Raw genomic sequence first — 57,671 nt, forward strand, 5'->3', positions numbered from 1 at the left:
ACGGCCGCAACTGGGACCAGGCCACCTCCTCCGGCCCCTTCTTCTTCCTGTTCGACTCCATGCGCTCATGGATCCAGTACCAGTGGCAGGTCTTCACCTTCCACAGCGGGGTGCACGAGTACCACCAGTACATGTCCGACCCCTGGACGTGGCCGCTGCTCGTCCGCCCGGTGTCGTTCTACTACCCCGCCGACGTGCCGCCGTCGGCGTGCGGGGCCTCCGCGTGCGCGCAGGCGATCCACGGGGTCGGCACCCCCGCCCTGTGGTTCGGCGCGCTGCTCGCGTTGGCGGGCACGGCCGTCCTGTACGCCAGGAGCCGCGACTGGCGGGCCGGGGCGGTGCTGCTGGCGTACGCGATGGGGTGGCTGCCCTGGTTCTACTACGCCCTGGCCGACGACCGCACGATGTACCTGTTCTACATGCTGCCGGTGGTGCCGTTCATGGTGCTGGCGGTCGTGCTGATGGCCGGGCTCGTGCTCGGCCGGGCCGACGCGCCGCCCACGCGCAGGGCCGTCGGGGCGGCGTTCGCAGGCGCGTTCGCGATGGTCGTGCTGATCAACTTCTGGTGGCTGCAGCCGGTGCTCACGGCCGAGACGCTCACGCAGACACAGTGGTGGGCTCGGATGCTGATGCGCTCTTGGGTGACCGCCGCCCCCAAGTGACGCCCTTGCGCAGCGTGATGGCCGCCGCGATGCAGGCCAGCGGGACGGCCGGCAGCACGTAGCGGTAGTCGAACTCGGCCGTCGCCGCCGGGGCCAGCAACAGCCCGAACGCCCCCAGCCAGGGCAGCGCCACCGGGCCGCCGAACCTGCGCCAGCGGACGACGATGCCGTACAGGCCGATCAGCATGATGCCGCCGAGCATGATGCCGCGCAGGTAGAAGATCTTCTGGTAGCCGCTCATGATGTCCGCCCACGGGTGGACGATCCTGGTCTCGGGCGGGCCCTGCTCGTAGCTGAACGCGTCGGTGTCGGTGTGGCCGCCCCCGTAGGAGGACCACTTCGGCAGGCGCTTGGGCCGCCCGGTGTCGTCCACCTCGTAATAGGGCTTGAACTGGTACATGTTGTACGTCGACTCGTCCGGGAAGCGCGGCCGTCCCCAGTGGAAGGAGCGGAAGAAGTCGCGCGCGACCACCTTCAGGTAGTCGCCCGGCTGGGACAGGATCGCCCGCGTCGCGAACGCGCTGGCCGCGTCGTTGGTGATGCCGCTGAACTTCTTGTTGATGCCCCACCGGTGGAGGACCTCGCCGGTGCCCGTGCCGTCGCCGTTGCCCTGGCCCCACAGATACCACTGTGCATAGTCTTTGCGCTGGTTGACCGGGTCGTTGATGCACAACAGGAGAAGCTGTACCTCCTTGTACTTGTCGATCTTCATCTCGTTGCAGTCGGCGAAGATCGCGGTACGCATGTAGAGGATGAGCCCGTCGCTGTTGGTCATCGCGAATTTGCCGTAATTTGTCGAAAACCAACCCATATAGCTAAGAACGGGAACCGCGCACGCCGCGATGACCGCCACGATGGGCCGCCACCCCGTGCGCTGGACGATCAGATAGAGCACCACGAGGCCCAGGATCGGCATGCCGATCGACCGGGTCAGCCAGGTCAGCGCGAGCAGCAGCCCCACCACGATCCCGGCCCGCCACGACAGCCGCCGCTTCCACAGCACCAGCGTCACCACGCCTACGACCAGCAGCGTGAACAGGGTGTCGGACATGACCATCTGCTCAAGCTGGATCTGGTAGGCGTCGAACAGCACCGGCGCCGCCGCGAGCGTCGCCCCCCACTTGGGCAGCGCGAACTTGCAGCGCAGCAGGGCGTAGATGAGCGCGGCCGCGGCCAGGCCCATCAGGTGTTGCGTGAAGATGGCGAGCGTGAAGCTGTGGAACGGCTTGAGCAGCATCAGCCAGAAGCTGTAGCCGTCGGGCCTGATCGGGTGGGGCCTGGGGTGCAGCGCCACGTTGACGTACTCGTAGGAGTCGTTGAACCACATCGCCGGGCCGTAACCGAGCATGGTGATCAGCCGCAGCACGGCGCCGACGCCGAAGGCCACGGCGAACACGCGATGACGGCGCACGAGGGACAGCACGCGAGCTGCCCGGCCAGGAGCGGAGTGGTCCACAGGGGTAATCTCCGCGACGCTCACCATGCTGTAAAGAATGCCAGTCGTTTTTAGGTCTTGACCCGAGCACGCCGGGCACAGGGCATGATGGTTCACTGGAAGAGCCTTATTACTGAAGGGTTGAGACGTGGAACTGACGGTGGTCATGCCCTGCCTCAACGAGGCGGAGACCGTGGAAGTCTGTGTGCGCAAGGCATTGGCGTGCATGGAGGAGCACGGAATCGAAGGGGAAGTCCTGATCGCCGACAACGGCAGCACGGACGGCTCGCAGCAGCTCGCGCGTGATGCCGGTGCCCGTGTCGTCCACGTCGACGAGAAGGGCTACGGCAACGCCCTCATGGGCGGCATCCGCGCCGCCCGCGGCAAGTACGTGATCATGGGCGACGCCGACGACTCCTACGACTTCACCTCGTTGCTCCCGTTCGTCGAGCAGCTCCGCGACGGCGCCGACCTCGTGATGGGCAACCGCTTCAAGGGCGGCATCGCCCCCGGGGCCATGCCCCCGCTCCACCGCTACCTGGGCAACCCGGTGCTGTCGTTCATCGGCCGGCTGTTCTTCCCGTCGGCCATCGGCGACTTCCACTGCGGCCTGCGTGGCTTCCGGCGCGACTCGATCCTGCGCCTCCACCTCCAGACCGGGGGCATGGAGTTCGCCTCCGAGATGGTCGTCCGCTCCACGCTGTCCGGCCTCGACGTGCGCGAGGTGCCCACCACGCTCTCGCCCGACGGCCGTTCGCGCCCGCCGCACCTGCGCTCCTGGCGCGACGGCTGGCGCCACCTGCGCTTCCTGCTGCTCTACAGCCCCAAGTGGCTGTTCTTCTACCCCGGCGTGTTCCTGATGGTCCTCGGCCTGATCGCGGGCACGGCGCTGACGTTCGGGCCGGTGGAGATCGGTGAGCTGGCCTTCGACGTCGACACCCTGGTCGGGTCGTCGGCGCTGGTCGTGATCGGCTTCCAGGCGGCGCTGTTCGCGGTGTTCACGAAGGTCTACGCGGCCGAGGAGGGCTTCCTGCCCGAGTCGCGGCGGATCCGGAAGATCATCGACATCGTGACGCTGGAGAAGGGCCTCGTGGTCGGCGGCCTGCTGGCGCTGGCCGGTCTGGTCGGCCTGGTGATGTCGCTGGTCCACTGGCAGGTGCGCAGCTTCGGCGCGCTCGACCCGCGCGAGTCGCTGCGCATGGTCGTCCCGGCCGCCACGGCGCTCGTCATGAGCTTCCAGACGATCTTCGCCTCGCTGTTCATCAGCATCCTCGGCATCCGCCGTACCAAGGAGAGCTCGATCGACGTGGCCGCCAAGGCGGCCGAGGAGGCCGCTGAGGCGGTCTCCCTGGAGAAGTCCAAGCACTAGGGTCCTCCGCGTCCCGGTGGAAGCCGGCGCCGGCCACGTGCCGGCGCCGGCTTCCGTCTTTCCGCGCGGGGGTTGGGGGTTTGGACGAGGAGCGGGGCCGGGCCCCGTAGGCTTAGGTCATGTCCCAGCACATCTTGACCGCCGTCGCGTGGCCGTACGCTAACGGCCCCCGCCACATCGGGCACGTCTCGGGTTTCGGCGTGCCGTCCGACGTCTTCAGCCGCTACCAGCGGATGGCGGGCAACAAGGTGCTGATGGTGTCCGGCACCGACGAGCACGGCACTCCGATCCAGGTGCAGGCCGACAAGGAGGGCGTCAGCGCCCGCGAGCTGGCCGACCGGTACAACAGGGTGATCGCCGAAGACCTGACCGGTCTCGGGCTCTCCTACGACCTGTTCACCCGGACCACGACGAAGAACCACTACGCCGTCACGCAGCAGATCTTCAAGGGCCTCTACGACAACGGCTACATCTTCCCCAAGACCACGATGGGCGCGATCTCGCCCTCGACCGGCCGTACCCTGCCCGACCGCTACATCGAGGGCACCTGCCCCATCTGCGGCTACGACGGCGCGCGCGGCGACCAGTGCGACAACTGCGGCAACCAGCTCGACCCGATCCAGCTCATCAACCCCAAGAGCCGCATCAACGGCGAGACCCCAGTCTTCGTCGAGACCGAGCACTTCATGCTCGACCTGCCCGCCTTCGCCGAGGTCCTGGGCTCCTACCTGCAGTCCAAGCAGGGCGAGTGGCGGCCCAACGTGCTGAAGTTCGCCCTCAACCTGCTCGGCGACCTCCAGCCCCGCGCGATCAGCCGCGACCTCGACTGGGGTGTGCCGATCCCGCTGGAGGGGTGGCGCGACCAGCCCAACAAGCGCCTCTACGTGTGGTTCGACGCGGTCATCGGCTATCTGTCGGCCTCCATCGAGTGGGCCAGGCGCTCCGGCGACCCCGACGCCTGGCGCCAGTGGTGGCAGAACCCCGACGCCCGCGGCTACTACTTCATGGGCAAGGACAACATCGTCTTCCACGCCGAGATCTGGCCGGCGATGTTGTTCGGCTACAGCGGCATCGGCGCGCGCGGCGGCTCGGCCGGTGAGCTCGGCGCGCTCGACGTGCCGTCCGAGGTGGTCTCCAGCGAGTTCCTGACGATGGAGGGCAAGAAGTTCTCCTCCTCCAGGCAAGTAGTAATTTACGTACGCGACTTCCTGGCGCGTTACGACGCCGACGCCCTGCGCTACTACATCGCGGTGGCCGGCCCCGAGAACCAGGACACCGACTTCACCTGGCAGGAGTTCGTCAACCGCAACAACGGCGAGCTCGTCGCCGCCTGGGGCAACCTGGTCAACCGGTCGATCTCGATGGCGTCCAAGAACTTCGGCGTCGTGCCCGAGGCCGGCGACCTGACCGACGCCGACCGGGCCATGCTGGAGCGCTCGCGCAACGCGTTCGCGCCGGTGGGCGCCGAGCTGGGCAGGTCGCGGTTCAAGAACGCGATCACCGAGGCGTTCGACGTCGTCCGCGAGGCCAACAAATACCTGGCCGAGCAGGAGCCCTGGAAGCTCAAGGACGACACCGAGCGGCAGAAGTCGATCCTCCACGTCGCCCTCCAGGTCGTCGACGACGCCAAGACGATGCTCACGCCGTTCCTGCCGGGCTCGTCCAACAAGGTCTTCTCGATGCTCGGCGGCCAGGGCGTCTGGTCCGGCATGCCGGAGATCCGCGAGGTCGACGAAGACGGCGGCGCCCCCTACCCCGTCATCACCGGCGAGTACGACGGCGCCGCGCGCTGGGAGCACCGGCCGATCAAGCCGGGCACCCCGCTCGCGCCGCCCGTGCCGCTGTTCAAGAAGCTCGACCAGAAGGTCGTCGAAGAGGAGCTGGGCCGGCTGGCCGACTGAGGCCGTAGTCCTTGAGCGTGATGGCGGAGGCGGTCTTCCTGACCGACTTCGCTATCACGCCCTTCCACGGCAGATACGGCATGATCTTGTAGTTCTGGTTCATGAACCAGGCCATCAGCCGGTTCTCCGGCACCATGAACTTGCTGACGCCCACGGCCGACTTCTGGCAGCCGGTGGCGTAGGCGCGCACCTCCTGCTCGTAGCGGGCGAACGCGGTCCGGTGGTCGCCGCCGGCCGCGGCCAGCTCGCCCGCCAGCACGTGCGCGCCGACCAGCGCGAGGCCCGTGCCCATGCCCGACAGCGGCGACGGGCAGCAGGCGGCGTCGCCGATCAGCACCACCCGGCCGCGCGACCACGAGTCCAGGTGCACCTGGCTGGTCGAGTCGAAGTAGAAGTCGTCGGCGTCCCACATCCTGCGCAGCAGCTTGGGCGTCTCCCAGCCGACCCCCCGGTACGCCTCGGCCAGCAGCTCCTTCTGCCGGGTGACGTCCCGCCGGTCGTGCTCCAGCGGCGGTGAGCCGAAGTAGAACATGGCCTTGGCCTCGGTGTTGTTCCTGGCGCTGTAGAGGCCGACCGTCTTGCCGGGCGTGCTGTGGAGCAGGCCCGTGTGGTCGAGGCCCAGGTAGTTGTCGAGGGTGAACACCGCGCAGTAGAGCCCGAGGTGGCTGGTGACGGCGGCCTCCGGCGCGTCGAAGGCCAGTGAGCGCACGTTGGAGTGCAGGCCGTCCGCGCCCACCACGAGGTCGAACCTGCGCGTCGCGCCCCGCTCGAACGTCACCGTCACCCCGTCCGCGTCCTGGGCGAGGGAGGTGATGGAGTCGCCGAAGACGTACTCGGCGCGGTCCTTGGTGGCGTCGTAGAGGATGCGGGCCAGGTCGCCGCGGAGGATCTCGACGTCGCCGGAGAACAGGTCGCCGGGCACGGAGGCGAGCTTCCTGCCGGACTCGTTGACGTACGACATGTCGCCCATGTGGGTCTGGAGGCGCTCGACGTCGGCGAGGATGCCGAGCGCGCGCAGCGCGGTCATGTGCGCCTCGCCGCGGAAGTCGACGGAGTAGCCGCCCTCACGCAGGGCGGGGGCGCGTTCGACGACGGTGACGCGGTGGCCGGAGCGGATGAGGTGGAGGGCCAGGGCGGGGCCGGCGACGCTCGCGCCGGAGATCAGGATGTCCATGCCCGAGAGCCTGCCGGGCCCCGCTCACCGCCCCCTCACCCCACGCTCACCGCCCTCTGTGCTCTTGCCCGGGGTCTTCCGCGTCTCAGGTCGGGTCGTGGAGCGGGAAGTCGTCGAGGGAGTGCAGGGGGGAGGCGTCGATGACCTCCGCCGGGACGCCGGCCAGCATCAGCGCCTCCCGGTGGGAGAGCCGCGCGCCCGCGCGCCGCGCACCCGCGTACCCCTGCTCGCCCAGCGCCTCGCGCAGCCGCCGCGACAGCCCGGCGACGTGCTCGTCCTCGGGCACGTCGATGCCGCGGATCGCGACGGCGGCGCCGAGCAGCGTGGCCGCCGCCGCCGGATCGTCGTCGAAGGCCAGGACCGCCAGCGCCTCGATCGCCCTGACGCTCTCCGACAGCGCGCCCGACGTGACCGTGCTCTCCATCGCCCGCAGGTAGGAGGCCCGCGCCCCGGCCGTGTCGCCCTCGGCCGCGGCCAGCCGTCCGAGCCCGACGAGCAGCCTGGCCATGTTCCCGGACGTCTTCACCCAGACCGGATCGGACCGGCGCAACGCATCCTCGTAGAGCTCCCGGGCCCGGACCAGGTCGCCCTCGCGTACCGCCACGTCGCCCAGGCCGCGCAGGGCCGCCGGCAGGATCGCGCCGCCCGTGCGCCCGGCCAGCTCCGCCGCGCGCTCGTAGTCGGCCCGTGCGCCGGCCAGGTCGTGCCGGATGCGGTAGTCGCCCCGGTTGCAGTAGTGGTCGGCCAGGTCCTCCTCCGCGCCGAGCTCCTCGGCCAGCGTGATGGCCTCCTCGGTGCGGGCCAGCGCGGTGGCCTCGTCGCCGCACGTGCTGGCCAGCCAGGCCAGGGCGTCGAGCGTCATCGCCGAGCCCCAGCGCTCGCCGAGGCCGCGGAAACCCTGGAGGGCCGCCTTGAGGTCCGCCTCGGCGGCGGCGAACTCGCCGGCCGCCATTCGCGGGTAGGCCCAGATCAGCCGGGTGGCGGTCGTCTCCCACGCGTCGGGACCGCGCTCGCCGCGCCGGATCAGCGCGATCGTGACGGCGGGGTCGATCGACGCCGAGGTGACCATCGGCCACAGGCAGGTGACGACCGGGTTCCGCAGGCCGTCCGCCGCGATCATCGTCTCGGCGCTGCCCTTGTGGCGCTCCCACAGCTCGCGCCGCCCGCTCGCCGCGGTGAGCAGGGTCAGCAGGTACGTGTCCCCCAGCGCGGGATCGGGTCTCGGACCGGCCGCCTCCAGCAGGGCCGCCGCCGCCTTGGCGGGAACCGCGCGCATGCCGCGCATCCACAGCGAGAAGGTCTGCGCGGCCAGCAGCCGCATCCCGAGCGCCACCTCGCCCTGCTCCACCGTCCAGCGCAGCGCCGCCTGGAGGTTGTCGTGGTCGGCCGCGAACCGGGCCAGCCACGGCAACTGCTCCGCGCCCCGCAGCCGGGGGTCGCCCTCCTCGGCCAGGGCGAGGAAGTACGCGGCGTGCGCCCGCCGGAAGGTCGCGGCCTCCGCGCCGAGCCGGTCGGCGCAGAACGCCCGGATCGTCTCCAGCATGCGGTAGCGCCCGCCCGACACCTCCAGGAGCGACTTGTCGGCCAGCGAGTCGAGCAGGTGCTCGGGCAGGCCGCAGACGGCCGCGGCGGCGGCCGCGGTGGCCCCGCCGGAGAAGACGGTCAGGCGCATGGCCATGGCCTGTTCGGGCTCGGTGAGCAGCTCCCAGCTCCAGGCGACGACCGCGCGCAACGTCTGGTGCCGGGCGTCGGCCGTACGGCTGCCGCGCAGGCTGAACCGGCCCTGACCGGCCAGGCGTTCGGCCAGCTCGCCGGCCTCGTGCGTACGCATGCGGGCGGCCGCCAGCTCGATGGCCAGCGGGAGGCCGTCGAGCGCGGCGCAGATGCGTTCGACCGGCTCACCAGGGGTGAAACCAGGACGTACGGCCTTGGCCCGGTCGGTGAAGAGCGTGCGGGCGTCGGAGGGGGCGAGGGGGCGTACCGGCCACAGGTGTTCGGGGGTGATCGCGAGCGGCTCGCGGCTCGTGGCCAGCACGCGCAACGCCGGGCACGCCGACAGCAGCCGCTCGGCCAGCGCCGCGGCCTCGCCGACGACGTGCTCACAGTTGTCCAGGACCAGCAGAACCGGCCGATCGGCGAGCACCGCGACCAGGCGGGCCAGGGGATCCGGCTCACCGGACGAGCCCAGCGCAGCGGCCCCCAGCAGCGCGCCGTCGCGTACGCCCAGCGCGGCCAGGACCGCTCGCGCGAGATCGGCCCCCGGGCCGAGCGGGGCCAGCTCGACCAGGACGGCGTCGCGGTGGTCTCTGGCCAGCTCGACCGCCAGCCGGCTCTTGCCCGCGCCGCCGGGCCCGAGCAGCGTGACGAGACGGGCGGCGGCCAGCAGCGCCCGGACCTCGGCCAGGTCGCCGTCGCGGCCGACGAAACTGGTGAGCCTGCCGGGCAGCGGCACCGCCGCTGGGCCCGTCCCGGGTCGTTGCGCCGGGGCCGGGGCCGGGGCCGGGGGCGTGCTGGGCGCGCCGCGCAGGAGGGACTGGTGGAGGGCGGCGAGCTCGGGGGAGGGATCGGCGCCCAGCTCATCGGCCAGCAGCCGCCGGGTCTCCTCGTAGAGCACCAGTGCCTCGGCCGGCCGGCCGTCGGCGCGCAGCGCCCGCATGAGCTGGCCGCGCAGCCGTTCGCGCAGGGGGTGGCGCTGGACCAGCTCGCCCAGCTCGGGGATGACGCCCTGGTGGCCGCCGCAGCGCAGGTCGGCCTCGATGCGGTCCTCCAGCGCGGCCAGGCGGCGCTCCTCCAGCGGCGCGCCGTGCACGGGGTCGAGGTCGGCGAAGGCGGGCCCCCGCCACAGGGCCAGCGCCTCCCGCAGCAACCTCCCGGCCAGGGCGGCGTCGGCCCGGCCGTCGTCCGCGCTGCCGGTTTCGGCGGGGTGGTGGCCGAGGAGGGTGGCGCGGCCGGTGTCGGCGAGGTGCAGGAAACGGCCGGCGTCGATGTCGCCGGGGGCCGCCGGCAGCCGGTAGCCGGCGGGCGTCAGCTCGACCGGGATCCCGTCGCCCCGCAGGCGGGAGACCTGGGAGTGCAGGGCGTGCTGGGCGTTCTTCGGCGAGCGGTCGCCGTACAGGAGGTCGATCAGGCGGTCCTGGCTGACGATCTCGCCCGGACGCACGAGCAGCAACGCCAGCAGCGCGCGCCTGGCCGGACCACCCAGAGGTACGTCGACGCCGGCCGCGTCCCATGCCCGGGTGCTGCCGAGAATGCCGAAGCGCATGGAGGCTACTTTAGATGCGTGAGCAAGATTCCCGCCGCGCCCGAGCCGCTTTCCGCACCGGTGTTCGACAGCCACTGCCACCTGGACATCATGGTCGGCAACAGGCAGGCGTCCTCGGGCGACCCGGTGGCCCAGGCCGCGCAGGCGGCGGCGGCCACCGTACGGTCCATCCTGCGGGACGCCCGCGAGGTCGGCGTGACCAGGCTGGTCACCATCGGGTACGACCTGCCCTCCTCGCGCTGGAACGCCGAGGTGGCGGCCGAGCAGGAAGGCGTGTACGCCGGGGTCGCCATCCACCCCAACGAGGCGCACGAGGCGACCCCCGAGGTGCTGGCCGAGATCGAGTCGCTGGCCGGACAGGCCGACGTCCGCGCGGTGGGGGAGACCGGCCTCGACTACTTCCGCGACTGGGCGAGCAAGGACGACCAGCACGCGAGCTTCCGCGCGCACATCGAGATCGCCAAGCGCACCGGCAAGGCGCTGGTCATCCACGACCGGGACGCGCATGACGACGTCCTGAGGGTGCTGGCCGAGCAGGGCGCGCCGGACAAGGTGGTGTTCCACAGCTACTCAGGCGACGCCGAAATGGCGAAAAAGTGCGCGGAAGCCGGATATTTCATGTCCTTCTCCGGGCCCGTCACCTACAAGAACGCCGGCTACCTGCGCGAGGCCGCCGCCGTGGCCCCCATGGAGCTCATGCTCGTCGAGACCGACGCCCCCTACCTGCCGCCGGTTCCGTACCGGGGCAAGCCCAACGCCCCCTACCTCATCCCGCTCACCCTGCGCTGCCTCGCCGAGGTCAAGGGTGTCCATCCGGACGAGTTGTGCGCGGCGATCAGCACCAACGGAGTCACGGTCTTCGGCGAGTGGTGACCATCTTTCGGTTCGGCTTTTCGTGAAGCGGTGGAGGCGGGCGCGTCGCCGCCGCTAGCGTTCGGGCGGTCCCTGGCCGTTTCCGGAGGTGGTTCGTGCGAGGCAGGAGGCGTGCGCCGCGTCCGCGGATCCCCTGGCGTTCTCCGTGGACGCCGGTGGTGTGCGTCGTGGGTACGCTGGCCGCCGGCCTGCTGGTCGCGGCCTCGTACCTGGTCAAGGACGTCGTCGTGGTCGTCGACGGCACGCCGGTGGCGATCCGCGGCTTCGCCGCGCGGGTGGCCGACGCGCTCGGCGAGGCGGGCGTGTCCGTGGGGCAGGGCGACGTCGTGCGTCCCGCCCTGAGCGAGGGCATCGCCGACGGCTCCACCATCGAGGTGCGCCACGCCCGCCTGATCACGCTGACCCTCGACGGCCACACCACGACCCACCTGGTCACCGCCACCAACGTCCGGGACGCCCTGGCCGAGCTCGACGTGGAGGCGGCGGCCGGCAGCCTGTCCGCGCCGCCCGGCCGTCCGGTGCCGCTGTCGGGAATGTCGCTCACGGCATACACCGAGCGCAGGGTCTACGTGGTCGCCGGCGCCACCCGGCTCGCCGCGCGCACCACGGCGCGTACCGTCCGGCAGGTGCTCAGGCAGGAGCGCGTCGTCGTCCGGCGCGGGTCCTTGGTGCGCCCGCCGCTCGACAGCTTCCCCGAGGACGGGACGGTCATCACGGTCATGCCGCCGCGAGCCGTACAGATCCCGTGGGAGGTGACCCGGCTCGACTGGCAGGCGCTGGCCGACTGCGTGGCGCGCGGCGACCCCCAGGCGTACAACCCCGACGGGCCCTACTACGGGATGTACCAGTTCAGCCTGGCCATGTGGCAGGCGGTCGGCGGCGTCGGCCTGCCGAGCGCCTGGCCCGAGGAGGAGCAGACCTACCGGGCACAGCTGCTCTACCAGCGGGTCGGCGGCCGGTGGCAGACCCAGTGGCCCAACTGCGGCGACCGCCTGTTCACCTGACGCCACCTTGTCCGGGCCCCCTCCGGGCCCGGTTCGTTCAGCCGGCCAGTGCGGTGCCGAAGTCGGTGCCCTTGGGGGGTTGTACCGACTGCACGTCGTCGGCGTTGCGCGGCGCCACCGCGACCTTCCCGTACGGCGGCCCGTCCGGCTGGCCCACGAAGAGCTTGTTCCCGCTGAAGGCCACCGACCAGCCGAACAGCCCCTCGGCCGTCGCGAGCTTCCGGTCGTCGGCCGGGTTCTTCCACGAGAACACCTGGACGCCGCCGCCATAGGGCGCGCCGACGGCCAGCCTGCCGTCCGAGGAGGCGGCCATCGAGAAGCCGAACGCCTGCCTGCCGCCCTGCTTCAGCATCCTCGTCTGCTTCCTGGCCGGGTCGAGGAGCTGCACGTAGCCGGGGCCGGGCGCGCTGACCGCGTAACCGTTGCCCTCGGCGTAGGCGACCGCGTAGCCGTACCGGTCGCCGGAGGCCTTGGTGGGGGAGTCGAGCTTGAGGCTCACGATCCGGGGAGCCAGCACGTCGTCGATGAAGACCACCGACCCTGAGTCGATCTTGCCGGCCTGGACCTGCCGTCCCGCGCCGTCGTCGTTCTCGTACGGGACGCCCACGACCAGGCCGTTGCGCGGCCCGATCGCCAGCGACCAGCCGAACTGGTCGCCGACCTCGCTGTTGCCGCGCACGTCCACGGTCTCCTGGCTGATCCGACGCAGCGCGCCCGAGCCCTGGCGCACGTAGACGGCGCCGGCGTCCTCGATCTGGCCGTCGTCCTCGTAGGGCGCGCCGATCACCGTCAGGCCGCCCCTGGCCGCCAGCGACCAGCCGAAGTGCGCGAACCGCTGCGGCTGCGGGGCGGTCAGGCGTTGCGGAGGCGCGGCCTTGCCGCCGTAGACGACGTAGACGCTGCCCGCGTCCTGCTCGCCGTCCACGTCCGCGAAGGGGGCGCCGATCAGCAGGTCGGCGCAGGAGTCGCCGTTGACGTCGGCCAGCCGTACGGACCAGCCCAGCCCGTCCCCCTTGACCGGCCCCGGCACGGCGACGGGGGTCACCTTGGCGCCCGACAGCAGGTGGACCGACCCCTTCTGCCCGTCGCCGAACGGGTCGCCCACGGCCACGTCGTCCGCGCCGTCACCGTCGAAGTCGGCGGCTCCGGCGCAGGCCACCGCCGCCGCGGCGGCGGGCGCCGGTGACAGGATGCCGCCGGTGGCGAGCAGGACGGCCATCGCCACCGCCTTGGAAGCGCCGGCGGAAAGCGTTCGGACGGGGCTCACAGGGCGACCTCGATCTGTCGGCCGTTCTCCAGCATGGTCGCGGACATCTTCACGGGCTTGCGATAAGGCGCCAGGTCGAACACGAAGGCGCCGTCCACCCGCCCGCCCGGCTGGAGGGCCGGGGGCAGGGTGACCGGGGCGGGGCCGTGCTCGCCGCCCTTGTCGTCGACCATGGTGACGACCGGCCGGACGAGCCGGCGGCGTTCACCGCCTGGATTGATCACGGTCCAGTGGACCACGCAGAGCTGCCCCTTCGTGGTGGTTTGCCCCTCGAACTCCGTCAACCCGCACTCCGGCGCCTCCGGCACGACCACGACCGGGTCGTCGAAGTTCCCGCCCAGCGCGAGCCTGCGGCCCACGTCGCCCGAACGTGGGTTCGTCACGGCCCTGGAGGGGCTGTTGGAGGTGGCGACGGAGGAGGGGCTGCGGCCGGAGTTCACGATCAGGACGGTGACGGTGACCACGATCGCCAGGACGGCGGCCGCGGCGGCGATCAGCCAGCGGGTGCCCTTCGTGCGGGTGCCGCCTAGAGTGTCCGGTTCGTCGGGGGCGTACGTCAGGGCGCCCGGGCCCGTACCCTCGTCGCTCCGGGCCCCGGCGACCGCTCGGGAGCCGGCGGCGGATCGATGCTCAGCGGCGGATCGACGCTCGGCGCTGGATCGTCGCTCGGCGGTGGGGCGGGGGCCGGTGAAGGGTTGGGAATCGGTGGCGGGCCGGGTGTCGGTGGTCGGCCGGGACTCGGTGGTCGAACGGGACTCGGTGGGGGGCCGTGACTCGGCGGTTGGCCGGTACTCGTCGGGGGGCCGCGACTCGTAGGGGGGCCGCGGCTCGGTGGTCGGCCGGGGCCGTGCCGGTTGCCCGCCCGAGGCGGACTGCCTGCGTGCCAGCTGGCGGGCCTGCTCAAGCTGGCGCTCCTGCTCCTGGCGGCGGGCCTGCGCCTCGGCCTCCCAGCGGGCCAGCTCCTCGCGGGCGGCCTGCTCCTCGCGCCGCGCCAGCTCGTCGGGGGACGCCTGCCGCGCCCCCGCCTGCCCGCCCGCTAAGCCGGCGGCCCCTCCGGCAGCGTTCCGAACATCGGGCCCGGCGTCGGCCCCGAACGCCCCGGGCACCTTCGGCCGCCCCGCCCCCGCTCCCGGGCCCGCGGCGTCCCCGGGGCCGGGGTTGCGCGCGCCCGTCGCGTCGCTCGGCGGCGGGGTCGTGAACGTGGCCGTGACGTCCGGCTCGTCCACGACGTTCTGCGGCGGCTCCCAGTCGGTCAGCATCTCCGTGGCGACCAACGTGGGCGGATTGTCGGAGATAGCCGGACTGCTCCCACCCACCAAGGCGATCAGAAGCTCCTGGGCCGTGGGCCTATGGGCGGGATCCATGGCGGTGGCACGGCGTACCAGCTCGTTGAGCGGCGCGGGAAGCGCGCCGAGCTCGGGCGGCGTGTTCAGCACGCGGGTCGCCATCGTGATGGGATCGCCCCGCCCGAACGGATGCCGCCCGTTGCCCGCGTACGCCACCAGGCACCCCCAGGCGAAGACGTCCGCCGCCGGGGACACCAGCTCACCCCGCACCTGCTCGGGAGCCCACCACCCAGGGCTGCCCAGCAGTTCCCCGGAGAGCGTGAACCCGGTCTCCCGGTCCAGCGCCCTGGCGATCCCGAAGTCGATCACCCGCGGCCCGGACAGCGACAGGATGACGTTCGCCGGCTTCAGATCCCGGTGCACCAGCCCGGCCACGTGGATCGCCGCCAGCGCCGCGGCGACCCCCAGCGCCACGCCGTGCAGCGGTCCCGGGTCGAGTGCCCCGAAAGTCACGATCTGGTCGGAAAGGGGAGTGCCCGCGATGTACTCGGTCACCATGTAAGGACGTCCGTCCCCGGTGTTGCCGTTGTCGAGCACCTGAGCGGTGCAGAACGACGCCACCCGGCGCGCGTTGTCCACCTCGGCGTGGAAGCGGGCGGCGAACCCCTCCTGGTTGGCGAACTCCGCCTTCACCACCTTGAGCGCGACGAACCGCCCCGTCGGGGCCCTGGCGAGGAAGACGGTCCCCATGCCGCCTTCGCCGAGTCGTCCGAGCAGGCGGTAGGGCCCGATCTCCCGCAGATCGGTCGGACGGAGCGGCGCGGCGCCCGTTGGCTCCATCAGGGACGTCCCTTCCTGTTCCACGCCATCCTCTCCTTAGGTCTCCCCCATCCGCCATCGCAGGTTCTTCGATGCGGGAGACTGGTTGGATGATGAGGCTGTTGGGCCCTGCAGAAATACGTATTTTGGCGAACAAGCTAGATCTTCGCCCCACGAAAAAGCTAGGCCAGAACTTTGTGATCGACGCGGGGACCGTCCGGCGCATCGTCCGCGTGGCCGACCTGTCGGCCGACGACGTGGTCATCGAGGTCGGGCCCGGCCTCGGCTCGCTCACCCTGGCGCTCCTGCCCGAGGCCGCGCACGTGGTGGCCGTCGAGATCGACCCGGTCCTGGCCACCCAACTGCCTCTCACCGTCGCCGAGCGCGGCCCGTCCGACCGGCTGACGGTCGTCAACGCCGACGCCATGAGGATCTCCCTCGACGACCTCGCCGGTCACGACCCCACGGCCCTGGTGGCCAACCTCCCGTACAACGTGGCCGTCCCCGTGGTGCTCCACCTCCTGGAGACGCTGCCCTCGCTGCGCAAGGGCCTGATCATGGTGCAACTGGAGGTGGCCGACCGCCTCGCCGCCGGTCCCGGCTCCAAGGTGTACGGCGTGCCGTCGGTCAAGGCCGCCTGGTACGCCGACGTACGCCGGGCGGGCCCGGTCGGCCGTACGGTGTTCTGGCCCGTCCCCAACGTCGACTCCGGCCTGGTCTCCCTGACCCGCCGCGAACCGCCCGCCACCACGGCCACCAGGGAAGAGGTCTTCGCCGTCGTGGACGCCGCCTTCGCCCAGCGCCGCAAGACCCTGAGGGCCGCCCTGGCGTCCTGGGCCGGCAGCCCGGCCCAGGCGGAAACGGCACTGAGAGCCGCCGGCGTGGACCCCTCGGCCAGAGGCGAACAACTCGCCATCGACTCCTTCGCCCGAATAGCCGAACAAAAGCCCTGACCCAGGCGCCCTCGAAGAACCCAAGCCCCGCCCCCAGCGCCCCGCCCCCAGCGCCCCACCTCCACCCCCCAGGGCTTTTGGCGTCCCGTGACGCCCGCACACCCCCAGGCGCCTCGCCTCCCGTCACATGCGGCCTCGGGACGTCCGCCTCGCGTCGGCGCGGCCAACCCGCACAGCCCCCGCACGCCCCCGCCCTTCCACGCAGGCACGCCCCCGCCCCTTCGCGTAGGCGCGCACCCACCCTTCCGCGCAGGCGCACGCCTGGCCTACATTCACGCGTGCTCGCACGAGACCCCGACACCGGGTGGCTGTCCACAACCCAAGACGCTCAACACCCACCCATCCACAGAACCCCGTTCGGCCCCTCCGCCCCCGCTTCACCCACGTGATCCTGGCTCCCGTCCCTCATCACGACGAAGGAGCCACTGATGAACACCCGCCACCACATCACCCAACTGTCGGTCATCCTCAGCAGCGGCCTCCTGACCGTCACAGGAGCCCACCCCACCCTCGCCAGAGCCACCCCCCCTCCATGCCTCAGGGCCACCATCACCATCCCCGCCGCCGGCGCCGCAGCAACCGCCACCACGCGCTGCCCGGCCCCCCACCACCCCAAGAAACCGAAGCCGAAGAAACCCAGAAAGCGCCCGAAGCACAAGGGCGAAATCGCAGCCGCGGCAGCCCTCACCCAGCTGGGCGTCTCGTTCTCCTGGGGCGGCGGCTCCTCAACAGGCCCCACCATCGGAGTCGGCACCGGCGCGAACACAAGAGGCTTCGACTGCAGCGGCCTCACCCTCTACGCCTGGTCCAAGGCCGGAGTAAGGCTCGCCCACTACACCGGCACCCAGTTCCGCCAGGGCCGCAGAGTCCCCCTCGCCGCCAGGCGCAAGGGCGACCTCCTCTTCTTCGGCGGCCCGGGCGACCCGACCCACGTAGCGCTCTACCTGGGCGACAACATCATGATCCACGCCCCCCGAACCGGCGACGTAGTACGAAGAACCAACTTCCTGAACTCCGCCTACTACCGAACCGCCTACCGAGGAACCATCCGCCCCGCCTGACACCACCACACCCTCAGCGCAAGGAACACCCAGCCCCAAACGCCCACCACTCGTCAACGCTCACCAACCCGGACGTCCACCAACCCCGGACGTCCACCAACCCCGGACGTCCACCAACCCCGGCCGCCCGTCAACCAGGGCGCCCGCCGCCCCAGGCGCCCACCAACTGCTGACGACGCACTCTCCGACAGGCGGCCACCCACCATGGACGCCTACTCATCACCTGAGAGCACCCACCGTCCACCCGATCAGCACTACAGGCGACGGCCGTTCACCCTGACCAGCACCGCGAGAGTCCACCGCTCACCCTGACCGGCACCACAAGGGACTGCCACTCACCCTGACCAGCACCACAGGCGAGCGCCCGCCCCGGCCAGCACCCAGGAGGACCACTCCACCGCGAACGCCACCTACCGCCCGGCGCAGACCGCCACCAACTCCTTCACCACCGACGTGAGCAACGCCTGATCCTCAGCCCCCGCCGGCTCATACTCCATGAGCCCCAACCCCACCACCTCGAACCGCTCCGTAATGGCCCTCACCAGCTCCAGAAGCTCCTCAGGCCGGAACCCCTCAGGCGTAGGAGACCCCACGCTCCCGAAGATCTGCGGGTCAAGCACATCGAAGTCGACATGCACATAAACAGCCGTTCGCTCGCCACCCCCCGCCGCAGCCGCAGTACCGACAGCCTCGACCAGAGCCTCTGCATCAGCCGCCCGCACCCACCGCACCCCCCGAGCCTCGACGAACGCGACCTCGGCCGGATCCAGATCACGCACCCCCGCCAGCACGACCTGCCCGGCCCCGACCGGCTGCCCGGCCACCAGCCCGTCAGGCCCTTCACCGGTCAAGGCTCTCAGGACCATGCCATGAAAGGCCCCCGACGGCGACGACTCCGGCGTGTTCAGATCCCCATGCGCATCGAACCAGACGACGACCAGCCCATCCCCGAACCTCTGCCGCGCCGCCGCCACCGGCTCCAGTTCGACACCGCAGTCCCCACCCGCGGTGACCAGAAGCCCGTCCCACCCAGCCTCGACGACCGCAGCCCGAACCCTGGAAGCAGTGACCACCAGATCATCGTCATCGACCTCGACCTGAATCCGACGATCCGCGTCCACCATCTCCGCAACCAGCCGGGCCCCCTCCCGCAGCCGCTCAGCCGTACGAGCCCCGGACCCCCGCCACTGCGGCACCTCGACAACCGTCACCTCGGACACGAGCACCTCCACCTCAAGCAGTCCTCTCAGCATCCCAAGGACGAACCCATGCCGACCACCACAAACCCTGGTGAACCAGATCGACGAGTCCTGCATAGGAGCCCCCGGCCGTCGTCCTGGACGGTGGGCACCCCGTGCCCGACGCCGCCCAGTTCCGCCTCGCCCGTATCCCGTACGTTCGGCTCACAAGTGGATGGTGATGCGCCATGAGCACTCTTGACCCCGAACGTTCCCGGCATCAGACCAAGGAGGCCGACGCGACACCCCCACTCCAGGCCCGGTCATCTGTCCCGCTTGCACCCCCTGGCCGCCGGAGCCGGCGGGCCGGTCCAGCCGGATTCGGAGCCGCGTGCCCGATAGCTCATGACCTCGCCCTCCCTTGCCCCCGCAGCCGTACGAGCCGCGTAGGAGACCGATGCGAGCAACTGCCCCGTCACGGGATCGAGGATGTGCCTGTCGCGGACGGTCACCGTCCTGCCCGGCGACAGCAGTTGGCTCCCGGTGCCGCCGAGGTCCACCGAAAGCCCGGCTCTGCCCAGCGGGTCCCCGACCGTGCCGACCACCTTGGTGGACGGCAACCCGGCCAGCACCCGGATGACCGCCGCACGTTGGGCCGGGCCGAGCGGCATGGCCAGAAGGTTCATGGTGACGGGCAGAAACTCCTGGAAGGACTGGGCGAACCCGCGCGCCGTCGAGAGCTCGTGGTAGACGTGCAGCCGCCTCATCAGTTCGTCAGGGCGAGCAGGGAACACGGACAAGTCCGCCATGGTGAACTCGGCGACCGTCCTATCCGGATAAACCCCGCTAGGTTCCAGCCCCGCGCTGTACACGCAACCCTTAGAACCGTCCACACCGATGATCGACTTGGCCTCGCCGCCACGAGCCGACGGCAGCCCGCCCGCGACGTCCCCATTGCTCATCGGTACCGGACGGCACGACGTTTTGCCGCCGCCAAAGCAAGGGCCAGCCACCTGGGCGGGGGCCCCGGAAGCGCGCCAGGCACGTTCGTCCGCGGCCGTGGCCGGGCGGGCGATGGCCGGCGACCATTGCCTGATCATCACGTCGGTGGGGTCGCGCGGCTGCCAGGTCTCCCGGCGCTCGGCCACCATGACCGTGTACCCGCCGCCGGCCGACCAGGCGTTGCCCTCGATCCGAACATCGCGCCAGTACGCGCCGCTGCTTGCAGGCAACTTCTCGATCCTGTCAGCGAGGTCGTACAACTCCTGGTTGCGCCTCGACGGCGTGAGCACGGGCGGAGCAGCGGTCAAGCTCGTGACCAGCGTGACGACCAAGGCGACGACCACAGCCGTCGCCACCGGCGCCCAGAGAACCCGCAGATGGGGGAGACGCGGCTCCTGCGCTGCACGCACGACATCGACGACCGGTACGCGCGTCCGGCTTGGGAGGCGGATGAGCGACGGGCGGGGAAGTGGCATGCGGATGAGCGAGAGAGGAGACAGCGAGAGACGGAGCAGCGGCAGGCGGGTGCGCAAGAGCCGAAGAAGCGGGAGACGGAGGAGCGGCAGGCGGCGTGCCCGTCGCGGCTCGGCCGCCATGATCGCGTCGCGCAGCTCGCGCGCGCCGGATCCCTGAGGAAGCGCCTGCGGAGCGGGATCGATGGCCTTCACCAGAGCGTCTATGTCGTTCATGCCTTCCTCATCACCATCGTCCGGGACGGCTGCCGCTCCAGCAGCGCCGCCAGCCGTCTGCGCGCACGATGCAACCGGGTACGGGCGGCGATCGCCGTACATCCCATGACCTGGGCGATCTGCTCGCCGCTCAGCCCCTCCCAGCACGCCAGCGCCAGTACCTCGCGGTCCCGTTCGGGTAGTTCGTCGAACGCCCTGCGCACGTGGTCGAGCTCAACCGGCGTCACCGTCCGGGCGGCGGCCAGTTCGTCACGGAGGCGTTCGGCCAGCACAGCCCGCCGCGAGGCGCCGCGCTGCTGGTTGGCCAGCACCCGCCGGGCCACGCCGTACAGCCACAGCAACGCCTTATCCCCCTGGGGGACGTCGGCGATCCGCCGCCACGCGATGAGGAACGTCTCGGCGAGCACGTCGGCCGTGTCCTCAGGCGAGCTGGTGCGGCGGGCGGCGTACTGCTGTATCGCCGGGTAGTACGTGTCGTAGACCGCCTCGAAGCGATCTCGCTGTGTCACAAGTTCTCCTAGCGAAAGGTGCCGGACACAGTGGTAAATGTCCGGCACCAGCCCGCCTGTTGCACCACCGCCCACAATGGCCGCGACGCCACCGAAGCGGCTTCCCCGGTGCGGTCCGGGCCATCGGCGGCGCCCAGAGAGGGCAAGGCGCCGTTCCGGAGAGAAGGTCGGCCCGAAGAGAAGGCGGTGGCAGAAAGACGGCAATGTCGGCGTATGACCACCTGATCGGCCGAAAGGAGGACGAACCTCACTCTGTGTGGCCCGCAGTCGGTCATCTCACACGTCTAATTCCGAGAACCGCATGTCAGCGCACCCCACCCCGATAACATCGAGTGTCCTTGACCCCGGCAAGCGATGAAAGTGGCAGAAGATCGATGAGTTCGGTGACCGTACGTGTGCCCGCGAAGGTCAACGTGCAGCTTTCAGTCGGCCCGCTCCGGGAAGATGGCTACCACGACCTGGTCAATGTCTTCCACGCAGTGTCGATCTTCGATGAGGTGGTCGCGAAGGAGGCCGAGTCGATCACCGTCACGGTCAACGGCAGATGGTCCGACCAGGTGCCCGTCGACGACGACAACCTCGCCATCCGCGCCGCCCGCGCCCTCGCCAAGCACGCGGGTCGCTCTTACGGCGCCGATCTGATCATCGAGAAGGCCATCCCGGTCGCCGGCGGCATGGCGGGCGGCAGCGCCGACGCGGCGGGGGCTCTCGTGGCCTGCAACGAGCTCTGGGGGCTCGGCCTGCCCTTCGAGGACCTCATGGAGATCGCCGGAGACCTGGGGAGCGACGTACCGTTCTCGCTGCTCGGCGGCACGGCGGTCGGCACCGGCCGCGGCGAGCAGCTCAGCGAGCTGCCCACGGGCGGCACGTTCCACTGGGTGTTCGCGCTGGCCGACGGCGGCCTCTCGACCGCCAAGGTCTACGCGGAGTGCGACCGCCAGCGCGAGGCTTCGAACGCCCGCGTACCCTGGCCCGAGCTCGACGCCCCGCTCATCGAGGCCCTCGGCACCGGCGACGCGTACGCCCTGGGCGCCCACCTGAGCAACGACCTCCAGGCCGCCGCCCTGGCCCTGCGTCCCGAGCTCGCCACGACCCTCGACAGCGGGCGCCAGCACGGCGCGCTGGGCGCGATCGTCTCCGGCTCCGGCCCCACGTGCGCCTTCCTGGCCATCGACGCCACCCACGCCCGCGACCTCGCCAACAGCCTCACCGCCACAGGCGCCGCCACCACCACGGTCGCCGCCCACGGCCCCGTAACCGGCGCCACCCTGCTCTAACCCCCTGGCGCCACCCCCAGCGCCGCCGATGACCCCCGCCACGCCAGCCCCGCATGGGCCGCCCTGCTGGCCGCCCCGCTGGGGCCGTCCGTTGGGGCCGTCCCGCTGGGTATGGCGCGACGGACCTGCCACGGCCGGTGCGGCACGACAGCAGCCGTCACGCGCAGCCAGTCACGCTGGCCCAAGCATGCGACCCTGTCGCGCTGAGCCCGTTGCGCTGAGCCCGTCACGTTGAGCCCGTCACGTTGGGTGCGCAAGGCAGGCTGGCCCAGTGGCCCGACGTTGCGGCCTACGGCAATGGCTGCCGGGTGTCGTCCGCGTGGCCCGCTCGCCCCAGGCCCAGGCGGTGCCGTCGGTGCCTGATGCAACGGTCTGAGGCGCTGGTTTGCGGTGCTTGGTGAGGCGGCGGTCGGTGGGGGTTGGGGTGGAAGGCTGGCGAACGTTCTTGTGGCGGTGCCGTCATTATCCGCGCCTCAGCCGCCAGCACCCGGATCTGAGCAGCGGTGGGGGCACGGATATCGGGTTCGGGGGCTCGTACGGACCTGCTGATCACGGACGGGCGGTGTGAGGGGGGCGCCCGGCATCGCGTGCGCCTGCCCACCGTGGGAGAGGCCAACGTTTCGTCGCCTACAGGAGATGGACGTGAGCCGGGCGCTCATGGTGGGCATTCGGTCCGGCAATCCCTGGCCCGTAGACGATCAAAGGACGTCGTGGGCGTCGGGAAGCGGTTGAGGGGACCGATACCCTGGACACGTCATGAATCTGGTCAACCTTGAGTCGGTCTCCCACGCCTACGGGCCCAAGCCGCTCCTCAGCGACGTCTCCCTGGGCATCGAGGCCGGGGAGCGCATCGGCGTCGTCGGCCGCAACGGGGGCGGTAAGACGACCCTGATGTCGGTCATCGCCGGTGACGTGCGTCCCGACAGCGGCCGGGTCACCCACACGCGCGGGCTGCGGGTCGGGTTCCTGTCCCAGCAGGACACCCTCGACCCCGAGGCCACCGTGACCCAGCTCGTCCTTGGGGACAGGGCTGAGCACGAATGGGCAGGTGACCAGCAGGTCCGCGAGATCCTGGCGAACCTGATCGGCGACCTCGACCTCAGCGCCAAGGCCGCCGCGCTGTCCGGCGGCGAGCGCAGGCGTACGGCGCTGGCCCGTCTGCTCATCGACGACCACGACCTGGTCATGCTCGACGAGCCCACCAACCACCTCGACATCGAGGCGATCGCCTGGCTCGCCGCCCACCTGGCGACCAGGAAGAGCGCCCTGCTGGTCGTGACCCACGACCGCTGGTTCCTCGACGCCGTCTCCACCCGCACGTGGGAGGTCGTCGACGGCCGGGTCGAGCGCTACGAGGGCGGCTACGCCGCGTACGTGCTGGCCAAGGCCGAGCGGGCGCGCATCGCCCAGGCGGCCGAGGAACGCCGCCAGAACCTCATGCGCAAGGAGATCGCCTGGCTGCGGCGCGGTCCGCCCGCCCGCACGTCCAAGCCGAAGTTCCGGATTGACGCCGCGCAGGCCCTGATCGCGAACGAGCCGCCGGCGCGGGAGACCGTCGAGCTGATGCGGTTCGCCGCGGCCAGGCTCGGCAAGACCGTCTACGACCTGGAAGACGTCACCCTGCACGCGGGCGGCCCCGGCGACGGGCCGCTGGTGCTCGATCACTGCACGTGGCAGTTCGGGCCGGGCGACAGGATCGGCCTGATCGGCGTCAACGGGTCAGGGAAGTCGTCGGTGCTGCGGTTGCTCGCCGACGGCGTCCGGCCGGACTCGGGCCGGGTGATCCGGGGCAAGACCGTACGTCTGGCGCATCTGTCCCAGGAGCTGACCGAGCTCGACCCGTCGCGGCGGGTGCTGGAGTCGGTGGAGGAGATCCGCAAGTACCTCCAGCTGGGCAAGCGGGAGTGGACGGCGTCCCAGTTGCTGGAGCGTCTGGGCTTCAAGGGCGACGCGCAGTGGAAGGTCATCGGCGACCTGTCCGGCGGCGAGCGGCGGCGGCTGCAGCTGCTGCGCCTGCTGATGGACGACCCCAACGTGCTGCTCCTCGACGAGCCCACCAACGACCTCGACATCGAGACGCTCAACGAGCTCGAAGACCTGCTGGACGGCTGGCCGGGCACGCTGATCCTGGTGAGTCACGACCGCTACTTCCTGGAGCGGGTGACCGACCGGTGCGTGGCCCTGCTGGGTGACGGCAAGCTCGTGCTGCTGCCGGGCGGGGTCGACGAATACCTCGAACGCCGCAGCGCCGGCACGGCGGTGACCGCCCGCATCGGCAGCGCGCCTGCCCCGGCCTCCGGTGCTCCGGCCCCGGTCGCGGCGTCGTCCGGCGCGCAGCCGGAGACCGGGCTGTCGGCCAAGGAGGAACGCGAGCTCCGCAAGGAACTCAACCGCCTGGAACGCCAGCTCGACAAGCTCGGCGACCAGGAGGCCCGCCTCCACGCCGCCATGGCCGAAGCCGCCAGCGACTACGCCAAGCTGGGCTCCCTCGACGCCCAGCTCCGCGACGTCCTGTCTCAGAAGGACACCGTCGAGGCGGAATGGCTCGAAGTGGCCGATCGCCTCGGCGACTAACCCCAGCTACGGTCTCGCACGCGAGGGTTCCCGCCGGTTCGACGGCCGCCGGAGAGGCGGCGTCGGCGGACCGGCCTGGAGCCGTCGCCGGTGCGGGTCGCAAGGCAGTGGCCGACGTGGTGGCCTCCGCCACAGGTCGGCGAGGTCCTTCGAGACCAGTACCACCGACCCGCCCCGGACGGACGCCCGCCGACGTCAGCGGGCCCAGGGCCCCGCGCAACGACGGAACCGCATGAGAGCCCCGCATGAGAAACCCTCAGGAGAGCGGAACCGCAGCACCCCAGCAGAACCGCGGTACCCCCAGCAGAGCAGAACCGCAGTGGAACAGAGTCGCACACAACCGGCCGCCGCCGCCACTGCTGGAACCGTCGCCGGGCGGCCGTGGCCCTGAGGCCCCCGAAGAAGGGGCCGCGCGCCGCCGCGCCCGCTGGAAGAGCGTGCGTAAAACCTCGTAGAGGGGTTATTGGGGGGAGTCGAAGGGGGCGAGGAGCAGGCGGAGGAGGGCGGCGAGGGAACGCTGGTCGGCGAGTTGGAGGCCGGAGAGCAGGTCGCGCTCACGCCGCAGCAGGTCGGCGAACGCCGCGTCCACCCGCGCCACCCCCGTGTCCGTCAGCGACACCAGCACGCCGCGCCGGTCCTCGGGGTCGGGCCGCCGCCGCACCAGACCCGCCTGCGCGAGCCGGTCGATGCGGTTGGTCATCGTCCCGGACGTCACCAATGTGGCCCGCAGCAGGGCCCCGGGGCTCAGCTCGTACGGCTTACCGGCCCGCCGCAACGCGGTGAGCACGTCGAACTCCCAAGGTTCCAGATCATGTTCGGCGAACGCCGCCCGCCTGGCGCGGTCGAGATGTTTGGCCAGCCGTGACACCCTGGAGAGGACCTGGAGGGGCTCGACGTCGAGATCGGGCCGCTCGATCCGCCATGCCGCGACCAGCCGGTCGACCTCGTCATCCTGTGGCGTCATGACACAGAGTCTACTGTCTTGACATCGAGATATCTCTCTCGATATCAATTATCTCTATGTCAAGAGATATCTGGGACCCGGTGACCTACGCCGTCTACGCCGACGAGCGGTCGCGGCCGTTCATCGAGCTGATATCCAGAGTCGGTGCGGTGGCTCCCGATTATGTCGTGGACGCGGGCTGCGGCAGCGGCGAACTCACCGTCATGCTGGCCGAACGCTGGCCGGACGCCACCGTCGAGGGCTTCGACGCCTCGCCCGCGATGATCAGCAAGGCTCGCAAGCTCACCGGCTCGGTGCATTTCGCCGTGGCCGACGTCGACACCTGGCACCCCGACCGCCCCATGGACGTGATCGTCTCCAACGCCGTCCTGCAGTGGGTGCCCTCCCATCACGGCGTGCTCGAACACTGGCTGGAGGAGCTGGCCCCCGGCGGCTGGCTGGCCTTCCAGGTGCCGGGCAACTTCGACGCCCCGAGCCACGTCGCCATCCGCGAGCTCTGCGCCTCCCGCACCTGGTCCGACCGGCTCAGCGACCTCAACAGGACCAACCCGGTGGACGACCCGATCCAGTATCTCGACTTCCTCAACGACGGCGGCTGCCAGGTGGACGCCTGGGAGACCACGTACGTGCACCTGCTCCAGGGCGAGAACCCGGTCCTCGACTGGGTCTCCGGCACGGCCCTGCGCCCGATCCTCGACCGGCTCGACCCGGCGGAGCAGCGGCGGTTCAAGGCCGACCTGGCCGGGCCGCTCGCCGAGGCCTACCCGGCCAGAAGCTACGGCACCCCCTTCCCCTTCCGCCGAATCTTCGTGGTGGCCCAGAAATGACCGGGGCTCAGAAATGACCGGGGCTCAGAAATGACCAGGGTTCAGAAATGACCGGGGCCCAGAAACGACCTGTGGAGACCCAGAGATGACGATCAAGGCCCTGCACCACGTCCAACTCGCCGCCCCCAAGGGCAGCGAGCCCGAGCTGCGCGCCTTCTACGGCGACGTGCTCGGCCTGCGCGAGGTCCCCAAGCCGCCGGAGCTGGCCAGACGCGGCGGCGCCTGGTTCCGCGGCGACGGCGTGGAGATCCACCTCGGCATCGAGGACGACTTCAGGCCCGCCCGCAAGGCGCACCCGGCGTTCCTGGTCGAGGACCTCGACGCCTACGCCGCCAGGATCCCGGGCGCGGTGCCCGACGACCTCTTCCCGGGCTACCGCCGGATCTACGTCACGGACCCCGTGGGCAACCGGATCGAGCTCCTGCAGGCCGTGTGATGTTCACCTGCAGGTGGCATCATGGTCCGATATCGGACACTTGTGAGGTGCAGTGGGCATCGAGATCGAGGACAAGTTCGACGTTCCGACCGACTACACGATCCCGGACCTGAGCGGCCTGGCCCAGGTCACGGGCCCGCGCGGTCATCAGCTCGTGGCGCTCTACTACGACACGGCCGATCTGCGGCTGGCCGCGCGCGGCGTCACGCTCAGACGCAGGCGCGGCGGCGACGACGCGGGCTGGCACCTGAAGCTGCCCAAGGCCAGGGGCGTGCGTCAGGAGATCACGTGCCCGCTCACCCGCAGCACCAAGGTCGTGCCGCCGGAGCTGGCCGAACTCGTCCGGGCCTACGCCAGGGGCGCGGAGCTCCAGGTGGTGGCCGAGCTCGACACCCGACGCAGCGTCACCCTGCTGCACGACGGCGGCACCCGGCTGGTCGAGATCGCCGACGACCGGGTGAAGGGCACCGTCCACCGGGACGGCAGGGTGCTGCGGTGGCGCGAGGTCGAGGCCGAGCTGCTGGCCGAGGACCGCCGCGACCTGCTGGCCAAGGTCGGCAAACGGCTGCGCAAGGCGGGCGCGACCCCCGCGGGCAGCGCCAGCAAGCTCGCCCGGCTCCTCGAACCCGCCTCGCCCGCCAGGGCCGCCACCGAGCCCGGCACGGCGGGCGAGATCGTCATCGACTACCTGGCGGGCCAGGTCGCCGCCCTCCTCAGCCAGGATCCGCGGGTGCGCAGGGCCGAGGAGGACGCCGTCCACCAGATGCGGGTGGCCTCGCGCAGGCTGCGCAGCGCGCTCAAGGCGTTCAAGTCGGTGGTGACCGGCACGGAACAGGTCCAGGAGGAACTGCGCTGGCTCGGCACGGTGCTCGGCGAGGCCCGCGACCTGGAGGTGATCAGGGCCAGGTTCGCCGGGGAGCTGTCCGGCCTCGCCCCCGAGCTGGTCACCGGTCCCATCCAGACCCGTCTCGGCGCGGACCTGCGCGTTCGCGAGCAGGAGGCGTACGGGCGCATCAAGGACGCGCTCAGCGGCGACCGCTACTACACCCTCCTGGACGCCCTCGACGCCCTGATCGCCACCCCCGAACTGGGCAAGGCCGCCGCCAAGCCGGCGAAGGACAAGCTCACCGCCCTCGCCGCCGCCGGCTGGGACCGCGTGACCAGGGCGTACGAGGCAGCCCAGGCCACCGAGGACGCCGGACGCCGCGAGATCGCCCTGCACGACGTCCGCAAGGCGGCCAAGCGCGCTCGATACACCGCCGAAGCCCTCGAACCCACCCTCGGCAAGGGCATGGCCAGGCTGGCCGAGCTGGCCGAGAACGTCCAGGAGGTGCTGGGGGCGCACCGGGACGGCGTGGTCGCCCAGGAGACGCTGGCCAAGGAGGCCGAGGGCGCCCGGCAGGCGGGCGAGGACACCTTCACGTACGGGCTGCTGATCGGGATCGAACGCAACACCGCCGAACGTGCCGAGGCCGATTTCCCCAGAGTCTGGGCGGAAAGCGTGAAGGCGGTTAAGAAGGTTCTATGACGAACCTTCCGGCAATACCCTTCGCGCGCAGCGACCCCCTCGACGTTCCGGCGGCCTACCGGGAGCTGCGGGAGAAGGAGGGCATCGCGCGGGTGCGCACCTCGGTGGGCGACGAGGTCTGGCTGGTCACCGGCTACGAACAGGCACGCAGGCTGTTCAGCGACAGCCGGCTGGGACGCTCCCACCCCGAGCCCGAGCGGGCGCCGCGCGTGTCCAACTCGGCCCTGCTCGGCGGGCCGCAGGGCGAGACCGCCACCGAGAAGGCCGACCACGAGCGCCTGCGCAGGCTGTTCGCGCCCTCCTTCTCGGCCCGGCGGATGAGGCGGCTGGCCGGCGAGGTCGGCGCCCTGGTCGAGGAGCGGCTGGACCGCCTGGCCGGGCTCACGCCGCCGGCCGACCTGCACGCCGAGCTCTCCTTCCCGCTGCCCGTGCTGGTCATCTGCCGGCTGCTCGGCGTCCCGTACGAGGACAGGGAGTACTTCAGCGGCGTGTCCGCACGCATGGCGGACCTCCAGGACGAGGCGGCCGGCGTCGCGGCACGGGCGGAGCTGAGCGCCTACATGGCCGGGCTGATCGCCCGCAAACGGCACGAACCGGCCGAGGACGTCCTGTCGGACCTGGCGGGCGAGCTGGACGACGACGGCAAGATCGCCGAGCTGGCCGCCGGCCTGCTGTTCGCCGGGCACGAGACCACGGTCAACCGCATCGACCACGGCGTGCTCCTGCTGCTGGCCAACCCCGGCCAGCTCGACCTGCTGCGGTCGGATCCCGGGCTCGCGCCCGCCGCGGTCGAGGAGATCCTGCGCATGGCCGCGCCGAGCCTGCACGGCCTGCCCAGGTACGCCCACGAGGACATCGAGATCGACGGCCGCACGATCCGCCGCGGCGAGGCCGTCGTCCTCAATACCGGCGTGGCGAACCGGGACGAACAGGTCTATCCCGATCCCGACACCTTCGTCATCGGCCGTCCTCCGACCGACCCGCATCTCGCCTTCGGGTACGGCCCGCGGTTCTGCATCGGCGCGAGCCTGGCCAGGGTGGAGCTGGAGGCGGTGTTCAGCCGGCTCTTCCAGCGTCTCCCCGGCCTGCGCCTGGCCGTCCCGGTCGCCGAGCTGCCGCGCAACGAGGGCAGGATCACCCAGGGCTTCGCCCGTCTGCCGGTCACCTGGTGAGCCGTCAGGTCGCGTAGCGCTCCACGCCGACGACGTGCCCGCCGACCCGGTGCAGCACCGCGAACGCGCCCTTGCGCAGGTGCACGTCCTTGCCGCTCAGCGCGTGGATCAGGTGCGGCAGGACCTTGCCGTGGCTGCACACGGCCGCGGGCACGGCGAGGTCGCCGACCAGTTCCGGCGTCTTGTGCGGGTCCTGGCCCTCCTCGCTGAGCAGCGGCTCGGTCCTGATCTCGCCCCCGTACGGCTCCAGCGTCTGGACGCACCGCCGGCTGGGCGAGCTGACCAGCAGCTCCGGCCGGTAGGCGGGCAGCACGGTGGCCAGGGCGGCGGCCTGGGAGCCGCCGTGGTCGTCCAGCGGGCGCAGCGCGTCGTCGCCGTCCCACCGGCTCCTGGACCCGGCCGTGGCGTGCCGGACGAGCACCAGCGGCACGGTCGCGAGCGGCGCGGCGGTCAGGGCGCGCAGCAGCCCGGCGTCCCACTCGTAGGTCAGCAGCTCGCGAGCCCGGTCGACGGGCAGCCAGCGCAGCCCGTCGACCTCGTCGCCCGGCTCGAAGCCGGCGTCGGAGGCGACCCGCGCCGTCCAGTAGTCGACGCGCTTGAGCCGGCCGCCGCTGAGGTAGTGGATCGGCGGCAGGGCCCGGCCCAGGACGACCGTCAGGCCGGTCTCCTCGGTGACCTCGCGCAGGGCGGCGGCGATGACGTGCTCGCCGCTCTCCAGCTTGCCCTTGGGGAAGGTCCAGTCGTCGTAGCGCGGGCGGTGGATCACCGCCACCTCGGGTCCGCTCTCCGCGCCCCTCCAGACCACGGCTCCGGCGGCCCGGAGCAGGTCAGTCGTCAACGGTCCTCCATCGCCTGGTGCCGACGAGATGGCTCTGCAGGTCCTCGCCCTGGTGGCGGATCCAGGTGCCGTCGGAGTTGAGCCACCACGCGTTCGTGGTGTCGGCCATGGCCAGGTCCATCAGTTCGATCAGGTACGCCTTGTGCTGCTGGGAGGTCACCTTGACCAGGGCCTCGACCCGCCGGTCGAGGTTCCTGCGCATCAGGTCGGCGCTGCCGATCCACACCTCGGGACGCCTGCCGAGGCCGAACTCGTACACGCGGGAGTGCTCCAAAAAGCGCCCCAAAACCGACCTTACGCGGATATTTTCTGACAAATTGGGGATTCCTGGGCGAAGGATGCAGATACCGCGCACCCACAGGTCCACCGGCACCCCCGCCCTGGACGCCCGGTAGAGCGCGTCGATGATCGGCTCGTCCACCAGCGAGTTCGTCTTGATCCTGATCCGCGCCGGGCGGCCCGCCTGCTGGTGGGCGATCTCCCGGTCGATCCTGGCCAGCAGGCCGCTGCGCATCGAGTGCGGCGCGACCAGCAGCCGGCGGTAGGCCGAGTGGTTGGAGTAGCCGGTCAGGTGGATGAACAGGTCGGTGACGTCCTCGCCCACCAGCGGGTCGGCGGTGAGCAGGCCGAAGTCCTCGTACTGGCGGGCCGTCTTGGGGTTGTAGTTGCCGGTGCCGATGTGGCAGTAGCGGCGCAGCTCGCCCGAGGGCTCCTGCCGTACGACGAGGGCCAGCTTGCAGTGGGTCTTCAGGCCGACCACGCCGTAGACCACGTGGCAGCCGGCCCGCTCCAGCTTCCTGGCCCAGGAGATGTTGGCGTGCTCGTCGAAACGGGCCTTGATCTCCACGACCACGACGACCTGCTTGCCCGCCTCGGCCGCGTCGATCAGCGCGTCGACGATGGGCGACTCGCCGCTGGTCCGGTAGAGGGTCTGCTTGATCGCCAGCACCCGCGGGTCGGCCGCGGCCACCTCGATGAAACGCTGCACGCTGGTCGCGAACGAGTCGTACGGGTGGTGCAGCAGCACGTCGCGCTCGCGCAGGGTGGAGAAGAGGTCGTCCTCGGCGTTGATCACCTCGGCCGGCACGAACGGGCGGAAGCTCAGCTCGCCGCGGTCGAGGTCGGCGATGGCGTGCAGGCCGGTCAGGTCGAGCGGGCCGGGCAGCCGGTAGATCTCGTGCGGGGCCAGCTCCAGCTCCTCGATGAGCGGGGCCAGCACCTCCGGCGTGATCGTCTCCTCGACCTCCAGCCGCACGGGCGGCCCGAACCGCCGCTTGAGCAGCTCCTTCTCCAGCGCCTGCATGAGGTTCTCGGTGACGTCCTCGTCGACGTCGAGGTCTTCGTTCCTGGTGACGCGGAAGACGTGGTGCTGGAGGATCTCCATGCCCTTGAAGAGCTGGCCGAGGTGCGCCGCGATGACGTCCTCCAGCGGCACGAACCGGTCCTTCGACGCCGGCACGAACCGGGGGAGCTGCGAGGGCACCTTCACCCGCGCGAAGACGGTGTGGTCGGTGATCGGGTTGCGCACCAGCACGGCCAGGTTGAGGCTGAGCCCGGAGATGTAGGGGAACGGGTGCGCCGGGTCGACCGCCAGCGGCGTCAGCACCGGCCTGATCCGCTCCCTGAACAGCTTGCGCAGCTCCGTGCGCTCCTCGCGGCCCAGGTCGTCCCACCGGACGATCTCGATGCCCTCGGTCGCGAGCTGGGGGCAGACGCGGTCGTGGAAGGCGGCGGCGTGCCGCTTGGCCAGGGAGTCGGCGATCGTGGCGATCCGGGCCAGCTCCTCGCGCGGCTTCAGCCCGCTCTTGGTGCGCAGCAGCAGCCCGGTGGCCATGCGCCGCTTCAGGCCGGCCACCCGTACGCGGAAGAACTCGTCCAGGTTGCTGGCGAAGATGGCCAGGAAGCGCACCCGTTCGAGCAGCGGGACCGACGGGTCCTCGGCCAGTTCGAGGACGCGCTCGTTGAACTGGAGCCAGCTTTCCTCGCGGTTGAGGAACCGCTCCTGTGGCAGGGGCAGGTCGTTTCCCGATTGCAGCGGTTCCGCGGACATATGGCCTATATTGCCCCGATTGGTTGAACGGAACGTTAACGTAGCCGCAACGAACTCACTCTGGCTGTTCGGCCTGCTCCAGGCGTGCGGCGCGCTCGGCGAGCCTGGCCTCCCGCTGACGGATCTTCTCCTCGCGCTCGCGGGCCTTCTCCGCCTCCTTCAGCAGCCGCTCGCGCTCCTTCAACTCTCGTACCCGGGCTTTCTCCGCATCACGCAACTCTCGCTGGCGAAGCTTCTCGGCTTCCTTGAGTTCCTTCTCGCGGGCCTTCTCGAACTCGCGCAGATCCTTGTCGCTGACCCGCGGCTTGGCGGCGGCGGCCTGGTTGCGGGTGGCCACCGAGATCGCCGGGCTCGGGTTCAGCCCGGTCAGGCCGTTCCAGGCCAGGTTCACCAGGTGCGCGGCGACCTCCTCGCGGCCCGGCTTGCGCACGTCCAGCCACCACTGGCCGGTCAGCGCGACCATCCCGACCAGCATCTGGGCGTACATCGGGGCGAGCTTGGGGTCGTAGCCCCGGCCGGCGAACTCGTCGGCCAGGACGTCCTCGACCTGGCTGGCGATCTCGCTGATCAGGCTGGCGAACGTGCCCGTGCCCGAGGCCGCGTGCGAGTCGCGCACCAGGATGCGGAAGCCCTCGCTGCTCTCCTCGATGTACTGGAGCAGGGCCAGGGCGGCCCGCTCCAGCTTGATGAGGGAGTGGGAGGCGGCGAGGGCCGAGGTGATCATGCCCAGCAGCTTCTGCATCTCGCGGTCGACGACGACCGCGTAGACGCCTTCCTTGCCGCCGAAATGCTCGTACACCACAGGCTTCGACACCTGCGCGGTGGCGGCTATCTCCTCTATAGAGGTCCCGTCGAACCCCTTCTCGGCGAACAGCGTGCGGCTGATCAGGATCAGCTGCTCTCTGCGCTCTCTACCGGACATGCGCCTGCGAGATCGGGGTTCGGTCACGGGTTCCATAATGACGGCCACGGACGAATGGCCGTTCATCGGCTGATTCTCGTCAGGCAATGCGCTTCGCCGCCAGGCGTTCTGGCGTCGGCCAGCGCACGTCGTACACCCAGCCCGCCCGTTCGAACAGGCGGATCAGGCCGGCGCTGAGGTCGATCTGGCCCTTGAGCGCGCCGTGCCGGGCGCAGGTGGGGTCGGAGTGGTGCAGGTTGTGCCAGGACTCGCCGAACGACGGGATGGCCAGCCACCAGACGTTGCGCGACTTGTCACGCGTCTGGAAGGACTCCTCGCCGAAGACGTGGCAGATCGAGTTGATCGACCAGGTCACGTGGTGCAGCAGGCCGATGCGGATCAGCGAGCCCCAGAACAGCGCGGTCAGGCCGCCCTGCCAGGACCAGGTCAGCAGCAGGCCCAGCACGCCGGGCAGCAGGACCGAGACGAGGGCCAGCGTGGGGAACCACTTGTGCAGCTTCTGGATGTCCTCGTCCTTGCACAGGTCGGGGGCGTACTTCTCGCGGTTGGTGCGCTCGCTCTCGAACAGCCAGCCCATGTGGGCGTACAGCAGGCCCTTGGACATCGACTTGAAGCCGGGGCCGAAGCGCCACGGCGAGTGCGGGTCGCCCTCCTTGTCGGAGAACTTGTGGTGCTTGCGGTGCGTGGCCACCCAGTCCAGCACGGACATCTCCAGCGACAGGCTGCCCGCGATGCCCATCGCGATCTTCAGCGGCCGCTTGGCCTTGAACGAGCCGTGCGTGAAGTAGCGGTGGAGCCCGACGGTGACGCCGAGCCCGGAGACGACGTAGAAGACGAAGGCGATGACGATGTCCGTCCAGCCGAGTCCCCATCCCCAGGCCAGCGGGACCGCCGCCGCGAGCGCGACCAGGGGCAGTCCGACCACGAGTGCGAACGTGATGATCTCTGCCCTGGACTTCGGTTCTTCTTCGAAGTCGGGCTTCGGGGCGGGGGAGGAACGCTCGGCGAGAACGGTCATGGGCTACCTCCAACGACATGTATGAGGATGAATGTCCAGGCTACGCCACCGTAACCTACGCCATCGTAAGTAAGGAAGCCCTAAGTGTGGATGTCACTTAGCTGACGGCCGGCGCGCCCAGGTGAGTGGGTTTCGTGCCTTGCGGCTTTTGGGGTGGTCTGTTATGCGACCAGCGCGCCGACTACCCCCGCGTGTCCCCGGTATTCGCGGCACTGGAGATGTGCGAGAGAATTGGGGGCGCATACGCCCGTGCGGGCTCGGTATCGTAGGGGCTGTGTGTCGGACGCCACGGCGTCCGGTCCGTCCCGGATCGTCTAATCGGCAGGACAAGTGGTTTTGGTCCACTTTGTAGGGGTTCGAGTCCTCTTCCGGGAGCCTTGACAGCCATCCCGCGACTCCCCGCGCGAGAGAGTTCCGAACCGGGCAGGTATCCTCACGGTGTCGGGAGGGTTGCGGTGCGGTAGCCGCGCCGACGACCCTGATCCGTCCAGTCACAGGGAGCCTCAGTCCGTGAGTGTGCCGCGCCCGGCAGCCGTCATCGTCCTCGCCGCGGGCGAGGGCACCCGGATGAAGAGCCAGACCCCGAAAGTCCTCCACGAGCTGTGCGGCCGCGCGCTGGTCGACCACATGCTCGCCGCCGCCCGCGACCTCGATCCCGAGCGGCTCATCGTGGTCATCGGCCACGCGCTCGAACAGGTGGGCGGCCATCTGGCCGCCACCAGCCCCGACGCGCGCGCCGTCGTCCAGCGTGAGCAGCGCGGCACCGGCCACGCCGTCCGCACCGTGCTCGAAGAGGTCGGCACGATCGCCGGCACGATCCTGGTCACCTACGGCGACGTGCCGCTCATGCAGGCCCGCACGCTCGCCACGCTGCTGGCCAGGCACGCCGCCGACGGCAACGCGGTCACCGTGCTGACGGCCGAGGTGCCCGACCCGACCGGCTACGGCCGGATCGTCCGCGACCACTCCGGCGCCGTGCTGGAGATCGTCGAGGAGAAGGACGCCGACGACGAGCAGCGCGCGATCAAGGAGATGAACTCCGGCATCTACGCCTTCGACGGCCTGCTGCTCGCCGACGCCGTCAAGCGCGTGTCCACCGACAACGCCCAGGGCGAGGAGTACCTCACCGACGTCCTCGGCATCCTGCGCGGCGACGGCCACCGGGTCGGCGCCTGCGTGGCCGCCGACTACGTCGAGGTCGAGGGCGTCAACGACCGCGTCCAGCTCGCCTTCGCCCGCAAGGTGCTCAACCAGCGGCTGCTGGAGCAGCACATGCGCGCCGGCGTCACCGTCGTCGACCCGGCCACCACGTGGGTCGACGTGGGCGTCGAGATCGGGCCCGACGCCGTCGTCCACCCCGGTACCCAGCTCCACGGCCGCACGGTCATCGGCGCCGGAGCCGAGGTCGGCCCGGCCACCACGCTGACCGACACCCGCGTCGGCGAGCGCGCCGTCGTGCGCAACGCGGTCTGCGACGACGCCGAGATCGGCCCCGAGGCCAACGTCGGCCCCTACGCCTACCTGCGCCCCGGCACCGTGCTCAGCCGCAGGTCGAAGGCGGGCACGTTCGTCGAGATGAAGAACACCAAGGTCGGCGAGCGCTCCAAGGTGCCCCACCTCACCTACGCCGGCGACGCCACCATCGGGGAAGACGTCAACATCGGCGCCTCCACTGTCTTCGTCAACTACGACGGGGTCGACAAACACCACACCACCGTGGGCGACGGCGCGTTCGTCGGCTGCGACACCATGCTCATCGCCCCCGTGACGATCGGCGAAGGCGCCAACACCGCGGCCGGATCCGTGATCGTCAGCGACGTACCCCCAGGGGCGATGGGCGTGGCCAGGGCGCGACAGCGCAACATCGAGAAATGGGTCCTGCGCAAGCGCGCGGGCACCAAGTCGGCCGCCGCCGCCGAACGGGCGCTGGCCGAGCGAGCACAGCAGGAGAACGAACAGTGACCAGCATCAAACAGCCGGGCGAGAAGAACCTCATGCTCTTCTCCGGCCGGGCCTATCCAGAGCTGGCCGAAGAGGTCGCCGAGCACGTCGGCGTCTCACTCACCCCCACCAAACTGATCGACTTCGCCAACGGCGAGATCTACGCCCGCTACCTGGAGTCCGTCCGCGGCTGCGACGCGTTCGTGATCCAGAGCCACACCGGTCCCATCAACAAGTGGATCATGGAACAGCTCATCATGGTCGACGCGCTCAAGCGGGCCTCGGCCAAGCGCATCACCGTGGTCATGCCGTTCTTCGGCTACGCCCGCCAGGACAAGAAGGGCCGCGGCCGCGAGCCCATCACGGCCCGGCTGATGGCCGACCTGTTCAAGACCGCCGGCGCCGACCGGCTCATGTCGATCGACCTGCACACCTCGCAGATCCAGGGCTTCTTCGACGGTCCCGTCGACCATCTGTTCGCGATGCCGGTCCTGGAGAGCTACCTGAAGAACAAGCTCGACCTGGAGAACACGACCGTCGTCTCGCCCGACACCGGCCGCGTCCGTCTGTCCGAGCGCTGGGCCGACACCCTCGGCACGCCCCTGGCCTTCATCCACAAGCGCCGCGACCTCGACGTGGCCAACTCCGTGAAGGTCAGCGAGGTCGTCGGCAAGGTCAGCGGCCGCACCTGCGTGCTGATCGACGACATGATCGACACCGCCGGCACGATCTGCAAGGCCGCCGACGCCCTCTACGAGCAGGGCGCGACCAACGTCATCGTGGCCGCCACCCACGCGGTCTTCTCCGACCCCGCCGTCGACCGGCTGAAGAACTCGCGCATCTCCGAGGTCATCGTGACCAACACGCTGCCGTTGTCGGAGGCCAAGCGGTTCGACAAGCTGACGGTGCTCTCGATCGCGCCGCTCATCGCCCGCGCCGTCACCGAGGTCTTCACCGACGGCTCCGTCACGAGCCTGTTCGAGGGCGACACCTGAGCGAGTAAGCTGTACGGGTTGCGCTCGTAACGCCTTCCGCTAGGGCGGGTGAGGGGGAGCGCGCCACAATCCGATCTCTGCATCCCTAGGAGATGTCATGTCTGAAGTACGTATCGCCGCCGAGCCGCGCACGGTGTTCGGCAAGGGCGCCGCCCGCAAGATCCGTCGCGCCGACAAGGTGCCCGCCGTCCTCTACGGGCACGGCATCGACCCCAAGCACCTGACCCTGCCCGGTCACGAGGTGCTGCTGGCCCTCCGCACGCCCAACGTGCTGATCCGCCTCCAGGGTGACGGCGTCGACGAGCTGGCCCTGCCCAAGGGCGTGCAGCGCGACCCGATCAAGGGCTTCGTCGAGCACGTCGACCTGCTCCTGGTCAAGCGCGGCGAGAAGGTCACGGTCGAGATCCCGGTCACCACCACCGGCGACGTCAACTCCGAGGGCCTGCTCGACCAGCAGCTCGTCTCGGTGGCCGTCGAGGCCGAGGCCACCCACATCCCGACCGGCGTCGAGGTCGACGTCGAGGGCATGGAGGTCGGCACCGTGATCACCGCCGCGCAGCTCGACCTGCCGTCGGGCGCCACGCTGGCCGCCGACCCCGAGGCCGTGGTCCTCCACGTCATCGCCAAGCCGACCGAGGAGCCCGCCGCGGAGGCCGCCGAGGCCGCCGAGGGCGAGACCGCCGAGGCCGAGGGCGAGGGCGAGAGCGCCGAGGCTGCCGCCGAGTAAGCACGTACCGCGAAAACGGGGGTGGCGCGAGGCCGCCCCCGTTCCGCTGTAAGGGGAGCGCACATGGACCGCTGGCTGATCGTCGGACTGGGCAATCCGGGGCCCGAATACGCGGGTAACAGGCACAACGCGGGCTTCATGGTGCTCGACGAGCTGGCCGCGCGGGCCGGCGGGCGCCTCAAGGCGCACAAGAGCAGGTCCGAGGTGCTGGAGACGCGGGCGGCCGTGCTGGCCAAGCCGCTGACGTACATGAACCTGTCGGGCGGGCCGGTCAAGGCGCTCGCCGACTTCTACAAGATCGGCCCCGACCGGCTGATCGTCGTCCACGACGAGCTCGACGTCCCCTACGGCGCGCTGCGCGCCAAGCTCGGCGGCGGCGACAACGGCCACAACGGGCTCAAGTCCATCACCAAGGTCCTCGCCACCCGCGACTACCTGAGGGTGCGCTTCGGCATCGGCCGGCCGCCCGGCCGCATGGACCCGGCCACCTTCGTGCTCCGCGACTTCGCCACCGTCGAGCGCAAGGATCTGCCCTTCCTCGTCGACCGGGGCGCCGACGTCGTCGAGTCGCTCATGGCCCGTGGCCTGGAAGCCACCCAGAACGACTTCCACCGGGCTGATCTGCACATTTCCGGCCCTCCGCGCTGATCGCCGCATAGAACCGTTCACCGCCTGTCGCGCCGCACGCACGGCTAGCATCGGTGACTGTCCGTTCGGGAACGGGCACACAGAGGCGTGCCACCGCCCGGAGCGACGGCGGGAGAGCGGAGCGGGGGAAGACGGCATTTGGCGACCGAGGCCGCCTCACGGAGTGAGGCAGGAGAGCCCGTGAAGTCCGGCGAGGCCCTCTCGTGGCGGGTCAGCCCGGTGACTCCGGCGTGGATGCGTTCCTACCGGTTCCGTGCCGTGGTGGGCGATCTGTGCGGGGCGGGCATCGGGTCCGCCGCCGCCTTCTGCGGCAGGTTCGGCGGGTTCACCCCTTACGTGCTGCCGTATCTGCTGGTCAGCGTGGCGCTGCCGTGGGTGTGGATCTGCGCGGTCGCGCTCAACCGGGCCTACGAGCCCCGCATGATCGGCGTCGGCTCCGAGGAGTTCCGCCGCGTCGTGCACGCCGGGGTGGCGCTGACCGCGGCCACCGCGATCGGCTCGTACGTCACCAAGACCGACGTCGCCCGCGGCTACGTCGTGCTCGCGCTGCCCCTGGTCACGCTGCTCACGCTGGTCGCCCGCTACCTGCTGCGGCGCTCGCTCAACCGGCGCAGGGCGGCCGGGGCCTGCATGCGCCGGGTGGTCGCGGTCGGCCATCCGGCCTCGATCGCCGAGCTGGTCCACCTCTTCCGCAGGGAGCGCCACCACGGCATGGACGTCGTGGCCGCCTGCCTGCCCTACGGCGAGCCGCCCGGGGTGCTGACCGAGGTGCCCGTCGCGGGCGACTTCGGCGACGTGCCGCTGGTCGTCGACCAGGTGCGCGCCGACACCGTGGCGGTGCTGGCCTGCCCCGAGATGGACGGCGACGCGCTGCGCCGGCTGGCCTGGCGGCTGGAGCGCACCCACACCGAGCTGGTGGTCGCCCCCGCCCTGATGGACGTCGCCGGCCCGCGCACGATGATCCGGCCGGCCGCCGGGCTGCCGCTGCTGCACGTCGAGCACCCCGAGCTGACCGGCGCCCGGCAACTGGTCAAGAACGTCTTCGACCGCGTCGTCGCCGCCGCGCTGCTGGTGCTGCTGTCGCCGCTGCTGGCGGCCCTGGCCGTGGCCGTGCGCGGCACGAGCCCGGGGCCCGCGCTGTTCCGCCAGACCCGGATCGGCAAGGACGGCAGGCCGTTCACGATCCTGAAGTTCCGTACCATGCGGCGCGGCTCGGAGCAGCAGAAGATCACGCTTGTCAGCGACCACGACGGCGTGCTGTTCAAGATCCGCAACGATCCGCGCGTGACTCCGCTCGGCACGCTGATGCGCCGCCACTCCCTCGACGAGCTGCCCCAGCTCATCAACGTGCTGCTCGGACACATGTCGCTCGTCGGCCCCCGCCCGCCCCTTCCGGAGGAGGTGGCGCGCTACGGTGACGACGTGCGCAGACGGCTTCTGGTGCGTCCCGGGCTGACCGGGCTGTGGCAAGTGAGCGGACGATCTGACCTATCGTGGGAGGAATCCGTCCGTCTCGACCTGCGTTACGTGGAGAACTGGTCCCTCACGCTGGACCTGCAGATCCTGTGGAAGACTTGGTCGGCCGTCGCCCGCGGGCAAGGAGCATATTGATGACGATTCGCGACGACCACGCCGTGGCCGGCGACCTGGCGACGGAGGCGGGCGAGAGGCTGCTGCAGGTTCGCGAGCGCACCGGGTTCGGCGACTCCGCCGCGCTGCGCGCGGAGGGCGACCGGGCCGCCCACGTGTTCCTCATGGAGGCGCTGGCACGGTTGCGTCCCAGTGACAGTGTCCTGTCCGAGGAGGCCACCCGCGAGGAGCGGCTCGACCCGCGCAGGCTGGGCGCCGAGCGCGTGTGGATCGTCGATCCCCTCGACGGCACGCGCGAGTTCTCCGAGGAGGGCCGGGCCGACTGGGCGGTGCACGTCGCGCTGTGGGAGCGCGGCAAGCTGACCGCGGGCGCCGTGGCGCTGCCCGCGCAGGGCCGTACGCTGACCACCGCCGAGCCGCCCGCCCTGCCGGCCTTCGAGAAGGGCCGCTTCCGCATCGCGGTGAGCCGCACCCGGCCGCCGGAGTTCGTCCAGAAGCTGGCCTACCTGCTGGGGGCCGACCTGGTGCCGATCGGCTCGGCGGGGGCGAAGATCTCCGCGGTGCTCACCGGCGAGGTCGAGGCGTACGTGCACGCCGGCGGCCAGTACGAGTGGGACTCCGCGGCCCCCGTCGCCGTCGCGCAGGCGGCCGGGGCGTTCGCCAGCCGCGTCGACGGCTCGGAGCTGACCTACAACCAAGCCGACCCGTCACTACCGGATATCCTGGTTTCCCTACCGGAGCTGGCGACATCCCTGCTCGCCGGAATTCGGGACCTGCATCGCTAACCGCCGGAGGAAGCGCCCATGCTCCAGCGCGACTACACGACGTCGCAGCTCGACGTACTCGAAGCCGAGGCCATTCACATCATGCGCGAGGTGGCGGCGGAGTTCGAGCGGCCGTGTCTGCTCTTCTCCGGCGGCAAGGACTCGATCGTCATGCTCCGCATCGCGGAGAAGGCGTTCTGGCCCGCGGCCATCCCGTTCCCGCTGATGCACGTCGACACCGGGCACAACTTCGACGAGGTCATCGAGTTCCGCGACCGCCGTTCCGAGGAGCTGGGCGCGCGCCTGATCGTGGCCAGCGTGCAGGAGTCGATCGACAGCGGCCGGGTGGTCGAGGAGACCGGCCGGCGCGCCTCGCGCAACCGCCTGCAGACCACCACGCTGCTCGACGCGATCGAGGAGCACGAGTTCGACGCCGTCTTCGGCGGCGCCAGGCGCGACGAGGAGAAGGCCCGCGCCAAGGAGCGCGTGTTCTCCTTCCGCGACGACTTCGGCCAGTGGGACCCGAAGAACCAGCGCCCCGAGCTGTGGAACATCTACAACTCCCGCATCCGCAAGGGCGAGCACATCCGGGTCTTCCCGCTGTCCAACTGGACCGAGCTCGACATCTGGGACTACATCCGCCGTGAGGGCATCGAGATCCCCTCGATCTACTTCTCGCACACCCGCAAGGTGTTCGAGCGCGACGGCATGCTGCTGCCCGACTCCGACGTCGTGTCCCGCGGCGACGACGAGCCGCTGTTCGAGGCCGTCGTGCGCTACCGCACGGTCGGTGACATGACCTGCACCGGCGCCGTGGCGTCCACGGCCGCCACGGTCGAGGAGATCATCGAGGAGATCGCGGCCACCCGGATCACCGAGCGGGGGGCCACCAGGGCCGACGACCGCTCGTCCGAGGCCGCCATGGAGGACCGCAAGCGAGAGGGCTACTTCTGATGGACATTCTCCGCTTTGCCACCGCGGGAAGCGTCGACGACGGCAAGTCCACCCTCATCGGACGGTTGCTCTTCGACTCCAAGGCCATCTTCGAGGACCAGCTCGAAGCGGTCGAGCGCACCTCCCGCGACCGCGGCACCGAGTACACCGACCTGTCGCTGCTGACCGACGGCCTGCGGGCCGAGCGCGAGCAGGGCATCACGATCGACGTGGCCTACCGCTACTTCGCCACGCCCAAGCGCAAGTTCATCATCGCCGACACGCCCGGCCACATCCAGTACACCAGGAACATGGTCACCGGCGCCTCCACGGCCGACCTGGCGATCATCCTCATCGACGCGCGCAAGGGCGTGCTGGAGCAGTCGCGCCGGCACGCGTTCCTGACCTCGCTGCTGCGCGTGCCGCACCTGGTGCTGGCCGTGAACAAGATGGACCTGGTCGACTACTCGCAGGAGCGGTTCGAGGAGATCCGGGAGGAGTTCACCTCCTTCGCCTCCAAGCTCAACGTGAGCGACCTGACGTTCATCCCGATCTCCGCGCTCAACGGCGACAACGTCGTCTCGCGTTCGGAGAACATGCCCTGGTACCTCGGCACGTCCCTGCTCCACCACCTGGAGAACGTGCACATCGCCTCCGACCGCAACCTGGTCGACGTGCGCTTCCCCGTCCAGTACGTGATCCGTCCGCAGAAGGCCACCGACCACGCCTTCCACGACTACCGCGGCTACGCGGGCCAGGTCGCGGGCGGGGTGCTCAAGCCGGGCGACGAGGTGACCCACCTGCCGTCCGGGCTGAGCACGCGGATCGCCTCGATCGACACGTTCGACGGGCCGGTGGAGGAGGCGTTCCCGCCCATGTCGGTCACGCTGCGCTTCGAGGACGACCTCGACATCTCGCGCGGCGACATGATCGCCAGGCCCAACAACCAGCCGCACGCGGCCCAGGAGCTGGAGGCCATGGTCTGCTGGATGGCCGACGGCCTCAAGCTGACCCCGCGCACCAAGCTGACGATCAAGCACACCACCCGCACGGCGCGGGCGCTGGTGCGCGACCTGCACTACCGGCTCGACGTCAACACGTTGCACCGGGACGAGGAGGCCACCGCCCTCGGCCTGAACGAGATCGGCCGGGTCTCGCTGCGGGTCACCCAGCCGCTGTTCGTCGACGACTACGCCCGCAACCGGCTGACCGGCGGCTTCATCCTCGTGGACGAGGCCACCAACGGCACGGTCGGCGCAGGCATGATCATCGACGCCAGCTGAGCGTCCCAGAACGGCCCGGCGACACCACGCCGGGCCGTTCGCCGTTTCGGTAGATCTTTGCGGGGTTTCCTGACCATCTGATTACCCTCCGCGCTAGGGTCGTCGCGTTCCGTGTTGGCGACGTGTGAAGGCCCTCCCCCTGTGACCGACCGCGCATCCGCCACCCGAGTGATCTTCCTCGGTGGCCTCGGCCGTAGTGGCACCACTCTGCTGGAGCGGCTGCTCGCCGAGCTGCCCGGCGTCGTGGCGCTCGGCGAGGTGGTCCACCTGTGGTCGAGGGGCGTGCTGGCCGGAGAGCCGTGCGGCTGCGGCGCCGCCTTCGCCGCCTGCGACTTCTGGCGGCAGGTGGGCCGGGCGGCGTTCGGCGGATGGCGGCCGTCGGTGGCCGAGCGGGTGCTCGCGTTGCGGCAGCGGGTCGATCGCACCCACCGGATGGGGCGCATCGCGCATCCCGACCTGGCCGAGTACGCGCGGGCCTACCGGAGGGTCTACGAGGCGACCGGCGCGCCCGTCGTGATCGACTCCAGCAAGCACGCCTCCCTCGCCCACTGCCTGGTCGCGGCCGGCATGGACGTCCGCGTCGTGCACGTCGTCCGGGATCCGCGGGCGGTGGCCCACTCCTGGCGCAGGACCGTCGAGCGGCCCGAGGACGGGCGTCCCATGACCCGCTGGGGGCCGCTGCGCACGTCCCTCCACTGGACCGCCCAGAACGCCGGTCTTGAGCTCCTCGCCCGCCAGGGGGCCCGCGTGACCCGGGTGCGCTACGAAGACCTGGTCGCCGATCCGGAGCCCACGCTGACCGCGCTGGCCGGCTTCCTCGGGCTCGACGTGCCCGGCCTGCCGTTCCTGGAGGGCACGACGGCGCGGCTCGGGCCGGCGCACACCGCGTCCGGCAATCCGATGCGGTTCCAGGTCGGGGGGATCCGGCTGCGGTGCGACGACTCGTGGCGTTCGGGGCTGCCCGTCCGTGACCGGCGGCTGGTCACCGCGCTCACCTGGCCCCTCCGCGTCCGGTACGGCTACCGGGAGGTCGCCGCGTGAGCGCGCCGCCGTCCGTGGGGGTGGTGATCCCGACCTGCGGCGACCGGCCCGAGCTGCTGCGCGAGGCCGTGGCGGCGGTGCTGGCCCAGGACTATCCGGGGCGGCTGGCCGTGGTCGTGGTCGACGACGGCGGGCGCGGGTGCCCGGGGGCGGAGCTGGGCGTGCCCGTCCTGGCCAACCGGCGTACCCCTGGGCTTCCCGGGGCGCGCAACACCGGCATGGCGGCCCTCGACACCGATCTCGTCGCCTTCTGCGACGACGACGACCTGTGGCTGCCGGGCAAGCTCGCCGCCCAGGCGCGGGCGCTGGCCGCCGCCGGTGGCGAGTTCGCGAGCTGCGCCATCGAGGTCGAGCACGCGGGGCGCCGGGTGGCCAGGCTCGCGGGCGCCGACACGGTGACCGCGGCCGACCTCCTGCGGTCGCGCATGGTGATGGTGCACTCCTCGACGTTCCTGTTCCGGCGCGGGGCCCTGTGGGCCGACGAGAGCGCCCCCGGGGGCCAGAACGAGGACTGGGACCTGGCCCTGCGTGCGGCCCGGCGGCGGCCGATCACGCACGTCGACCGGCCGCTCGTCCGCGTGCGGTGGGGTGGTTCGTCCTACTACGCGGCCCGCTGGGCGGACCGGATCGCCGGGCTCGACTGGATGCTCGACCGCCATCCCGAGCTGGCCGCGGACCGGCGCGGCGCGGCGCGGGTCTACGGCCAGCTCGCCTTCGCGTACGCGGCGCTCGGGCGGCGGCGCGCGGCGGTGCGGTGGGCGGTGCGCGCGTTCGGGGCGCGGCCGGGTGAGCCGCGGGCGCCGATCGCGCTGGCCGTCGCGGCGGGGATCGTCCCGGCCGCGACCGTGCTCGGGCTGCTGCACGGACGGGGGCACGGCATATGACCCCGCCCAGGACCCGCATCCCCGCCGTCCCCGTCCAGCGCCCGTCCACCCCGAGCCCCGCTTCCGACTCCCCGCCCGCCCGCGGCCATGCCGCCGAGGCCGCTCGGGCCCGCGCGGCCGGGCCCGCGGCCGGGCGGATCCGTGGCGCTGAGCCGGGGGCTGCCCGCACCCTCCCGTCCGAGCGCCCGGTGGGTCGCGGGCCTGCCGAGGCCGGGCGTCGAGGACGTCCCGGGGAACGCGTGCGGGTCGGTGGCGTCGGGCTGGACGTCGTCACCGAGGCCGACGTGGTGCGCTGGGTGGCGGCCGAGGCCGCGGCCGGACGGGGCGGCCGCATCGTGACGCCCAACGTCGACATCTGCCGGGCCGTCGCCCGCGACCCCGCCCTGCAGGAGCTCGTGGGCTCGGCCGAGATCGTGGTGGCCGACGGCATGCCGCTGGTGTGGGCGGCCAGGCTGCTCGGCACCCCGCTGCCCGAACGGGTCACCGGCGCCGACCTGATCTGGTCGCTCAGCGAGGTGGCCGCGGCCCGTAACTGGCCGGTCTACCTGCTCGGCGGGCCGCCGGGGGTGGCCGAACTGGCCGCCGACGAGCTCAGGAGCTGCCGTCCAGGGCTGAAGGTGGCGGGGGTGCACGCGCCGCCGTACCGCTTCGACGACACGGCGGAGGGGAGGGAGCGGGTGCGGCGCCGGGTGGTCGCGGCGCGGCCCCGCCTGGTGTTCGTCGGGCTGGGCTTCCCCCGGCAGGACCTGCTCATCGCCGAGCTGCGCGAGGAGCTGCCGCAGGCGTGGTTCGTGGGCTGCGGGGCGGCCATCGCCTTCGCCGCCGGCACGGTCCAGCGGGCGCCGCGCTGGATGCGGCGGGCCGGGCTGGAGTGGGCGTTCCGGCTGATGAGCGAGCCCGGCCGGCTGGCGCGGCGCTATCTCGTGGACGACCTCCCCTTCGCGGTACGCCTGCTCGCCGGTTGCCTGCTGACCAGGCTCAGGCGGTGAGGGCCCGGACCCGGGCCGCCTCCGCCGGGGTGAGCCCCCGGGCCGCCGTGGCGAGGGCGTGACGGGAGTCCATCGGACGGAAGGCCGTACGGGACAGCCCCGACCACGCGAACGCCGCCGACCGGCGGGACGGCGTGGTGCAGGCCCGGACGATCCGGCGTTCGGCGGACGGTGACCACGGCAGGCCCGCGTGGGCGTAGAGACCCCGGAAACCGGCGACCGGATCCTCGGCCAGCGACTCGTACGAGGCGACCAGGACGCCGGGCGTGGCGGCCAGCACCGACCGCGCGGCCCGCCACAGAGCGGCGGTCGTGGCCAGGTCGTCGGCGGAGCCGAGCAGCCGATGCAGGCCCAGCAGCCCGGGATGGTCGCGGACGAGCAGCGGCTGGCCGAGCAGGTCGCCGACGTCGAACCGCCACCCGAGACGACGCCAGCTCGCCACGAACGACACCGGATCGCGGACGAGGACGATGACCGCGCACCCCAGCCGCCGCGCGAACCAGCCCGCCGACAACACCGCGAACGGGTCGTCGAGCAGCGCCCGCCGCCCAGCCAGGCGGCCGAACGCGAACGCGGTGCCGTAGCGCGCCAGCCGGGCCAGGTCGTAGGGGGAGCGGTTGGCGCGCAGCTCGGCGAGCCAGTGATAGCGCAGGGCGACCGTGTCGCGGAAGGCAGGCAGGAAGTCGGCGGCGTTGTCGTCGCAGATGTACTGGAACCGGTGGGCGACCTCGGCCCGCAGCACGCCGGGGCAGCGGCCGGGCGGGTGCTGCGGGTTGAGCGGCTCGTTGACGTAGACCAGGCCGCCGCCGGCGGTGAGCATCTTGCCGGCCCAGCTCGTGCCGCTCCTCGGCAGGCCGGTGACCAGGACGGGCGCGGTCACGTGGCCGCCGCCCAGGTGCGCGGGCGCAGGGCGGGCAGGGTGTGGCGGCCGAACGGGCGCAGGCCGTAGCGGTGGTGGAGCTGCCACAACGGCAGCAGGTTCTTCACGATCACCCCGCCCGACCAGCCGACGACCGCGCCGAACGCCCCCTGGGAGGGGATCAGGGCCAGGTCGAGCGCGACCGTGCAGGCGACCGCGGCCAGCAGGTTGAGCAGGCTGGCCAGGGTGTGGCCGGCGGCGGTCAGGACGACGTCGACCATGCCGCAGGCGGAGGCCACCAGCATGGTCCCGGCCAGGACGAGGGCGATGGGGGCGGCGGCGCCGTACGCGGGGCCGAAGACGCGCAGCAGCCACGGCGCGAGGACGGCGTAGCCCAGCCACACCGGCCAGGTCAGCAGGACCAGCCAGATCGTGGTGGCCTGGTACAGCTCGCGCGCCCGGCCGAGCTCCCCGTCGGCGAGCGCCCGGACCAGCCGTTCCTGCACGGCCTGCGCCAGCCCCTGGTTGGCGAGCTGCCCGACGACCCGGAACCGGGTGGCGGCCGTGTAGACCGCGGCCTGGGCCGGCCCGCCGAGCAGGGCGACGACCACGATGTCCAGCCGCTGGAACACCGCCTGGATGGCGCCCGCGGCGGACCGGGGCGCGGTGTACCGCCACAGGTCACGCCCGGTCCCCGGCAGGTACGGCGTGCGCGGCGCCCGTCCGCGCAGGTCGGCGAGGGCCAGGACGAGCAGCGGCAGGAAGGGCAGCGCCCAGGCCGCCGGCAGCCACTGCGGCGCGTGCGCGAGCGCCGCCCAGGTGACGAGCACGAGCTGCGCGGCGGGCAGCAGCACGCCGTCCAGCAGCACGGTGGGCCGCATCGAGCCGAAACCGCGGGTGGCGGCCAGCGCGATGTCGCCGAGCACGATGACCGGCAGGGCCCAGGCCAGCAGCCCGATGCGCGGCTCCAGCAGCACCCCGGCTGCGCAGGCGGCCAGCGCGCACGGCACCATGGCCGCCCGGAAATATCCGGAGATACCGCGATAGCCGTACGTCTTGGCCCGCGCGATGAAGTACACCAGGCCGTTGCCGGCGTCCAGTTTGGCGATGCCGGCCGCCATCAGCGCCAGGGCCGTCACGCTGAAGAACGCCCCCGCCTGCGCCGGGCTGAACGCCCTGGTCACCACCACCGCCACCAGGAACTGCGCCAGCGCGCTCACCCCGGCCCCGGTCAGCCCGGCGATCCCGCGCCGGACCATCACCGGCGCCACGACGGCTCACCGCCCAGCCAGCGCGTCAGCCGCGCGTCGTAGGGCTCGAAATGGTCCCTGAGCGCCTGTTCCAGCACCCGGGGCACGGGCCGGGGCAGCGGCCGGCCGTTGTGCCGCTCGAACGTCGGATAGCCCAGGTGCGGCACCGTCAGGAACTCCAGCACGCGGTCGTAGGCGGTCTCGGGCTCGGCGAAGAACCGGTGGCTGTCGAGCACCAGGATCCGGTCGCGGCCGAAGAGCGGTTCGAGGCGGTCGAGCTGGTCGGCGTACCGGCCGCGGGCCAGGTAGGCATGGTGGCGGTGGGAGTGGTGCTCGGAGAACGGCGACACGCGCAGGCTCTCCTCGGCCCCGGCCAGCCGCTCGGCCTCCAGCTCAAGGGCGGATTCGAGGTGCGACTCCGACTCGAAGCCCCGGGCCAGCTCGTGGGCGTGGGCCGAGCAGGCCCGCTCGACCGGGTCGCGGACCAGGACGATCAGCTTGACCCCGGGCAGGTCGGCGGCGATCCGCTCACCGGCCAGCGGATGGAACAGGTAGTAGGGGGACGACTCGAACGCCTGGGTGCGGCCGCCGTACCGGTGGGCCAGCAGCGCCGCGCCCGCACGCAGCGGGAAGTGCGCCTGGTACCAGGCCATCGGCCGGTGGTAGCCGACGTCGAAGTAGTGGACCCCCTTGTGCAGGACGGGCTTGAGCAGCAGCGGGTGCTGGGCCAGCGCGCGGTAGAGCGAGGTCGTGCCGCACCGCTGCGCCCCCACGATCAGGAACGACGGCAGCACCCGAGCGCTCGACGTGAACCGGCCCGCCAGGCGCGAGAAGGACAGCACCGGCCGCTTCATCGTCCTCATGGCAGCAGCTCCTCGTGGTCGACGGCCGGGTTGAGCCAGGTCTCGGGCGGGCCGAGCGGGCAGTGGCCGTCGGCGGCGTGCCGGTCGGCCAGCACGATGAGGTAGCGCAACGCCGTCCGCCTGGCCTCGGCCGACGACAGGCCGAGCGGGGCCAGCTCGCGGGGCGCCCTGGCCACGCAGGCGCGGGCCGCCGTGGGCGGGTCCATCCTGCGCAGGGCCCGCTGGAAGAGGTGGTGCGCGGCGTCGAGGCCGTAGGGGACGCCGGTCTCGTACCGCTCCCAGTCCCAGACGAGCAGCCGGCCGTCGGCGGAGGGGCAGATGTTCCACGGGGACAGGTCGCCGTGCCAGGCCGGGACCGGACCGCCGGTGGCGGCGATCTCCATGATCGCGGCGTGCAGCAGGGCCGGTGGCACCCGGCCGCGCCGTACGGGCAGCGGTGAGAGCGCCAGCACCGGCAGGCCGCGCCACTCGCCGTGGTGCAGCACGTCGGGCACGACGACGGTCTTCAGCGGCGCCGCGGCCAGCCCGCGCAGCGCGGCTGCCTCGCGGCCGACCAGCTCGCGGGCGAGCGGGCTGTCGCCGACCTTCACGTACGCCAGCAGCCGCCCCCCGGTACGGGCCTCCAGGACGGGCTTGCGGTTGGGCCGCAACGCCGGACGCACGTGGAGGACGACCTCCACGGGCGCGTCGAAGACCTCGCCCAGATAGGCCGCCACGGACCCCTCCAGCGGCACGGTGACCGCGCCCCCCACGTGCCACCAGCGCCGCGGGGCCAGCCGGCGGGGCAGCACCCGGTGCGGCAGCACCGAGTACGGCCGCGGCGACCCGGTACCGGGGAACAGCAGGCGCACGGTCTCGCGGAGGTATCCGAGCCGCGCGGAGGCGTCCTTCATGCGTTTCTCCACAGCAGGGCGAACGAGATGAGATAGAGGCTCAGCGGCGTCACCAGGCCGTCGTAGACGAACATGTAGAGCAGCACGAGACCCATCACCAGCACCCCGGCCAGCCCGATCGGGGAACGGTCGGCCCAGTGGCGGCGGATGGCGCCGAGGAAGAACGCCACGTAGAGGGCGGCCCCGGTGAAGCCCTGGGTGATCAGCAGCAGCCAGAGCTGCCCGTCGCTGCCGAGCGGCGGGTGCCCGCAGGCCGCGCACCACTGGGTCTTGCCCGTGGTGATCGAGCGGTGGTTGCCGAGCGAGTTGCGGGTGTTGCCGTAGCCGATGACCGGCGAGTGGCGGGCCGCGGCGACCGTGGCGGTCATCGTGAAGGCCCTGACGTCGTTGGAGTGCGGTTTGTCCAGCCGCTGGGCGAACACCGAGGCCAGCGGGCTGAGCGCGAACACCACCAGCCCGGCGGCCACCGCCCCGCACAGCACGATCCTGGTCCGGCCCGCCACCCGCACGATCAGGTACGCCACGGCCAGCCCGAGCCCGATCCACAGGCCGCGGTTGAGCGAGTACACGACCGGGACCGCGGCCAGGGCGATCACCAGCACCGCCAGCGCCCGGCGCCACCGCCCGCCGTACGTCCACCAGCCGACGACGAACCAGATCAGCAGCACCGACGCGTTGCTGCCCCACGCGTTGGCCCACTCGAAGGGCGCCTCCGGCCTGGGGGAGGAGTAGCCGAGCACCTTCTGGGTCTGGGCGGCCGTGGGATGGATGAGGTTCTGGACGAAGGAGTTCTCGCTGATCCAGCCGGGCAGCAGCAGCTCGACCGGCGAGGTGAAGGCGAAGTGCGGGACCAGGACGCCGAGCAGGCCGCCGGCGACCGTCGTCAGGAACAGCACGCCGAGCCAGCGCACCAGGCGCAGCTGCGGCAGCTCGCGCTCGGTCAGGTTGCCCAGGTAGAGCACCATGACCAGGACGGACACGTACAGGGCCAGGCGCATGGCCCAGCCGATCAGGCGGCCGGCGCTGAACCCGCCGTAGGTGCCGGGCGGCAGCTCGTCCAGCATCATCGCGCTCAGCAGGTAGCCGGCCAGCAGCAGCAGCCACAGGCCGAACCCGTGGGGGACCCGGACCGGCCGGCGCCGCCACAGGATCACCGCCATCGGCACGGCCAGGACGATCACCGACAGGCCGCCGAACCCCAGCGCCCACCAGATCGGGTAGCCGAGCAGGAGCGCCGCGATCGGCCAGGCTGGTCCTGTCACGGCTGCTTGCGCTGCCGGTGGTGGAACGACTGCATGGGCGTGGTCTCGGCAGCCAGGCTCACCTCCAGCTCGCCGGTGGCGACGAGCTTGCCGAGCGAGGTGTGGGTGCGCGGCTCCAGCAGCGGGACGAACTCCGGCACCGCGTCGGTCGCCGTCACCACGCCGACGACCGGCACGTCGTGCCGCTCCAGATGGCGGGCGGCCGCCGTCACCTCCGGCGAGGTGACCCGGCCCAGCCCGACCAGCAGCAGCGCCGCGTCGGCCCGCGCCAGGTCGCGGACGTCGGAGCCGTCGAGCACCGACAGCGGCGCGCTGATGGCCAGCGGCTCGGCCAGCGAGGAGGCGTAGAGGTCGGCGGGCAGCGACCGGACCAGCAGCCGCTGGCCGGGGCAGGCCGCGACCACGGCGCAGGCCAGCTCGTGCAGCACGCCGTGCTCGCGGGAGGCGGACAGGTCGGTCAGCACGGGCAGCCCGGTCAGCCGCTCGACGTCGGCGGCCGTGCGCAGCCGGGTGTCGAGCCGGTCGCGGGCGTAGGCCGCCGCGGCGCCGAGCAGCAGGCCGGCCATCAGGCCGGTGCCGAGGTAGAGCGGCAGGCTGGGGGAGCTCGGCCGGGTCGGCGGCAGCGCCTCGCTGATGACCGAGCCGGGGGTCACCGCGATCGTGCGCAGCGCGTCGTACTTGAGCGTCAGGCTGGCGGCCTGCCGGTTGAGCACGCTCTGGCGCTGGGTGGCGATGGCGTGCTCGGCGCTGCCCTTGGGCAGGCGGCCGACCTCTTTGATGGCCGCGTCGAGGCCGGTGTCGACCTGCTTGAGCTTGGCCAGCACCGCCTGCTGCCGCTCGGCCATCGCGGCCTGCGCGCTCTCGCGCCTGTTGGCCAGGTAGGCGTCGGCGTAGGCCCGCGACTGCGCGGCGGCGGCCACGGGATCGGCGTCGGTCACCGAGACCCACAACACGGCCGAGTTGGGCGGCACGGAGACCTCGACCGGCTGCGGCGCGGTGATCCGCAGGGCCTGGGCGACCCGCGCCGAGACGACCGCCGACTGGGCGATCTGGGCCTCGGTGTCGAGGTTGAGCGGCTCGCGCTGCCGGTTGCTCACCTGGTTGCCCTGGTCTTGACCGTCGACGGGGGTGACCAGGACCTGGGTGATCGCGGTGTAGGCCGGCGGGGTGGCCCGCAGCAGGGCGAGCCCGGCGGTGCCGCCGACCACGACGCAACCGACGAGCAGCAGCCACCGCCTGCGCAGCAGGGAGAGGTGCTCGTCCAGGTCGGCGCCCGGACGGCGCGCCTGGAAGTCCGGCGACGGGCTCATGGGGACGGTCTCCTGGAGGGGATGCGCGCTGTCGCGGATGGGCAACGCTGCGTCACTCGGCGCAGTGTGCGCCCACTATAGGCCGGACGGATATTACCCAAGTCGAATACTGAAGATTTTTTCCGGTACGGCCGCGAAGATGCCCCTTTTTGAATGGATATTTCCAGAAAATGTGGGTGGCAGGTCAGGGGTCGTGAACTGGGCAGACGAGCACACTGGCTGAAGTTCGAGGAATGGCATGGCAAGGTTCAGGTTTGATAGGCGGGGGTCCGTCGACAAGGGGGTTGGAAGGCGTTGCAGCTTCGGGGCTTTTCTCATTTCGCGTCTTTCGCGATGAAGTGTCACTTCGCGTCTTTCGCGACGAAAACCGCAATCACCTGCGCGGTGCTCGCCCTCCTGGCCGCCTGCTCGACGGCCGAGGGCGCGCCCGCCCGGGTCGACACCAGCACGGCCGAGCTGGCCGGTGCGCCCTCCTGTGCGGTCACCGCCAGGCTCATCCCCTCCTGCGGCGCCTGGTGGGGCGTGGCGCCCGAGGTCTTCACCGGCGCTCCGGTGGCCGAGGCGCTGCGCGGGGCCGAGTCGCGCATGGGCGCCGGCGCCGACGTGCTGCACGTCTACCATCGCGGCAGCGAGCTGTTCCCCACCCCGCAGGAGATCGGCCTGGCCCGCGACCCGGGCCGGCCCCGGCTGCTCATGATCAACTGGAAGCCGTCGCTCGACCGCACCTGGGCCGACATCGCCGACGGCGCCCTCGACCGGCGGATCGACCGCCTGGCCGACCACCTCAGACGCACCTTCCCCGAACGGTTCTTCCTCACCCTCCACCACGAGCCGGAGAACGACGTCGACGCCCGCTCTGGGTCCGGCATGCAGGCCAGCGACTACGCGGCGATGTTCCGGCACGTCGTGCTCAGGCTGCGCGAACGCGGGGTGAAGAACGCCGTGACGGTGATGACGTACATGGGGGCGCCCAACTGGGCGGCCAAGCCCTGGTTCGAGGATCTCTACCCCGGTGACGACGTGGTCGACTGGGTGGCCATGGACCCGTACGCCGACGACCGGGTGCGCGACTTCGACGGGCTGGTCAACAAGACCCGCAAGGAGTACGGAAGCTGGCCTGGGTTCTACCGGTGGATGCAGGCCCGCTTCCCCGGAAAGCCGGTCATGGTGGCCGAGTGGGGGGTGTTCGAGCGGCCCGCCGACCGGGCCTTCAAACGGCGCTTCTTCGAGTCGGTGCTGAGACAGATCAAGCGGTATCCGCAGATCAAGGCGTTGCTGTACTTCGACTCGCCGCAGGCGCCGCGCGGCAACACGAGCTTCGACTCCGATCCGGGCGCGGCCCGCGCCTTCACCCAGCTCGCCCGCGACCGCTACTTCCGCTCGACCCGCGTGCCGCGGCCCTGACGGTGTTCATGGCCTCACTGCGTGAGGCGGCTCGGTCGCCTCATGCCGCCGCCTTCCTCCGCTCTGGTCGCTGCGCTCCCGCCGCTCCTCCAGGCGACGGCACTCCCTCGCACCCTCCAGCCGACGACGGTGACGGCCGAGGCGAGGGCGAGGAGGGCGACGGTGAGGGTGTTGTTCACGTCCAGGAGCTTGAGCGCCGAGGCGAGCAGGACGATCGCCAGCAGGGCTCTGATCAGTCCGCCCGGGGCGCGTGAGGAGATCCGCGCGCCGAGGTAGACGCCGGGGATCGAGCCGATCAGCAGCGAGAGCGTGAGCTCCAGCTTGAAGTCGCCGAACATCAGGTGGCCGAGCGCGGCCGACGCGACCAGCGGCACGGCCTGCACCAGGTCGGTGCCGACGAGCTGGTTGGCCTTGAGCGCCGGATAGAGCACGAGCAGGGCCACGATGATCAGCGACCCCGATCCCACGGAGGAGACGCCGACCACGAGCCCGCCTACCGTACCGACCAGTAGGGTCGGGATTGGGCGCACGACGATCTCGTGGGCGTCCGACGAGCCGCCCCGCGCGCCGAGCCAGCCCTTGACCGCCATGCCGACGACGGCCAGCAGCAGCGCCACGCCCAGCGCGTACTTGACCGCGTCCGTCACGGCGAACGCGCGGGCCAGGAACACCCCGCAGAACGCGGCCGGCACCGACCCGGCGCACAACCAGCCGGCCAGCCGCAGGTTGACCGTGCCCCGCCGCAGGTGGACGACGCTGCCGACCGGTTTCATGATCGCCGAGGCGACCAGGTCGCTGGAGACCGCGGCCAGCGGCGGCACGTTGAAGAACAACATCATCATCGGGGTCATCAGGGCACCGCCGCCCATGCCGGTCAGGCCGACCACGATCGCGACGACGAAGGACCCGGCGACCAGTGCGAAGTCGATCAACGTACCCACCCTCCGGACTGCAGCGCCCCCAGGACCTGGGAGACGGCCGCCTCGATCGAGATGTGCGTGGTGTCGATCACCAGGTCGGCGTCGTCCGGCTCCTCGTAGGGGTCGGAGACGCCGGTGAACTCGGGGATCAGGCCGGCGCGGGCCTTGGCGTACAGGCCCTTGCGGTCGCGCCGCTCGCACTCCGCCAGCGGCGTGGCGACGTGCACGAGCAGGAAGTCGGCTCCGACGGACTCGACCGTCTCGCGCACCTCCTCGCGGGTGGCGGCGTAGGGGGCGATGGGGGCGCAGATCGCCAGGCCGCCGTGGCGGGCGGCCTCGGCCGCGACGAAGCCGATGCGCCGGATGTTCAGGTCGCGGTCGGCCTTGGAGAAGGTCAGGCCCTTGGACAGCAGGTGGCGCACGACGTCGCCGTCGAGGTAGGTGACGGTGCGGGTGCCGAGCTCCAGCAGGGCGTCGCGCAGGCCGCGGGCGATGGTGGACTTGCCCGAGCCGGACAGGCCGGTGAAGAAGACGACCAGGCCGCGGCGGTGGGGCGGGCCGGGGAGCGTGACGGGCTCGGGGCCCGCGTAGTGCTCGGTGGCGCCGTAGGCGGTGGCGACGTGCTCGCGCAGTTCGAGGTCGATCTCCGGCTCCGCGCGCGGCGCCAGGGGGACCGGGACCACGAGGGTGCCCTCCGGCAGTTGCGTCTTGGCGCGCAGCGCGGCGCGGACGACGCCGGGGCCCGCCTCGCCGTACGAGAGGGGGAGCAGCACGATCACCGCGTCGAGCTCCTTCGCGGTGGCGGTGATCTCGGTGAGGTCGTCGAGCGGCCCGCGCATCGTGACGGCCAGCGCGGGCCGGTCGCCGAGCTCGGCCCTGACCTCGGCGGGCGTGCGGCGCAGCCGGGCGAACGGGCCGTGCTCGGGCGCGCCGAGCGCCTTGAGCGGGCCCGAGGTCAGGCCGTCGGCCTCGCGCGCGGTCACGGTGAGCACGGCCAGCGGCAGGCCCTCGGGGTCGAGCAGCCGCACCTCGTCGCCGGGCGAGACCTCGGCGGGCAGGTGGAGGGTGACCGGCGCGGGCCAGGGGGTGCCGTCGGCGAGCGTGCCGCGCTCGTGCACGGCGTGCACGTCGTCGTGGCCCAGGAAGCCGGTCAGCGGCTCCAACGCCCCGGACAGCAGCAGCTCAAGGTCGGCCAGCTCGTGCGCGTCCGGGGTCCACTCCACGGTTCCGACATCCCAACTATTCCGATTGAATTGGTAGGAAAGGAGTCTATCGCTCGGACCGTCCTGTCGCTAGAGCAGCCGGGCGAAGTGATGCTGGGGCTTCCTGATCACCATGGTGATCTCGTCGTGGGAGGCGGGGTAACGCCCGCCGCTCAGCCGGTCGACCAGCGCGACGGCGGCGGAGCCGAGCCGGCCGGCGCGGGCCGGGCCGCTGACCCGGCGCTCGTCGTCGGTGATCATCAGGCCGCGGCTGAGACAGAAGGCGTGCATGCCGTCGCTGGAGGCCAGCGGCTCGTAGACGACGGGCAGCGGGCCCGGCGTGCCGGGGGTGACCAGCGTGCGCCACAACGCCCGGCGCAGCCACGACGGCGTGAGACGGTCGAGCAGCCCGTAGGCCGACTTCCTGTCGCGCATGCGCAGCAGCACCAGGCCGCCCGGGCGCAGCGACTGGAGCAGGCGGTCGAACACCAGCTCGGCGTGCTGGACGCGTTCGAGCAGGAACGACAGGTGGATCACGTCGTAGGCGCGGTGCTGGAGCGGCACGCAGCGCAGGTCGCCGAGCGACCAGGCCACCAGGTCGGCGCGCTCCTCCACGACGTCTCTGATGACCGGGTGGTCCTCGTCGGCGCCCGTGGCCCTGGCCTCCAGCGGCTCCACGTCGAGCGGCTCGTCGTGGGCGCACCCCGCGACGAGTATGTCGAGCCGCCGGCTGTACCGCCCGGCCCAGTGCTCGCGGATCCGTTGACCGAAGAGGTCGCCTCGCTGGGCGACTGATCGCACCTCAGACATGTCACCTACAGTAATCAATCGAGCCGTCTCGGTTACGCACTTCCCTGCTAGCGTCCTGCCCCGTGGACGGGCAGGTTTACGTGGGGAACGCCAATATCGACGCGGCCGGCGACCGGGGCTGGCTGCTCGGTCACTTCAAACCCTTCGGCGACCCAAGACACAGTGAAGAAGTCGAGATCAAGTGGGGCGTGCACCCGGCGGGCGACGAGCGCGCCCAGTGGGTCAGGGGCGAGGAGCGCACCGCCCTGCTCGTCCTGATCAGCGGCCGGTTCCGGGTGGAGCTGCCGGGGCGCGGCGTGCTGCTGACCGAGCCGGGCGACTACGTGGTCTGGGGCAAGGGCGTGGACCACTCGTGGGTCGCCGAGGAGGAGTCGGTGGTGCTCACCGTACGCTGGCCGTCGGTCCCCGGTTACCGGGTGCCGCACCCCGAGTAGGCTGGGTGGAGACCCCCGCGACCTGACCCGGCCGGGGGTAGTTGTGTTGCCGTCGTGGGGCTGTGGGCGTATCTGATGAGTCTTTCCGGACTGCTTGACCTTGTGGCCCTGGGGGCCGGGGCCGACCCGAAGCTGACCGCCGCGCTCGAAGAGGGCGGCGACGTCTCACTGATCGCGCCCTCGGCGTTGCGGCCGTTCGGCGTGGCCGCGCTGGCCGCGCACGATCAGCGCACCGTGCTGGCCGTCACCGCCACCGGCCGGGAGGCCGAGGACCTGGCGGCGGCGCTGACGAGCCTCCTCGAGCCGAGCTCGGTCGCGGTGTTCCCGGCCTGGGAGACGCTGCCGCACGAGCGGCTCTCGCCGCGCAGCGACACCGTGGGCCAGCGCCTGGCCGTGCTGCGCAGGCTGGCGCACCCGGTCAAGGGCGACACCGCCGCCGGGCCGCTCGGCGTGGTGGTCGCCCCGGTCAGGGCGCTGCTCCAGCCGATCGTCAAGGGGCTCGGCGACCTGGAGCCGATCAGGCTGCGGGCCGGCGACGACGCCGACCTCGACGAGGTGGTCGAGCGCCTGGTCACCAACGGCTACCACCGGGTCGACATGGTGGAGAAGCGCGGCGAGG

48 protein-coding genes, 1 tRNA gene and 1 pseudogene (1 of these 50 running past the window's edge) are annotated in these 57,671 nt (G+C 71.5%); 28 read left to right on the forward strand and 22 right to left on the reverse strand.

What is annotated here, in order from left to right; translation table 11 throughout:
• A pseudogene (locus tag AB0J46_RS30410) lies at nucleotides 1-662 on the forward strand (phospholipid carrier-dependent glycosyltransferase); the annotation flags it as partial.
• Here AB0J46_RS30410 and AB0J46_RS30415 read toward each other — a convergent pair.
• A complete protein-coding gene (locus AB0J46_RS30415) occupies nucleotides 598-2,085 on the reverse strand; it encodes a hypothetical protein (protein ID WP_364337668.1) in 1,488 nt (495 codons plus the stop codon). The pseudogene AB0J46_RS30410 and the gene AB0J46_RS30415 overlap by 65 nt on opposite strands.
• 160 nt (nucleotides 2,086-2,245) lie before the next feature.
• On the opposite strand from AB0J46_RS30415, the gene AB0J46_RS30420 reads away from it, so the two are divergent.
• Nucleotides 2,246-3,466, forward strand: coding sequence for a glycosyltransferase (locus tag AB0J46_RS30420; RefSeq protein WP_352353052.1), 1,221 nt, complete (start codon nucleotides 2,246-2,248; stop codon nucleotides 3,464-3,466).
• Between the two features lie 119 nt (nucleotides 3,467-3,585).
• Nucleotides 3,586-5,367, forward strand: a complete 1,782-nt coding sequence (gene metG, locus AB0J46_RS30425) for a methionine--tRNA ligase (RefSeq protein ID WP_364337669.1) — start codon at nucleotides 3,586-3,588, stop codon at nucleotides 5,365-5,367.
• Here the strand turns inward: metG and AB0J46_RS30430 are convergent.
• A complete protein-coding gene (locus AB0J46_RS30430; protein WP_364337670.1) occupies nucleotides 5,312-6,541 on the reverse strand; it encodes an FAD-dependent monooxygenase in 1,230 nt (409 codons plus the stop codon). The genes metG and AB0J46_RS30430 overlap by 56 nt on opposite strands.
• An 85-nt stretch (nucleotides 6,542-6,626) precedes the next feature.
• A complete protein-coding gene (locus tag AB0J46_RS30435; protein WP_364337671.1) occupies nucleotides 6,627-9,803 on the reverse strand; it encodes a BTAD domain-containing putative transcriptional regulator in 3,177 nt (1,058 codons plus the stop codon).
• A gap of 18 nt (nucleotides 9,804-9,821) precedes the next feature.
• Here AB0J46_RS30435 and AB0J46_RS30440 point away from each other — a divergent pair, with 18 nt between their 5' ends.
• On the forward strand, nucleotides 9,822-10,676 hold the full coding sequence (locus AB0J46_RS30440; protein ID WP_364337672.1) for a TatD family hydrolase: 855 nt from the start codon (nucleotides 9,822-9,824) through the stop codon (nucleotides 10,674-10,676).
• 167 nt (nucleotides 10,677-10,843) lie between these two features.
• Nucleotides 10,844-11,680 carry a ubiquitin-like domain-containing protein gene (locus AB0J46_RS30445; protein WP_364337673.1) on the forward strand — a complete coding sequence of 279 codons (837 nt, stop codon included), beginning with the start codon at nucleotides 10,844-10,846 and terminating at the stop codon, nucleotides 11,678-11,680.
• A gap of 37 nt (nucleotides 11,681-11,717) precedes the next feature.
• Here the strand turns inward: AB0J46_RS30445 and AB0J46_RS30450 are convergent, their stop codons facing one another.
• Complete coding sequence (locus AB0J46_RS30450) at nucleotides 11,718-12,947, reverse strand: FG-GAP-like repeat-containing protein (RefSeq protein ID WP_364337674.1); 1,230 nt, start codon at nucleotides 12,945-12,947, stop codon at nucleotides 11,718-11,720.
• Complete coding sequence (locus AB0J46_RS30455) at nucleotides 12,944-15,097, reverse strand: protein kinase (RefSeq protein ID WP_364337675.1); 2,154 nt, start codon at nucleotides 15,095-15,097, stop codon at nucleotides 12,944-12,946. Before AB0J46_RS30455 ends, AB0J46_RS30450 begins: the two co-directional genes overlap by 4 nt.
• 47 nt (nucleotides 15,098-15,144) lie before the next feature.
• Here AB0J46_RS30455 and rsmA point away from each other — a divergent pair, with 47 nt between their 5' ends.
• Nucleotides 15,145-16,005 (forward strand): 16S rRNA (adenine(1518)-N(6)/adenine(1519)-N(6))-dimethyltransferase RsmA, encoded by an 861-nt coding sequence (gene rsmA / locus AB0J46_RS30460; protein WP_364337676.1) that lies wholly within the window; start codon nucleotides 15,145-15,147, stop codon nucleotides 16,003-16,005.
• A 428-nt stretch (nucleotides 16,006-16,433) separates the two neighbouring features.
• Entirely contained in the window at nucleotides 16,434-17,066 is a 633-nt protein-coding gene (locus AB0J46_RS30465) for an NlpC/P60 family protein (protein ID WP_364337677.1), read from the forward strand.
• A gap of 410 nt (nucleotides 17,067-17,476) precedes the next feature.
• On the opposite strand, the gene AB0J46_RS30470 is transcribed toward AB0J46_RS30465, so the two are convergent.
• From AB0J46_RS30470 to AB0J46_RS30480, 3 genes are all read right to left on the reverse strand, one after another.
• On the reverse strand, nucleotides 17,477-18,382 hold the full coding sequence (locus AB0J46_RS30470; RefSeq protein WP_364337678.1) for an arginase family protein: 906 nt from the start codon (nucleotides 18,380-18,382) through the stop codon (nucleotides 17,477-17,479).
• Between the two features lie 185 nt (nucleotides 18,383-18,567).
• A complete protein-coding gene (locus AB0J46_RS30475; RefSeq protein WP_364337679.1) occupies nucleotides 18,568-19,935 on the reverse strand; it encodes a hypothetical protein in 1,368 nt (455 codons plus the stop codon).
• Entirely contained in the window at nucleotides 19,932-20,444 is a 513-nt protein-coding gene (locus AB0J46_RS30480; RefSeq protein WP_364337680.1) for a sigma-70 family RNA polymerase sigma factor, read from the reverse strand. The genes AB0J46_RS30475 and AB0J46_RS30480 overlap by 4 nt, the downstream gene beginning before the upstream one ends.
• Nucleotides 20,445-20,818: 374 nt before the next feature.
• Between AB0J46_RS30480 and AB0J46_RS30485 the strand changes: the two genes are divergently transcribed.
• Nucleotides 20,819-21,721, forward strand: coding sequence for a 4-(cytidine 5'-diphospho)-2-C-methyl-D-erythritol kinase (locus AB0J46_RS30485; RefSeq protein WP_352321954.1), 903 nt, complete (start codon nucleotides 20,819-20,821; stop codon nucleotides 21,719-21,721).
• Between the two features lie 756 nt (nucleotides 21,722-22,477).
• The gene (locus AB0J46_RS30490; RefSeq protein WP_364337681.1) at nucleotides 22,478-24,295 is read left to right on the forward strand and encodes an ABC-F family ATP-binding cassette domain-containing protein; all 1,818 of its coding nucleotides are present in this window, start codon (nucleotides 22,478-22,480) and stop codon (nucleotides 24,293-24,295) included.
• 460 nt (nucleotides 24,296-24,755) lie between these two features.
• Here the strand turns inward: AB0J46_RS30490 and AB0J46_RS30495 are convergent, their stop codons facing one another.
• Nucleotides 24,756-25,259 (reverse strand): MarR family transcriptional regulator, encoded by a 504-nt coding sequence (locus tag AB0J46_RS30495; protein ID WP_364337682.1) that lies wholly within the window; start codon nucleotides 25,257-25,259, stop codon nucleotides 24,756-24,758.
• A gap of 56 nt (nucleotides 25,260-25,315) precedes the next feature.
• Here AB0J46_RS30495 and AB0J46_RS30500 point away from each other — a divergent pair, with 56 nt between their 5' ends.
• The 4 genes from AB0J46_RS30500 to AB0J46_RS30515 all read left to right on the forward strand — a co-directional run bounded on the left by AB0J46_RS30500 (nucleotide 25,316) and on the right by AB0J46_RS30515 (nucleotide 29,222).
• The gene (locus AB0J46_RS30500; RefSeq protein ID WP_364337683.1) at nucleotides 25,316-26,086 is read left to right on the forward strand and encodes a trans-aconitate 2-methyltransferase; all 771 of its coding nucleotides are present in this window, start codon (nucleotides 25,316-25,318) and stop codon (nucleotides 26,084-26,086) included.
• Nucleotides 26,087-26,171: 85 nt separating this feature from the next.
• On the forward strand, nucleotides 26,172-26,522 hold the full coding sequence (locus tag AB0J46_RS30505; protein ID WP_364337684.1) for a VOC family protein: 351 nt from the start codon (nucleotides 26,172-26,174) through the stop codon (nucleotides 26,520-26,522).
• Nucleotides 26,523-26,574: 52 nt separating this feature from the next.
• Nucleotides 26,575-28,050 (forward strand): CYTH and CHAD domain-containing protein, encoded by a 1,476-nt coding sequence (locus AB0J46_RS30510; RefSeq protein WP_364337685.1) that lies wholly within the window; start codon nucleotides 26,575-26,577, stop codon nucleotides 28,048-28,050.
• On the forward strand, nucleotides 28,047-29,222 hold the full coding sequence (locus AB0J46_RS30515) for a cytochrome P450 (RefSeq protein ID WP_364337686.1): 1,176 nt from the start codon (nucleotides 28,047-28,049) through the stop codon (nucleotides 29,220-29,222). The genes AB0J46_RS30510 and AB0J46_RS30515 overlap by 4 nt, the downstream gene beginning before the upstream one ends.
• 4 nt (nucleotides 29,223-29,226) lie before the next feature.
• Here the strand turns inward: AB0J46_RS30515 and AB0J46_RS30520 are convergent, their stop codons facing one another.
• From AB0J46_RS30520 to AB0J46_RS30535, 4 genes are all read right to left on the reverse strand, one after another.
• A complete protein-coding gene (locus AB0J46_RS30520; protein ID WP_364337687.1) occupies nucleotides 29,227-30,060 on the reverse strand; it encodes an NUDIX hydrolase in 834 nt (277 codons plus the stop codon).
• On the reverse strand, nucleotides 30,050-32,110 hold the full coding sequence (locus tag AB0J46_RS30525; protein WP_364337688.1) for an RNA degradosome polyphosphate kinase: 2,061 nt from the start codon (nucleotides 32,108-32,110) through the stop codon (nucleotides 30,050-30,052). Before AB0J46_RS30525 ends, AB0J46_RS30520 begins: the two co-directional genes overlap by 11 nt.
• Before the next feature lie 55 nt (nucleotides 32,111-32,165).
• On the reverse strand, nucleotides 32,166-33,032 hold the full coding sequence (locus AB0J46_RS30530; protein ID WP_364337898.1) for a TetR family transcriptional regulator: 867 nt from the start codon (nucleotides 33,030-33,032) through the stop codon (nucleotides 32,166-32,168).
• A 79-nt stretch (nucleotides 33,033-33,111) separates the two neighbouring features.
• Nucleotides 33,112-34,050, reverse strand: a complete 939-nt coding sequence (locus AB0J46_RS30535) for an acyl-CoA desaturase (protein WP_364337689.1) — start codon at nucleotides 34,048-34,050, stop codon at nucleotides 33,112-33,114.
• A 303-nt stretch (nucleotides 34,051-34,353) separates the two neighbouring features.
• Between AB0J46_RS30535 and AB0J46_RS30540 the strand changes: the two genes are divergently transcribed.
• The 12 genes from AB0J46_RS30540 to AB0J46_RS30595 all read left to right on the forward strand — a co-directional run bounded on the left by AB0J46_RS30540 (nucleotide 34,354) and on the right by AB0J46_RS30595 (nucleotide 45,845).
• Nucleotides 34,354-34,425, forward strand: a tRNA-Gln gene (locus AB0J46_RS30540).
• 135 nt (nucleotides 34,426-34,560) lie between these two features.
• Complete coding sequence (gene glmU / locus AB0J46_RS30545; protein WP_364337691.1) at nucleotides 34,561-36,012, forward strand: bifunctional UDP-N-acetylglucosamine diphosphorylase/glucosamine-1-phosphate N-acetyltransferase GlmU; 1,452 nt, start codon at nucleotides 34,561-34,563, stop codon at nucleotides 36,010-36,012.
• Nucleotides 36,009-36,986 (forward strand): ribose-phosphate diphosphokinase, encoded by a 978-nt coding sequence (locus tag AB0J46_RS30550; protein WP_352321976.1) that lies wholly within the window; start codon nucleotides 36,009-36,011, stop codon nucleotides 36,984-36,986. Before glmU ends, AB0J46_RS30550 begins: the two co-directional genes overlap by 4 nt.
• Before the next feature lie 97 nt (nucleotides 36,987-37,083).
• Nucleotides 37,084-37,713, forward strand: coding sequence for a 50S ribosomal protein L25/general stress protein Ctc (locus AB0J46_RS30555; RefSeq protein ID WP_364337693.1), 630 nt, complete (start codon nucleotides 37,084-37,086; stop codon nucleotides 37,711-37,713).
• 63 nt (nucleotides 37,714-37,776) lie between these two features.
• On the forward strand, nucleotides 37,777-38,361 hold the full coding sequence (gene pth, locus AB0J46_RS30560; protein ID WP_364337695.1) for an aminoacyl-tRNA hydrolase: 585 nt from the start codon (nucleotides 37,777-37,779) through the stop codon (nucleotides 38,359-38,361).
• 234 nt (nucleotides 38,362-38,595) lie between these two features.
• Complete coding sequence (locus AB0J46_RS30565) at nucleotides 38,596-39,972, forward strand: sugar transferase (RefSeq protein ID WP_364337899.1); 1,377 nt, start codon at nucleotides 38,596-38,598, stop codon at nucleotides 39,970-39,972.
• Nucleotides 39,972-40,736, forward strand: a complete 765-nt coding sequence (locus tag AB0J46_RS30570) for a 3'(2'),5'-bisphosphate nucleotidase CysQ (protein ID WP_364337696.1) — start codon at nucleotides 39,972-39,974, stop codon at nucleotides 40,734-40,736. The genes AB0J46_RS30565 and AB0J46_RS30570 overlap by 1 nt, the downstream gene beginning before the upstream one ends.
• Nucleotides 40,737-40,754: 18 nt before the next feature.
• Entirely contained in the window at nucleotides 40,755-41,669 is a 915-nt protein-coding gene (gene cysD / locus AB0J46_RS30575) for a sulfate adenylyltransferase subunit CysD (RefSeq protein WP_364337697.1), read from the forward strand.
• Nucleotides 41,669-42,931, forward strand: coding sequence for a sulfate adenylyltransferase subunit CysN (gene cysN / locus AB0J46_RS30580; RefSeq protein WP_352321986.1), 1,263 nt, complete (start codon nucleotides 41,669-41,671; stop codon nucleotides 42,929-42,931). Before cysD ends, cysN begins: the two co-directional genes overlap by 1 nt.
• Nucleotides 42,932-43,072: 141 nt before the next feature.
• The gene (locus tag AB0J46_RS30585) at nucleotides 43,073-43,972 is read left to right on the forward strand and encodes a sulfotransferase (RefSeq protein WP_364337698.1); all 900 of its coding nucleotides are present in this window, start codon (nucleotides 43,073-43,075) and stop codon (nucleotides 43,970-43,972) included.
• A complete protein-coding gene (locus tag AB0J46_RS30590) occupies nucleotides 43,969-44,856 on the forward strand; it encodes a glycosyltransferase (protein WP_364337699.1) in 888 nt (295 codons plus the stop codon). The genes AB0J46_RS30585 and AB0J46_RS30590 overlap by 4 nt, the downstream gene beginning before the upstream one ends.
• 239 nt (nucleotides 44,857-45,095) lie before the next feature.
• A complete protein-coding gene (locus AB0J46_RS30595) occupies nucleotides 45,096-45,845 on the forward strand; it encodes a WecB/TagA/CpsF family glycosyltransferase (protein ID WP_364337700.1) in 750 nt (249 codons plus the stop codon).
• Here AB0J46_RS30595 and AB0J46_RS30600 read toward each other — a convergent pair.
• The 6 genes from AB0J46_RS30600 to AB0J46_RS30625 are packed head-to-tail and all read right to left on the reverse strand — an operon-like array spanning nucleotide 45,835 to nucleotide 52,282.
• Complete coding sequence (locus tag AB0J46_RS30600) at nucleotides 45,835-46,725, reverse strand: sulfotransferase (protein WP_358294541.1); 891 nt, start codon at nucleotides 46,723-46,725, stop codon at nucleotides 45,835-45,837. The two genes, AB0J46_RS30595 and AB0J46_RS30600, sit on opposite strands and share 11 nt — an antisense overlap.
• Nucleotides 46,722-47,975: a lipopolysaccharide biosynthesis protein gene (locus tag AB0J46_RS30605; RefSeq protein WP_364337701.1), complete on the reverse strand. Its 1,254-nt coding sequence runs from the start codon at nucleotides 47,973-47,975 to the stop codon at nucleotides 46,722-46,724. The genes AB0J46_RS30600 and AB0J46_RS30605 overlap by 4 nt, the downstream gene beginning before the upstream one ends.
• Complete coding sequence (locus tag AB0J46_RS30610; protein WP_364337702.1) at nucleotides 47,963-48,817, reverse strand: sulfotransferase domain-containing protein; 855 nt, start codon at nucleotides 48,815-48,817, stop codon at nucleotides 47,963-47,965. The genes AB0J46_RS30605 and AB0J46_RS30610 overlap by 13 nt, the downstream gene beginning before the upstream one ends.
• Complete coding sequence (locus AB0J46_RS30615) at nucleotides 48,814-49,710, reverse strand: hypothetical protein (RefSeq protein ID WP_364337703.1); 897 nt, start codon at nucleotides 49,708-49,710, stop codon at nucleotides 48,814-48,816. The genes AB0J46_RS30610 and AB0J46_RS30615 overlap by 4 nt, the downstream gene beginning before the upstream one ends.
• Nucleotides 49,707-50,972, reverse strand: a complete 1,266-nt coding sequence (locus tag AB0J46_RS30620) for a hypothetical protein (protein ID WP_364337704.1) — start codon at nucleotides 50,970-50,972, stop codon at nucleotides 49,707-49,709. Before AB0J46_RS30620 ends, AB0J46_RS30615 begins: the two co-directional genes overlap by 4 nt.
• Entirely contained in the window at nucleotides 50,969-52,282 is a 1,314-nt protein-coding gene (locus tag AB0J46_RS30625; protein WP_364337705.1) for a Wzz/FepE/Etk N-terminal domain-containing protein, read from the reverse strand. The genes AB0J46_RS30620 and AB0J46_RS30625 overlap by 4 nt, the downstream gene beginning before the upstream one ends.
• Before the next feature lie 384 nt (nucleotides 52,283-52,666).
• On the opposite strand from AB0J46_RS30625, the gene AB0J46_RS30630 reads away from it, so the two are divergent.
• Nucleotides 52,667-53,686: a hypothetical protein gene (locus AB0J46_RS30630; protein ID WP_364337706.1), complete on the forward strand. Its 1,020-nt coding sequence runs from the start codon at nucleotides 52,667-52,669 to the stop codon at nucleotides 53,684-53,686.
• 14 nt (nucleotides 53,687-53,700) lie between these two features.
• Here AB0J46_RS30630 and AB0J46_RS30635 read toward each other — a convergent pair whose 3' ends face one another.
• The 3 genes from AB0J46_RS30635 to AB0J46_RS30645 form a co-directional block, all read right to left on the reverse strand.
• Complete coding sequence (locus tag AB0J46_RS30635) at nucleotides 53,701-54,618, reverse strand: sulfite exporter TauE/SafE family protein (RefSeq protein WP_364337707.1); 918 nt, start codon at nucleotides 54,616-54,618, stop codon at nucleotides 53,701-53,703.
• Nucleotides 54,615-55,829, reverse strand: a complete 1,215-nt coding sequence (gene cysC / locus AB0J46_RS30640; protein WP_364337708.1) for an adenylyl-sulfate kinase — start codon at nucleotides 55,827-55,829, stop codon at nucleotides 54,615-54,617. The genes AB0J46_RS30635 and cysC overlap by 4 nt, the downstream gene beginning before the upstream one ends.
• 69 nt (nucleotides 55,830-55,898) lie before the next feature.
• On the reverse strand, nucleotides 55,899-56,618 hold the full coding sequence (locus AB0J46_RS30645) for a methyltransferase domain-containing protein (protein ID WP_358294524.1): 720 nt from the start codon (nucleotides 56,616-56,618) through the stop codon (nucleotides 55,899-55,901).
• 62 nt (nucleotides 56,619-56,680) lie between these two features.
• Between AB0J46_RS30645 and AB0J46_RS30650 the strand changes: the two genes are divergently transcribed.
• The gene (locus AB0J46_RS30650) at nucleotides 56,681-57,052 is read left to right on the forward strand and encodes a signal peptidase I (protein WP_358294522.1); all 372 of its coding nucleotides are present in this window, start codon (nucleotides 56,681-56,683) and stop codon (nucleotides 57,050-57,052) included.
• 75 nt (nucleotides 57,053-57,127) lie between these two features.
• Nucleotides 57,128-57,671, forward strand: the beginning of a protein-coding gene (gene mfd / locus AB0J46_RS30655) for a transcription-repair coupling factor (protein ID WP_364337709.1). 2,957 nt of this gene lie beyond the right edge of the window; 544 of the gene's 3,501 nt are visible here — the first part of the coding sequence; its start codon is at nucleotides 57,128-57,130; its stop codon lies beyond the right edge, outside the window.

This window comes from Nonomuraea sp. NPDC049758 (assembly GCF_040674635.1).
GTDB lineage: Bacteria > Actinomycetota > Actinomycetes > Streptosporangiales > Streptosporangiaceae > Nonomuraea.

Bases quoted from the DNA above. Each gene is read 5' to 3' on its own strand.
- metG (WP_364337669.1), top strand. From the start codon at position 3,586: ATGTCCCAGCACATCTTGACCGCCGTCGCGTGGCCGTACGCTAACGGC.
- AB0J46_RS30430 (WP_364337670.1), bottom strand. From the start codon at position 6,541: ATGGACATCCTGATCTCCGGCGCGAGCGTCGCCGGCCCCGCCCTGGCC.
- AB0J46_RS30435 (WP_364337671.1), bottom strand. From the start codon at position 9,803: ATGCGCTTCGGCATTCTCGGCAGCACCCGGGCATGGGACGCGGCCGGC.
- rsmA (WP_364337676.1), top strand. From the start codon at position 15,145: ATGCGGGAGACTGGTTGGATGATGAGGCTGTTGGGCCCTGCAGAAATA.
- AB0J46_RS30465 (WP_364337677.1), top strand. From the start codon at position 16,434: ATGAACACCCGCCACCACATCACCCAACTGTCGGTCATCCTCAGCAGC.
- AB0J46_RS30470 (WP_364337678.1), bottom strand. From the start codon at position 18,382: ATGCAGGACTCGTCGATCTGGTTCACCAGGGTTTGTGGTGGTCGGCAT.
- AB0J46_RS30475 (WP_364337679.1), bottom strand. From the start codon at position 19,935: ATGAACGACATAGACGCTCTGGTGAAGGCCATCGATCCCGCTCCGCAG.
- AB0J46_RS30485 (WP_352321954.1), top strand. From the start codon at position 20,819: ATGAGTTCGGTGACCGTACGTGTGCCCGCGAAGGTCAACGTGCAGCTT.
- AB0J46_RS30490 (WP_364337681.1), top strand. From the start codon at position 22,478: ATGAATCTGGTCAACCTTGAGTCGGTCTCCCACGCCTACGGGCCCAAG.
- AB0J46_RS30495 (WP_364337682.1), bottom strand. From the start codon at position 25,259: ATGACGCCACAGGATGACGAGGTCGACCGGCTGGTCGCGGCATGGCGG.
- AB0J46_RS30500 (WP_364337683.1), top strand. From the start codon at position 25,316: ATGTCAAGAGATATCTGGGACCCGGTGACCTACGCCGTCTACGCCGAC.
- AB0J46_RS30505 (WP_364337684.1), top strand. From the start codon at position 26,172: ATGACGATCAAGGCCCTGCACCACGTCCAACTCGCCGCCCCCAAGGGC.
- AB0J46_RS30515 (WP_364337686.1), top strand. From the start codon at position 28,047: ATGACGAACCTTCCGGCAATACCCTTCGCGCGCAGCGACCCCCTCGAC.
- AB0J46_RS30525 (WP_364337688.1), bottom strand. From the start codon at position 32,110: ATGTCCGCGGAACCGCTGCAATCGGGAAACGACCTGCCCCTGCCACAG.
- AB0J46_RS30530 (WP_364337898.1), bottom strand. From the start codon at position 33,032: ATGTCCGGTAGAGAGCGCAGAGAGCAGCTGATCCTGATCAGCCGCACG.
- AB0J46_RS30535 (WP_364337689.1), bottom strand. From the start codon at position 34,050: ATGACCGTTCTCGCCGAGCGTTCCTCCCCCGCCCCGAAGCCCGACTTC.
- AB0J46_RS30555 (WP_364337693.1), top strand. From the start codon at position 37,084: ATGTCTGAAGTACGTATCGCCGCCGAGCCGCGCACGGTGTTCGGCAAG.
- pth (WP_364337695.1), top strand. From the start codon at position 37,777: ATGGACCGCTGGCTGATCGTCGGACTGGGCAATCCGGGGCCCGAATAC.
- AB0J46_RS30565 (WP_364337899.1), top strand. From the start codon at position 38,596: ATGCGTTCCTACCGGTTCCGTGCCGTGGTGGGCGATCTGTGCGGGGCG.
- AB0J46_RS30570 (WP_364337696.1), top strand. From the start codon at position 39,972: ATGACGATTCGCGACGACCACGCCGTGGCCGGCGACCTGGCGACGGAG.
- cysD (WP_364337697.1), top strand. From the start codon at position 40,755: ATGCTCCAGCGCGACTACACGACGTCGCAGCTCGACGTACTCGAAGCC.
- cysN (WP_352321986.1), top strand. From the start codon at position 41,669: ATGGACATTCTCCGCTTTGCCACCGCGGGAAGCGTCGACGACGGCAAG.
- AB0J46_RS30610 (WP_364337702.1), bottom strand. From the start codon at position 48,817: ATGAGGACGATGAAGCGGCCGGTGCTGTCCTTCTCGCGCCTGGCGGGC.
- AB0J46_RS30615 (WP_364337703.1), bottom strand. From the start codon at position 49,710: ATGAAGGACGCCTCCGCGCGGCTCGGATACCTCCGCGAGACCGTGCGC.
- AB0J46_RS30625 (WP_364337705.1), bottom strand. From the start codon at position 52,282: ATGAGCCCGTCGCCGGACTTCCAGGCGCGCCGTCCGGGCGCCGACCTG.
- AB0J46_RS30645 (WP_358294524.1), bottom strand. From the start codon at position 56,618: ATGTCTGAGGTGCGATCAGTCGCCCAGCGAGGCGACCTCTTCGGTCAA.